Source organism: Parafrankia soli, from assembly GCF_001854695.1.
Classification (GTDB): Bacteria; Actinomycetota; Actinomycetes; order Frankiales; family Frankiaceae; genus Parafrankia; species Parafrankia soli.
This window is the reverse complement of record NZ_MAXA01000102.1, coordinates 57,672-115,342: the sequence shown is the minus strand read 5'-3', so window position 1 is coordinate 115,342 and position 57,671 is coordinate 57,672. Positions and strand designations below refer to the sequence as shown.

General features: G+C 73.6%; 40 protein-coding genes and 1 pseudogene (2 of these 41 cut by a window edge). 24 read left to right on the top strand and 17 right to left on the bottom strand.

Going from position 1 to position 57,671, the window contains the following annotated elements; genetic code table 11:
• The 6 genes from miaB to hflX form a co-directional block, all read left to right on the top strand.
• A protein-coding gene (gene miaB, locus BBK14_RS10280; RefSeq protein WP_083390843.1) for a tRNA (N6-isopentenyl adenosine(37)-C2)-methylthiotransferase MiaB crosses the window boundary here: on the top strand, positions 1 to 960 show its 3' portion. Its footprint begins 528 nt before the window's first position; only the last 960 of its 1,488 coding nucleotides appear in the window; its start codon lies off the left edge, out of view; its stop codon occupies positions 958 to 960.
• Entirely contained in the window at positions 957 to 1,742 is a 786-nt protein-coding gene (locus BBK14_RS10275) for a class III extradiol ring-cleavage dioxygenase family protein (RefSeq protein ID WP_071061356.1), read from the top strand. Before miaB ends, BBK14_RS10275 begins: the two co-directional genes overlap by 4 nt.
• Positions 1,739 to 2,695 (top strand): tRNA (adenosine(37)-N6)-dimethylallyltransferase MiaA, encoded by a 957-nt coding sequence (gene miaA / locus BBK14_RS10270; RefSeq protein ID WP_083390842.1) that lies wholly within the window; start codon positions 1,739 to 1,741, stop codon positions 2,693 to 2,695. The genes BBK14_RS10275 and miaA overlap by 4 nt, the downstream gene beginning before the upstream one ends.
• A 101-nt stretch (positions 2,696 to 2,796) precedes the next feature.
• Positions 2,797 to 3,852: an EAL domain-containing protein gene (locus BBK14_RS10265; protein WP_071061354.1), complete on the top strand. Its 1,056-nt coding sequence runs from the start codon at positions 2,797 to 2,799 to the stop codon at positions 3,850 to 3,852.
• A gap of 26 nt (positions 3,853 to 3,878) precedes the next feature.
• Complete coding sequence (gene dapF / locus BBK14_RS10260) at positions 3,879 to 4,775, top strand: diaminopimelate epimerase (RefSeq protein WP_071061351.1); 897 nt, start codon at positions 3,879 to 3,881, stop codon at positions 4,773 to 4,775.
• A gap of 285 nt (positions 4,776 to 5,060) precedes the next feature.
• The gene (gene hflX, locus BBK14_RS10255; protein WP_071061348.1) at positions 5,061 to 6,563 is read left to right on the top strand and encodes a GTPase HflX; all 1,503 of its coding nucleotides are present in this window, start codon (positions 5,061 to 5,063) and stop codon (positions 6,561 to 6,563) included.
• A gap of 115 nt (positions 6,564 to 6,678) precedes the next feature.
• On the opposite strand, the gene lexA is transcribed toward hflX, so the two are convergent.
• A complete protein-coding gene (gene lexA / locus BBK14_RS10250) occupies positions 6,679 to 7,431 on the bottom strand; it encodes a transcriptional repressor LexA (protein ID WP_071061346.1) in 753 nt (250 codons plus the stop codon).
• A 933-nt stretch (positions 7,432 to 8,364) separates the two neighbouring features.
• Here lexA and BBK14_RS10245 point away from each other — a divergent pair.
• The 3 genes from BBK14_RS10245 (at position 8,365) to BBK14_RS10235 (ending at position 13,230) form a co-directional block, all read left to right on the top strand.
• On the top strand, positions 8,365 to 8,610 hold the full coding sequence (locus BBK14_RS10245; protein ID WP_241831371.1) for a LysM peptidoglycan-binding domain-containing protein: 246 nt from the start codon (positions 8,365 to 8,367) through the stop codon (positions 8,608 to 8,610).
• A 390-nt stretch (positions 8,611 to 9,000) separates the two neighbouring features.
• Positions 9,001 to 9,561, top strand: a complete 561-nt coding sequence (gene nrdR / locus BBK14_RS10240; protein WP_071061344.1) for a transcriptional regulator NrdR — start codon at positions 9,001 to 9,003, stop codon at positions 9,559 to 9,561.
• A gap of 696 nt (positions 9,562 to 10,257) precedes the next feature.
• Positions 10,258 to 13,230: a vitamin B12-dependent ribonucleotide reductase gene (locus BBK14_RS10235; RefSeq protein WP_071061342.1), complete on the top strand. Its 2,973-nt coding sequence runs from the start codon at positions 10,258 to 10,260 to the stop codon at positions 13,228 to 13,230.
• A 104-nt stretch (positions 13,231 to 13,334) separates the two neighbouring features.
• Here BBK14_RS10235 and BBK14_RS10230 read toward each other — a convergent pair whose 3' ends face one another.
• On the bottom strand, positions 13,335 to 14,735 hold the full coding sequence (locus BBK14_RS10230) for an amylo-alpha-1,6-glucosidase (protein WP_241831374.1): 1,401 nt from the start codon (positions 14,733 to 14,735) through the stop codon (positions 13,335 to 13,337).
• 1,486 nt (positions 14,736 to 16,221) lie between these two features.
• Here BBK14_RS10230 and BBK14_RS10225 point away from each other — a divergent pair.
• On the top strand, positions 16,222 to 17,496 hold the full coding sequence (locus BBK14_RS10225) for a sigma-70 family RNA polymerase sigma factor (RefSeq protein WP_083390840.1): 1,275 nt from the start codon (positions 16,222 to 16,224) through the stop codon (positions 17,494 to 17,496).
• A 197-nt stretch (positions 17,497 to 17,693) separates the two neighbouring features.
• On the opposite strand, the gene BBK14_RS10220 is transcribed toward BBK14_RS10225, so the two are convergent.
• A complete protein-coding gene (locus BBK14_RS10220; protein WP_071061375.1) occupies positions 17,694 to 19,292 on the bottom strand; it encodes an acetoacetate--CoA ligase in 1,599 nt (532 codons plus the stop codon).
• A 272-nt stretch (positions 19,293 to 19,564) separates the two neighbouring features.
• Here BBK14_RS10220 and BBK14_RS10215 point away from each other — a divergent pair, with 272 nt between their 5' ends.
• From BBK14_RS10215 to BBK14_RS10195, 5 genes are all read left to right on the top strand, one after another.
• Positions 19,565 to 20,839 carry an acetoin utilization protein AcuC gene (locus BBK14_RS10215; protein WP_071061340.1) on the top strand — a complete coding sequence of 425 codons (1,275 nt, stop codon included), beginning with the start codon at positions 19,565 to 19,567 and terminating at the stop codon, positions 20,837 to 20,839.
• A complete protein-coding gene (locus BBK14_RS10210; RefSeq protein ID WP_071061338.1) occupies positions 20,836 to 23,607 on the top strand; it encodes a bifunctional acetate--CoA ligase family protein/GNAT family N-acetyltransferase in 2,772 nt (923 codons plus the stop codon). The genes BBK14_RS10215 and BBK14_RS10210 overlap by 4 nt, the downstream gene beginning before the upstream one ends.
• Entirely contained in the window at positions 23,604 to 27,917 is a 4,314-nt protein-coding gene (locus BBK14_RS10205) for a SpoIIE family protein phosphatase (protein WP_071061336.1), read from the top strand. Before BBK14_RS10210 ends, BBK14_RS10205 begins: the two co-directional genes overlap by 4 nt.
• A gap of 185 nt (positions 27,918 to 28,102) precedes the next feature.
• Complete coding sequence (locus BBK14_RS10200; protein WP_071061334.1) at positions 28,103 to 28,936, top strand: ABC transporter ATP-binding protein; 834 nt, start codon at positions 28,103 to 28,105, stop codon at positions 28,934 to 28,936.
• Positions 28,937 to 31,074: 2,138 nt separating this feature from the next.
• On the top strand, positions 31,075 to 31,416 hold the full coding sequence (locus BBK14_RS10195; RefSeq protein WP_006542630.1) for a histone-like nucleoid-structuring protein Lsr2: 342 nt from the start codon (positions 31,075 to 31,077) through the stop codon (positions 31,414 to 31,416).
• Between the two features lie 257 nt (positions 31,417 to 31,673).
• On the opposite strand, the gene BBK14_RS10190 is transcribed toward BBK14_RS10195, so the two are convergent.
• A complete protein-coding gene (locus tag BBK14_RS10190; RefSeq protein WP_071061332.1) occupies positions 31,674 to 33,080 on the bottom strand; it encodes an aminopeptidase P family protein in 1,407 nt (468 codons plus the stop codon).
• Between BBK14_RS10190 and BBK14_RS42120 the strand changes: the two genes are divergently transcribed.
• The 3 genes and pseudogenes from BBK14_RS42120 (at position 33,079) to BBK14_RS10180 (ending at position 36,957) form a co-directional block, all read left to right on the top strand.
• Positions 33,079 to 33,714, top strand: a complete 636-nt coding sequence (locus BBK14_RS42120) for a CoA transferase (RefSeq protein ID WP_420849141.1) — start codon at positions 33,079 to 33,081, stop codon at positions 33,712 to 33,714. The genes BBK14_RS10190 and BBK14_RS42120 overlap by 2 nt on opposite strands.
• Positions 33,681 to 34,990 (top strand): annotated as a pseudogene (locus BBK14_RS10185) (CaiB/BaiF CoA transferase family protein). Before BBK14_RS42120 ends, BBK14_RS10185 begins: the two are co-directional and overlap by 34 nt.
• Positions 34,991 to 35,433: 443 nt before the next feature.
• Complete coding sequence (locus BBK14_RS10180; protein WP_420849140.1) at positions 35,434 to 36,957, top strand: LCP family protein; 1,524 nt, start codon at positions 35,434 to 35,436, stop codon at positions 36,955 to 36,957.
• Positions 36,958 to 37,033: 76 nt separating this feature from the next.
• Here the strand turns inward: BBK14_RS10180 and BBK14_RS10175 are convergent, their stop codons facing one another.
• The 4 genes from BBK14_RS10175 to ppgK form a co-directional block, all read right to left on the bottom strand.
• Entirely contained in the window at positions 37,034 to 38,119 is a 1,086-nt protein-coding gene (locus tag BBK14_RS10175) for a YihY/virulence factor BrkB family protein (RefSeq protein WP_071061328.1), read from the bottom strand.
• 188 nt (positions 38,120 to 38,307) lie between these two features.
• Positions 38,308 to 38,508 carry a DUF7455 domain-containing protein gene (locus tag BBK14_RS10170; protein WP_020458878.1) on the bottom strand — a complete coding sequence of 67 codons (201 nt, stop codon included), beginning with the start codon at positions 38,506 to 38,508 and terminating at the stop codon, positions 38,308 to 38,310.
• A 156-nt stretch (positions 38,509 to 38,664) separates the two neighbouring features.
• Entirely contained in the window at positions 38,665 to 40,926 is a 2,262-nt protein-coding gene (sepH, locus tag BBK14_RS10165) for a septation protein SepH (protein ID WP_071061327.1), read from the bottom strand.
• A 358-nt stretch (positions 40,927 to 41,284) separates the two neighbouring features.
• Positions 41,285 to 42,112, bottom strand: coding sequence for a polyphosphate--glucose phosphotransferase (gene ppgK / locus BBK14_RS10160; RefSeq protein WP_041253742.1), 828 nt, complete (start codon positions 42,110 to 42,112; stop codon positions 41,285 to 41,287).
• Between the two features lie 362 nt (positions 42,113 to 42,474).
• On the opposite strand from ppgK, the gene moaA reads away from it, so the two are divergent.
• The 3 genes from moaA to BBK14_RS10145 are packed head-to-tail and all read left to right on the top strand — an operon-like array spanning position 42,475 to position 44,470.
• Positions 42,475 to 43,461 (top strand): GTP 3',8-cyclase MoaA, encoded by a 987-nt coding sequence (moaA, locus tag BBK14_RS10155; RefSeq protein WP_071061326.1) that lies wholly within the window; start codon positions 42,475 to 42,477, stop codon positions 43,459 to 43,461.
• The gene (gene mobA, locus BBK14_RS10150; protein ID WP_071061325.1) at positions 43,458 to 44,111 is read left to right on the top strand and encodes a molybdenum cofactor guanylyltransferase; all 654 of its coding nucleotides are present in this window, start codon (positions 43,458 to 43,460) and stop codon (positions 44,109 to 44,111) included. The genes moaA and mobA overlap by 4 nt, the downstream gene beginning before the upstream one ends.
• Positions 44,111 to 44,470: a DUF6457 domain-containing protein gene (locus BBK14_RS10145; protein ID WP_071061324.1), complete on the top strand. Its 360-nt coding sequence runs from the start codon at positions 44,111 to 44,113 to the stop codon at positions 44,468 to 44,470. Before mobA ends, BBK14_RS10145 begins: the two co-directional genes overlap by 1 nt.
• A 10-nt stretch (positions 44,471 to 44,480) precedes the next feature.
• Here BBK14_RS10145 and BBK14_RS10140 read toward each other — a convergent pair whose 3' ends face one another.
• The gene (locus tag BBK14_RS10140; RefSeq protein ID WP_071061323.1) at positions 44,481 to 44,915 is read right to left on the bottom strand and encodes a hypothetical protein; all 435 of its coding nucleotides are present in this window, start codon (positions 44,913 to 44,915) and stop codon (positions 44,481 to 44,483) included.
• A 403-nt stretch (positions 44,916 to 45,318) separates the two neighbouring features.
• Here BBK14_RS10140 and BBK14_RS10135 point away from each other — a divergent pair, with 403 nt between their 5' ends.
• Positions 45,319 to 45,984 carry a hypothetical protein gene (locus tag BBK14_RS10135; RefSeq protein WP_071061321.1) on the top strand — a complete coding sequence of 222 codons (666 nt, stop codon included), beginning with the start codon at positions 45,319 to 45,321 and terminating at the stop codon, positions 45,982 to 45,984.
• A 2-nt stretch (positions 45,985 to 45,986) separates the two neighbouring features.
• A complete protein-coding gene (locus BBK14_RS10130; RefSeq protein ID WP_071061319.1) occupies positions 45,987 to 48,395 on the top strand; it encodes an AAA family ATPase in 2,409 nt (802 codons plus the stop codon).
• Between the two features lie 478 nt (positions 48,396 to 48,873).
• On the opposite strand, the gene BBK14_RS10125 is transcribed toward BBK14_RS10130, so the two are convergent.
• On the bottom strand, positions 48,874 to 50,538 hold the full coding sequence (locus BBK14_RS10125) for an MFS transporter (protein ID WP_338045446.1): 1,665 nt from the start codon (positions 50,536 to 50,538) through the stop codon (positions 48,874 to 48,876).
• 345 nt (positions 50,539 to 50,883) lie between these two features.
• Here BBK14_RS10125 and BBK14_RS10120 point away from each other — a divergent pair, with 345 nt between their 5' ends.
• Positions 50,884 to 51,393: a DUF222 domain-containing protein gene (locus BBK14_RS10120; protein ID WP_071061317.1), complete on the top strand. Its 510-nt coding sequence runs from the start codon at positions 50,884 to 50,886 to the stop codon at positions 51,391 to 51,393.
• A 251-nt stretch (positions 51,394 to 51,644) separates the two neighbouring features.
• Here the strand turns inward: BBK14_RS10120 and BBK14_RS10115 are convergent, their stop codons facing one another.
• The 7 genes from BBK14_RS10115 to BBK14_RS10090 form a co-directional block, all read right to left on the bottom strand.
• Positions 51,645 to 53,048: an acyl-CoA carboxylase subunit beta gene (locus BBK14_RS10115; protein WP_041253743.1), complete on the bottom strand. Its 1,404-nt coding sequence runs from the start codon at positions 53,046 to 53,048 to the stop codon at positions 51,645 to 51,647.
• Positions 53,049 to 53,227: 179 nt separating this feature from the next.
• Positions 53,228 to 54,454: a beta-ketoacyl-ACP synthase II gene (locus BBK14_RS10110; protein ID WP_071061315.1), complete on the bottom strand. Its 1,227-nt coding sequence runs from the start codon at positions 54,452 to 54,454 to the stop codon at positions 53,228 to 53,230.
• Positions 54,451 to 54,699 (bottom strand): acyl carrier protein, encoded by a 249-nt coding sequence (locus BBK14_RS10105; protein ID WP_020458891.1) that lies wholly within the window; start codon positions 54,697 to 54,699, stop codon positions 54,451 to 54,453. Before BBK14_RS10105 ends, BBK14_RS10110 begins: the two co-directional genes overlap by 4 nt.
• 17 nt (positions 54,700 to 54,716) lie before the next feature.
• Positions 54,717 to 54,899, bottom strand: coding sequence for a hypothetical protein (locus tag BBK14_RS37750; RefSeq protein WP_112106388.1), 183 nt, complete (start codon positions 54,897 to 54,899; stop codon positions 54,717 to 54,719).
• On the bottom strand, positions 54,890 to 55,828 hold the full coding sequence (locus BBK14_RS10100; protein WP_071061313.1) for a beta-ketoacyl-ACP synthase III: 939 nt from the start codon (positions 55,826 to 55,828) through the stop codon (positions 54,890 to 54,892). Before BBK14_RS10100 ends, BBK14_RS37750 begins: the two co-directional genes overlap by 10 nt.
• On the bottom strand, positions 55,825 to 56,811 hold the full coding sequence (locus BBK14_RS10095; protein ID WP_071061311.1) for an ACP S-malonyltransferase: 987 nt from the start codon (positions 56,809 to 56,811) through the stop codon (positions 55,825 to 55,827). Before BBK14_RS10095 ends, BBK14_RS10100 begins: the two co-directional genes overlap by 4 nt.
• A 244-nt stretch (positions 56,812 to 57,055) precedes the next feature.
• Positions 57,056 to 57,671, bottom strand: partial view of a PucR family transcriptional regulator gene (locus BBK14_RS10090; protein ID WP_241831368.1) — the end only. The gene runs 1,025 nt beyond the window's last position; only the last 616 of its 1,641 coding nucleotides appear in the window; its start codon lies off the right edge, out of view; the stop codon is at positions 57,056 to 57,058.

The following is a 57,671-nucleotide window of genomic DNA, read 5'->3' as shown; positions in this document are numbered from 1 at the left end:
CGTCCCGGCGACGTGCTCGCCGAGGTGGAGGCGCTGGTCGCCGAGGGCGCGCTGGAGATAACGCTGCTCGGCCAGAACGTGAACTCCTACGGGCGCTCACTGGGCGACCCGGGCGCGTTCGCGAAGCTGCTGCGCGCGTGCGGCCGGGTCGAGGGGCTGGAGCGGGTCCGTTTCACCTCACCGCATCCGCGCGATTTCACCGACGACGTCATCGAGGCGATGGCGCAGACGCCGAACGTGTGCCCACAGCTGCACATGCCGCTGCAGTCGGGGTCGGACGTGGTGCTGCGCCGGATGCGGCGCAGCTACCGCCGGGAGCGTTTCCTCGGCATCGTCGAGCGGGTCCGCGCGGCCATGCCGGACGCCGCGATCACCACCGACATCATCGTCGGATTCCCGGGTGAGACCGAGGCCGACTTCGCCGACACCCTGGACGTCGTCCGTACCGCGCGTTTCGCCGGGGCGTTCACCTTCAAGTACTCCCCGCGTCCCGGCACGCCCGCGGCCGAGATGGACGGCGCGGTCGATCCCGCGGTGGTCTCCGAGCGCTACGGGCGGCTCGCGAGCCTGCAGGACGAGATGTCGTGGGCGGAGAACCGGGCGCAGGTCGGGCGCCGGGTCGAGATCGTCGTGGCAGAGGGGGAGGGGCGCAAGGACTCCGCCACCGGCCGCCTCTCCGGACGCGCCCGCGACGGCCGCCTCGTCCACCTGCTGGTGACCGGGCCGCATGCGCAGGAGGGGCTCGTCCGGCCGGGCGACGTCGTGGAGACCGTGGTGACCAGGGGCGCGCCGCACCACCTGACGGCGGACGGCCCGCTGCTCACCCACCGCCGGACCCGCGCCGGTGATGCCTGGGCCGCCGGCCGCGCCATCGCCGGCGACACCCCGAGCCCGGAGGACCGCCCCGCGGTCTCTCTGGGGATGCCGCAGCTGCGCCCGAGCGCCCCCGCCGCGCGGTGACCCTGGTCGCCGCGGCTGTCTGCCCGCATCCGCCGCTGTTGGTCCCGCAGGTCGCCGGGGTGGACCCGGTCGAGGTCCGCGACCATGCCAGCGCGGCCGTCGCCCGGCTGTGTGCCCTCGCCCCGGACCACATCGTGGTCGTCGGCGACGATGCCGCGGACGCCCACTACGCCGGGTCGGCCGTCGGCTCGCTGGCCGGGTTCGGGGTCGACCTGAGCTTCTCGCTCGGCGCGTCGGGCACGGGTCCGGCCGTGCTCCCGCTGTCGCTCACCATCGGAGCCTGGCTGCTGCGTGAGGCGGGCTGGGCCGGGCGGTGCTCGGCCCGCGGGGTGCCGGCGGCGACCGGGCCGGCGGCGGCCGCCGCGATCGGCGCCGACCTCGTGGCCACCGCGGAGGCGGACGGGTCCCGGCTCGCCTTGCTGATCATGGGCGACGGGAGTGCCCGGCGGACGGTGAAGGCCCCCGGCAGCCTGGACCCGCGGGCCGCCGCGCACGACGCCTCGGTCTCCGCCGCGCTCGCCACGCTGGACGTCACGGCGCTGCTCGCCCTCGATCCCGCGCTCGCGGCCGACCTGCTCGCGCCGGGCCGGGCGTCCTGGCAGGTCCTCGCCGGCGCGCTGCGCCGCGCGACGCCGGGCGACCCGGCCCGCTCCTGGACGAGCCTGGTCCGCTACGACGACGCCCCGTTCGGGGTCGGCTACCTGGTCGTCGGATGGGAGCGCGCGGACGGCACCCGGGGCGACCGGCAGGAGAAGCGGGCCACCGCGCAGAGCGGCCGGTGACCGCGTCCCGTGACGGCGCCGGCCTGACCAACGGTGCCACCCGAGCCGATCAGGCCGGGCCGGTCATCGCGGTCGTCGGCCCGACCGGCGCCGGTAAGAGCGACCTGGCGGTCGAGATCGCCCTCGAGCTCGGTGGGGAGATCGTCAACGCCGACTCGATGCAGCTCTACCGGGGCATGGACATCGGCACGGCGAAGATCCCGATGGTCGAGCGCCGCGGCGTGCCCCACCATCTGCTGGACGTCTGGGAGATCACCCGCGCCGCGGACGTCGCCAGCTACCAGGCCGACGCCCGGCGGGTCGTCAACGGCCTGCTCGCCGCCGGCCGGGTGCCGATCCTGGTCGGCGGATCTGGCCTGTACGTGCGGGCGGTTCTGGACGATTTGTCATTTCCCGGCACCGACCCGGCCGTCCGCGCCCGGCTCGAGCGCGAGCTCGCCGAGGTCGGGCCGGGGCCGCTGCACGAGCGGCTGACGGGGCTGGCGCCGACCGCCGCCGCGGCGATCCTGCCCGGCAACGGGCGGCGGATCGTGCGGGCGCTCGAGGTCGTCGAGCTCACCGGCACATTCGAGGCAACTTTGCCCGGATATCGATCGATTTATGACGTCGTTCAGGTCGGCGTGGACCGCCCGGACCTGGACACGCGGATCGCCGACCGGGTGGAGCTGATGTGGCGCGCGGGCTTCGTCGACGAGGTCGCGGCGCTCGCGGAGGCGGGGCTGCGCGACGGGCGGACCGCCTCGCGTGCCCTCGGATACGCCCAGGTCCTGGCCGTCCTCGACGGAGCAATGGACTCCATGGACGCGGCCAAACAGGCCACAACAACGGCCACCAGGCGCTTCGCTCGTCGGCAAAGATCCTGGTTCCGGCGTGATCCGCGGATATCCTGGCTGGAATTTCCGGATGTCGCCGCGGCGCTCGCCGAGGTACGACGTCTGGTGGGTTCGCTCTGATATCGGGTTCGCTCTGACGTGTGGCCGGCCCAGCGCCGCGGGACCTTCGCCTGACCCGTCGGCCCGGGTCCCGGCCCATCCCGGCGTCTGGAGAGTTCGACGTGACCGCGCTCGACCTTGCCCTGGTTCCCGCGCTGTACGCCTCGTTCGACGACGGTTCGCTACGCCTGCACTACCAGCCGGACGTCGACCTTCGTAACGGCTCCGTCCCGGGGATGCAGGCGCGGCCCCGCTGGGCGCACGCCGAGTTCGGGCTGCTCGGCCCGGCGGCCTTCATGCGCGTCGCCGAGGCCGCCGGACTGGTCGGCCAGGTACACCAGTGGGTGCTGCGGATGGCGGTCACGGAGGCGCGGACCTGGCACCGGATGGCCGCGGGGACCTCCGTCCGCCCGCCGCGGCTGTGGGTGCGCATCGACGGCCGTCATCTCGCCCGCCCGGAGTTCCTCGCCGAGGTGGAGCGGCTGGTGCTGGGGCGGTCGCTGCCGGCGGGCGCCGTCGGCCTGCAGTTCACCGAGGACACGCTGGCGTTCGCGCCTCCCGCGCTGCCCCGCCTGCTGGCGCGGCTGCGGGACCTCGGCGTCGCGGTGGGCGTCGACGCGTTCGGCACGTGGTACGGCTCGTTGTCCACCCTCGACGTGCTCCCGCTGGACCTGGTGCGGATCGACGGGCAGTTCCTGCGGGCGACGATCCGCGACATGGAGGGCGAGGCGGCCTTCGCCTCCCTGGTGGGCGTGGCGCATCGGCGGCGCATGGTCGTCGTCGCCGAGGACGTCGACACCGCGGTGCTGGCGGACCGGGTCGGCAGGCTGGACTGCGACCGGGTGTCCGGGCCGCTCTTCTGCCCGCCGGTACCGGTGGAGGACGCCCGCATGATCGCGCTCGGCCGCGGCCGGCCGGACAGGTGGTACAAGCCGTCCGCTGAGACCCGGGCCGAGCCCGGCTTCCGGCCGGCGAGCCAGCCCGGGTGGTCCGGCGCCACACCCGGCCGCCCTGGCCCTCGGCCTGGACGTCCCGGCGACCAGTACGGGCGTCCTGGCGACCCGCAGGGACGTCCCGCCCAGCCGACGCGTTCGGGAGGTACCGCGCAGTCAGGAGGTACCGCGTATCCGGGTGGTTCGGGGCGAGGGGACCGTTCGCGGGCGGCTGCCGCGGGGTGAGCCCGCCGCGGCCGTACGATCGCGGCGTGCGCTTCGTCAAGGGACACGGAACGGGTAACGACTTCGTCATCCTGCCGGATGCCGACGGCGAGCTCGATCTCAGTCCCGAGCTGGTGCGGGCGCTGTGCCACCGGGGCACCGGCATCGGCGCCGACGGGGTGCTGCGGGTCGTGTTGACCGCGGCCGAGCCCGCCGCCGCCGGCGACAGCGCGGCCGCCCGCTGGTTCATGGACTATCGCAACGCCGACGGGTCGATCGCCGAGATGTGCGGCAACGGGATCCGGGTGTTCGCCCGCTATCTCGTCGACGCGGGTTACGCCGCGCCCGGCCGTCTCGTCATCGCCACCCGGGCCGGCCTGCGGGCGGTCGAGGTGCCGGCGGGCGGCGACGTCACCGTCGAGATGGGACCGCCCGAGCTGGCCGCCGGCCCGGTGCCGGTCACGGTCGCCGGGCGGGAGTTCGCCGCCGTGCCGGTCTCGATGGGGAACCCGCACGCGGTCTGCTTCGCCGACGACCTCGACCCGGCCGGCCTGGCGCGCCTGGATCTGCGCGCGCCGGCCTACCCGGCCGCCGCCTTCCCCGAGGGCGTGAATGTCGAGGTCGTCGTCCCGGCTCCGGACGGGGTCGCCATGCGGGTCTTCGAGCGGGGCGTCGGTGAGACCGCGTCCTGCGGCACCGGCGCGTGTGCCGTCGCTGTGGCCTGGGCGGCCCGCAATGGCGATGGGCCGCCCGCAGAGGTCGAGGTCGACCTCCCCGGCGGGCGGCTGACCGTCGGCTGGCGGGAGTCGACCGTCCTGCTCAGTGGCCCGGCCGTGCTGGTGTCGGACGGTGTCCTTCGTCCCGACTGGCTGCGCGCGGCGGGTGGCTTCGGCCCGGCGGCTCCCGCGGGCGAGCGGCGTCCGAGCGTTGTCGGGGCCGGCTGAGCGCGGCCGGGGCAGGCAGGGCGAAGTCCCTCGATCTCCCTCGGGGACCCGTAGCGCGTGGGTGCGCCCGGGCGTCGGGCCGGGTGCCCGCCTCAGGTCCGCCGATGTCGTCCGGTGGCGGGCGCCGTCCGGTAAAGGGTTCGCGATCGCGGGTACGCCGTGTCACCCTGAGGATGACGGTGTTTCATCGGCCGGGCGAACCCGGCTGATGGGGCGAAAGAGTGCCGTCCCGGCCGGGGCGGACTGGAATGACGCGGTCACCGTGCCGCGTTGAGAACGGATGGTATGAGTCTTCGCGCTGACGCCGCTGTGGCGTCCACCCGGTATCTGAAACTGCACTCGGGCGAAAACGACGGCCACGAGGGTCGTGACGGTCGCGCCGGCACCGCGCTCGCCCTGGCCGAGGCCGACGGGTTCTCGTTCTTCGACGAGGAGGGCGACGGGCTCGACCTGGAGGACCGTGGCGCGCTGCGCCGTGTCCCGGGCCTCACCACCGAGCTCGAGGACGTCACCGAGGTCGAGTACCGCCAGCTCCGGCTGGAACAGGTCGTTCTGATCGGGGTGTGGACGTCGGGCTCGCAGGTCGAGGCCGAGGCGTCCATGGCGGAGCTGGCCGCGCTCGCCACCACCGCCGGCTCGGTCGTGCTCGACGCGCTCGTGCAGCGCCGGGACAGGCCCGACGCAGCGACCTTCGTGGGCTCCGGCAAGGCCAAGGAGCTCGCCGAGATCGTACTGGCGACCGGCGCGGACACGGTGATCTGCGACGGCGAGCTGACCCCCGGCCAGCTGCGCCAGCTCGAGGAGGTCGTCAAGGTCAAGGTGATCGACCGGACGGCGCTGATCCTCGACATCTTCGCCCAGCACGCGACGTCGCGCGAGGGCAAGGCGCAGGTCGAGCTCGCCCAGCTGCAGTACATGCTGCCGAGGCTGCGCGGCTGGGGTGAGTCGATGTCCCGGCAGGCCGCCAGCGGCGGCCRGGCGCCGATCGGTACCCGTGGCCCCGGTGAGACGAAGATCGAGACGGACCGTCGCCGGCTGCGCGCGCGCATCACCAAGCTGCGCCGAGAGCTCACCGGGATGGCCACCGTCCGGGCGACCAAGAGGTCGTCACGCCGCCGCGGTGCCGTTCCCGCCGTCGCGATCGCCGGCTACACCAACGCCGGCAAGTCCTCGCTGCTCAACCGACTGACCGGGGCGGGCGTACTGGTCGAGGACGCGCTGTTCGCGACCCTCGACCCGACGGTGCGCCGGGCCACGCTGCCCGACGGCCGGATCTTCACCCTGGCCGACACGGTCGGCTTCGTGCGCCACCTGCCGCACCAGATCGTCGAGGCGTTCCGCTCGACGCTCGAGGAGGTGGTGGACGCCGACCTCGTCCTGCACGTCGTCGACGGTTCGGCCCCGGACCCGATGGGGCAGATCTCGGCCGTGCGCGAGGTGCTCGCCGAGATCGACGCGGCCGGGGTGCCCGAGCTCATCGTGGTCAACAAGGTGGACGCGGTCGACCCGACCACGCTCGCCGTCCTGCGTCAGGCGGTGCCGGACGCCATCTTCGTCTCGGCGCGGTCCGGGGCGGGGCTGCAGGAGCTGGTGGAGGCGCTCTCGGCGCGGATACCGCACCCGGAGGTCGAGATGTCCCTGCTGGTGCCCTACACCCGGGGCGATCTCGTCTCCCGCATCCACCAGATCGGCGAGGTGCTTCGAGTTGAGCACACCGGCAAGGGCACCGAGGTCGCCGCGCGCGTGCCCGTGGGCCTGGCCGCCGAGCTGGAGCCGTTCCGCGCCTGACGGCCCTGCCTGAACACCAGCCCCGACGGAACACCGCGAGCTGAACACCGCACCGGTCAGACGCCTGACGTCTGACCGGTGCCCGGCCTGCCCGGTGCCGGCCGCGTGCCGGGAATCAGACCCGGCGCATCACCGCCACGATGCGGCCGAGGATGGTCGCGTCCTCGGCCGGGATGTCGGAGAAGGCCGGGTTCTCCGGCGCCAGCCACACCCGGCCGTCGCGCTGCCGGAACCGCTTGACCGTGGCCTCCCCATCGATCATCGCCGCGACGATCTCGCCGTTGTCCGCCACCGGCTGCTGCCGGACGACGACGAAGTCGCCGTCACAGATGGCGGCATTGATCATCGACTGGCCGACCACCTTGAGCAGGAACAGAGTTCCCTCGCCGACGATCTCCTTCGGCAGCGGGTAGACGTCCTCGATCGCCTGCTCGGCGAGGATCGGCCCACCGGCGGCGATCCGTCCCACCAGGGGGACGTAGGTGGGCGTGCCGGCCTCCAGCGCCGTGGTCTCGGCGGGTGCGCCGGCCGCCGCCGCGGCACCCGCGCGGGAACGCCCGCCGGCCTTCGCGCCGCCGATCGGAAGCACCTCCATCGCCCGCGGCCGGTTCGGGTCGCGCCGGAGGAACCCCTTCTCCTGCAGCACCTTGAGCTGGTGTGCCACGCTGCTGGTGCTGGTCAGGCCGACAGCCTCGCCGATCTCCCGGACGCTCGGCGGGTATCCACGCCGCTCCACCGCGGACCGGATGACCTCGAGCACCTTCTTCTGCCGCTGCGTCAGGCCCGAGGCGTCCGCGGGGCTGTCGGGAAAATCCCGGACGTTGCCACGGGTGTCACCTCGGCGGGTACCCCGTTCCTGGCTGGTCATCGCTTACCGCTCTCCTGTCGATGCTTCCGCGCGGCGGATGGTGCCACCGGCGGCTGCCAAGGACCGGGTGGTCGACGGCCCGGCTCCGCCAACACCCACCCGGTCGTTCCAATGCTTTGTCCGATTAGTAACTTTTGATCGGTTCGGCTGATCGGTTTGGCAGGGTCCTTCGTGCTCGGTTCATCTCGCACGATCGTCCACAACTGATCGTCCTTGACGGTAGTCGGCCGGTCGCCGAATCTCAAACGTCTGTTCGAGCGTGTCGGGGGAAGTGTGCGTGGCGGCCGTGTAAGAATCGCTCAGGCGTTCGATCGAACGAGTGTTCGCGCCTGGGAGGTTGGCATGACCGACGGTGGCGGTGCGGCCGGTGGGAATGCGTCAGTTCGGCGGGGTCACCCGGTGTCCCGCAGCTGCGCGCTGCGGCAGGGTGCGCAGGTCGCGACGGGTGCGCGGGGGGCGCGCGGCGTGCGTGGAGCCGCGGTGGGCGGAGTCGCCGTCCGTGGCCGCGGGGTGCGGGGGGTGGCGGTGCGCGGCATGGGCCGCGTGCCGGTAGGGCGCCCGGTTCGCTCTCGTGGCGCCCGATGTGGTCTCTCGGGGGCTGCTCCGGCCGCCACGGTGCCGCCCGGTGAGTCCAGGCGGGGCGGTGAGCGGCGATCCGGGGCGTCCGTCATCGAGATGCCCGGCATGTGGTGGCGTGAGGCAGCCGTCGGGCTGGTCGCGGCCGGCCCGGCCGCCGCGGCGCCCGGGCCGCGTCCTGTGCCGAGTGGGCAGTCCCAGCCCCAGCGTCCCCGGCCTCAGCCCCACGCCCGGCCTGAGGCTCGACCTCGACCTCGACCTCGACCTCGGGCCGGGTCCCGGTCGCGGGCCGGTGGGCGGGGGAGGTCGGGTGCGCGGCCGCCGCTGCGGCTGACCAGGCGCGGCCGCATCGTCGTGGTGGCGCTGGCGAGCACGCTCCTCGGCCTTGTCTTCTCGTTGGTGCTGGTGACGGCGTCACAGGCGTTCACCGGCGTCCCGGTGAGCTACCGGACGCACGTCGTGCGGTCCGGGGAGACACTCTGGGAGATCGCCCACGAGGCCGCCCCCGAGGCCGACACCCGCGACACCGTCCGCGGGCTCATGACCCTGAACGGCCTCGACACGGTGACGCTCATGCCCGGTCAGGAGCTCCGGCTCCCCTGACCCGGCTTTCCTGCTGCGGCCCCGATGCCCCGATAGCTCGGCGGCCCGTCATGCCCGGGGCTTTCGGTGCGCCAGGTGTTGCGGCTGCCCCACCGAGGGCACGTCCGGCTGGTGTCACCGCCTGTCGTGGCCCCGGCGCGGGCTGGCGAGAACACACATGAGGACCACATGCGCCGGAGGGGTCGGTGTCGGATCTGTCGGGGGTGTGCGCTACGGTGGACACAACATCTTGTAGTTGCAGCACCGCAAGTCATCCACAGGTTGTTACACAGGTAATCCACAGGGCCTTGACCGTCTGTCCGCAGGGCCGCCGGTCGAGGTGACGGAACCCAGTCGGACGCACCCCGCGGGCGGCAGTGTCAGCCTGCCCGGGGTGGAGGGGAGCGGACCATGCGGTGTCCTTTCTGCCGGCATCCCGACAGCCGTGTCGTCGACAGCAGGGAGGCCGAGGAAGGCGCTGCGATCCGGCGCCGGCGGTCGTGTCCGGCCTGTGGCCGTCGGTTCACGACCATGGAGGAGGCCTCCTTGCGGGTCCGTAAGCGCAGCGGGGCCACCGAGCCCTTCAGTCGCGCGAAGGTGATCGTGGGAGTGCGCAAGGCGTGCCAGGGCCGCCCCGTCCGGTCGGACGATCTGGCGCTGCTGGCGGAGCGGGTCGAGGAGACGGTGCGTTCCTCGGGCTCCGCGGAGGTGGCCGCCGAAGATGTCGGCCGAGCGATCCTCGGCCCCCTCCGGGAGTTGGACGAGGTGGCCTACCTCCGCTTCGCCTCCGTCTACCTGGCGTTCGAGTCGCTCGGCGACTTCGAGGCGGCGATCGCGGCCCTGCGTGCCGAGTCGGCTGGCGGCGGTGAGTCGCCCGTCGCCGGGAAGCCGACCGCGATGCCGGCGGCCACCGGGGCCTCGGCTGTCGTCGTTCCGGTGACCACGGGCCCACGGGCGGCGGCCGGCCCCTGACGCACCGGCCCCTGACGCACCGGCCCCTGACGCACCGGCCCGAGGTCCCGGAACCGGGATCCGGGCGTCCATGAGTGACCCAGCCTGATCCGCGCCGGCCTCACGAACCCGGGCAGGTGGGCCGCCTGCCGGCTCCGGCGTCGCGGGCCGGGAGCGGGGGAGGCGTCGAGGCGCGGTCCGGCGAGCGTCCAGGTCCGTGTAACGACCTGGAATGGAACCAGCCTGGAGCCGTGTCGGTGCGGAGCCGGAGCCACACCGGTCTCGGAGCCGCGGTGGTCCGTGTACTGCGCGAGGCCACGGGAGCCGCCCGCGGCGCACGTAAATACAGGCATCGGCGCATGCGCCGCGGCCAGCACCTTTGCACCTGATGTTCGGACCCGACCACCAGTGCCCCTGCCCCGCCCCCGACCCGATCCCGTCCGGCGCGGCCACGGGCATCGAGCGCCACCAGCCGGACCGGCCACCTCGGATACGCCGCCGTGCCCGCCAGATCCGGCACGGCCTCAGGCCCCACATACCGTCCCAGACCTCACGCACGCCCCGGCCGATCAGCGGAACAGCTGATCCGGCCATCCCGCCCTGCACTGCCGGCGCCGGGCCGGACCTGCCCGGGACCATGCCTGACCAGGCCTGATCCGGGCACGTAAGTCCGGTGGCCGCTGTTTGAACCCATCGAACGCGAACACGAGGAGCGCTATGACCGAGACCCGCGGCAAGGGGAACAGATCGGCCGCGAAGGTGGCCGGGCTGAAGATCCGGCGGGTTCGCACCACGCCTGGAGTCCACCCCTACGACGAGGTGGAGTGGGAGTCCCGCGACGTCGTCATGACAAACTGGCGGGACGGATCGGTCAACTTCGAGCAACGTGGGGTGGAGTTCCCGACCGCCTGGTCGGTCAACGCCTCCAACATCGTCGCCARCAAGTACTTCCGCGGCGCGCTCGGCTCGCCCGATCGGGAGTCGTCGCTGCGCCAGCTCATCGACCGGGTCGTGCTCCGCTACGGCGCGGCCGGCCGCGAGCACGGCTACTTCGCGTCGGAGAGCGACGCCGAGATCTTCGAGCACGAGCTGACCTGGATGCTGCTGCACCAGGTCTTCAGCTTCAACTCCCCGGTCTGGTTCAACGTCGGGACGGCCGCGCCGCAGCAGGTGTCGGCGTGCTTCATCCTCGCGGTGGACGACACCATGGAGTCGATCCTCAACTGGTACCGGGAGGAGGGCCTGATCTTCAAGGGCGGCTCCGGTGCCGGTCTCAACCTCTCCCGAATCCGCTCCTCGAAGGAGCTCCTCTCCTCCGGCGGCACCGCGTCCGGCCCGGTCAGTTTCATGCGCGGCGCCGACGCCTCGGCGGGCACCATCAAGTCGGGCGGGGCGACGCGGCGCGCGGCGAAGATGGTCGTCCTCGACGTCGACCATCCCGACGTCGTCGAGTTCGTCGAAACCAAGGCGCGTGAGGAAGACAAGATCCGCGCGCTGCGCGACGCCGGGTTTGACATGGACCTCGGCGGGCGCGACATCGCCTCGGTGCAGTACCAGAACGCCAACAACTCGGTGCGGGTCAACGACGAGTTCATGCGCGCCGTGGTCGACGGGACGCCCTTCGACCTGCGGGCGCGTCTCGACAACCGGGTGATCGAGTCGGTGGACGCCCGCGGGCTGTTCCGCACGATCTCCCAGGCCGCCTGGGAGTGCGCCGACCCGGGCATCCAGTACGACGGCACGATCAACGACTGGCACACCTGCCCGGAGTCCGGCCGGATCTCCGCGTCGAACCCGTGCTCGGAGTACGTCCACCTGGACAACTCGAGCTGCAACCTGGCCTCGCTGAACCTGATGAAGTTCCTGCGGCCGGACCGCACCTTCGACACCGAGACGTTCGTCGCGTCCGTCGAGCTGATCATCACGGCGATGGACATCTCGATCTGCTTCGCGGACTTCCCGACCCCGGAGATCACCAAGGTGACCCGGGCGTACCGGCAGCTCGGTATCGGGTACGCCAACCTGGGCGCGCTGCTCATGGCCAGCGCCCGCGCGTACGACTCCGACGGGGGCCGGGCGCTCGCCGCCGCGATCACCTCGCTGATGACCGCCACCGCCTACCGCCGCTCGGCGGAGCTCGCCGGCACCGTCGGGGCCTACGACGGCTTCGCCCGCAACGCCGACGCCCACCGGCGGGTCGTGCGCAAGCACTCGGCGGCGAACGACGCCGTGCGCACCGTGCACGCGGAGGAGGCCCGCCTGATCACCGCGGCCTCGAAGGAGTGGGAGCGCGCGCTGTCGGTGGGGGAGAAGCACGGCTGGCGCAACGCCCAGGTCAGCCTGCTGGCCCCGACCGGGACGATCGGCCTGGCGATGGACTGCGACACCACCGGGATCGAGCCGGACCTGGCCCTGGTGAAGATGAAGAAGCTGGTCGGCGGGGCCAGCATGAAGATCGTGAACCAGACGGTGCCCGCGGCGCTGCGCGCGCTGGGATACGCCGAGGAGACGATCGAGGCGATCGTCGAGTACATCGCCGAGCACGGCCACGTCGTCGACGCCCCCGGCCTGCGCACCGAGCACTACGAGGTGTTCGACTGCGCCATCGGGGACCGCGCGATCAGCCCGATGGGCCACGTCCGGATGATGGCCGCCGTCCAGCCGTTCCTCTCCGGCGCCATCTCCAAGACGGTGAACATGCCGGCGACGGCCACCGTCGCCGAGGTCGAGGAGATCTACCTCGAGGGATGGCGGCTCGGCCTCAAGGCCCTCGCGATCTACCGGGACAACTGCAAGGTCGGCCAGCCACTGACGGATGTGAAGGGCGCGAAGCGGGACGCCGACGCGGCGGCCGGGGTGGCCTCCGACGTGGCCGCCCGGGCCGCCGCGGCGGCGCAGCCCGCGGTCGGCCCCGGCGCTCCCGGCCCGCACTGGCCGGCCGGGCCCGGTGAGCACCGGCCCGTCCGCCGCAGGCTGCCGAAGACACGCCCGTCGCAGACCGTCTCGTTCAGCGTCGGGGGCGCCGAGGGGTACATGACCGCCGGCTCCTACCCGGACGACGGCCTCGGCGAGGTCTTCATCAAGATGTCCAAGCAGGGCTCCACCCTCGCCGGTGTGATGGACGCGTTCTCGATCGCGGTGTCCATCGCGCTGCAGTACGGCGTGCCGCTGGAGGCCTACGTCAGCAAGTTCATCAACATGCGGTTCGAGCCGGCCGGTATGACCGACGACCCGGACGTGCGGATCGCCCAGTCGATCATGGACTACCTGTTCCGCCGGCTGGCCCTGGACTACCTGACCGAGGAGCAGCGCGCGGAGCTGGGCATCCTGTCCGCCTCGGAGCGGACGCGGCGGCTGTCCGACCAGGCCGGCGGCGGCCCGGCCGTGGCGGCGGAGCCGGAGATCGACATCGAGTCGCTGCGGGCGTCCGCCCCGGTCGAGGGCAGCTCGGCCCCGGCAGCCAGCGCCGGTGTGGCGCCGGCCGGGTCAGCGCCGGCGGCGGCCGGACCGGGCGTGGGCGGCGGGCCGGAGCTGGTCGTGCAGGAGCTGCGGCTGGCCATGCCGGGCGGTTCGCTGACCGCCCAGACGGTGGTCGACGCGCCGCTCTGCTTCACCTGCGGTGTGCACATGCGCCCGGCCGGCAGCTGCTACGTCTGCGAGCAGTGCGGCTCCACCAGCGGTTGCAGCTGACCTCTCCCGTAGCCAGAAGTGAGGTGTCCCAGCGGCACATCGAGTCGCTGGGACACCTCACCTCACCTCGCCGGCGGCCGTCAGCGGCCTCCGGGTTCCGTCCGTCAGGCGGGGGTGCGGGTGGTGGGGATGGCCGCCTGGGCCCGGGAGGTCGGGCGGGCGCCGTTGTCGAGCATGTCCACCAGCAGGGCGGCCGTCCAGGAGAAGCGGTTGCTGCCGGCGCCGGAACCGTCGAGCGGTGAGTAGTACTCGTACATCGATCCCGACGACACGATCACGTCGAGGGTGTTGCGGCGGATCGCGGCGGCGGCCTCGGTCCGGCCGTAGCGGTCCAGGCCGTCCGCGATCAGCCAGTTCATGTTGACCCACACCGGGCCCTGCCAGTAGCAGCGAGGCAGGAAGGCGGGGTCGTCGGTCGGCACGCTGGCGATGCCGTACTGGGCCCAGTACCGCGGTGACATGAGCGTGTCCACCATGTCGTCCACCTGGGACTCCGGCACCACGCCCGCGTACAGCGGCAGGAAGCCGGCGATGGTGTGGTGGCGCAGCAGCTCGCCGGTGCGGAAGTTCCGGCTGTAGTAGACACCGTCCGAGCACAGCTCGTTAAGGGCCGCGCGGGTCCGGCGCATCGAACGGGACAGCCAGCGCGGGATGCGCACCCCGGCCTCGGCCGCGATCGTCTCGAGATGCTCGTTGGCCCGGCCCAGGATCGCGTTGAAGGCCACGTCCTGCACGAGCGGGACGAAGGTGGAGCGGATCGTCCGGAAGTCGTACCGGCTGCGGCGCAGCTCGCGGACGATCCGGTAGAGCGTGAACAGGTCCGCCGAGGTCAGCCGCTCGTCCGGCGGCACCTCCTTGGAGTCGCGGCGCAGGGCGTCGAGCGCGTCGTCGCCGTTGATCCGGCGCAGCGCGCGCACCGCCCGGGGAGCGACCGGCTTGGTCATCTCCATCCAGGTGGGGGTGTTGTCCATCCCGGATTCCCAGGAGTGGACCAGCGTCACCAGGCCGGTGTCGTCGGGGTCGCGCTCGCGGTAGAGCCACTCGTGGAAGCGCACCAGGCCCGGTGCGAGCCGCCGGTAGAAGTCGGCCCGGTCCTCCCTGCTCATCGCCTGGCCCACCCGCACGGCCGCCTCGGCGATCATCGGCGGCTGGGTGACGCCGGTCGACTGGACCCCGCCGGCGGTCGTGCAGACCCGGTCGCAGCGCCAGCGCTGCGGACCCGCGTGGTAGTAGTCGGTCGTCTCGGCGAAGATCACGTGCGGGATCATGCCGCCGGGCCACTGGCCGCGCAGCAGCGAGAGCAGCTCGGTGGCGGCACGCGCCGGGTCGAGGTGGCGCAGGCCGATGGCGATGAAGCAGCTGTCCCACAGCCACTGGTGCGGGTAGAGCGTCGGCGACGGCCGGGTGATGTCACCAAGGTCGTTGGCGCGCAGCACCGCCACGGCCGTCTCGCGCACCGCGGCGATATCCGCCGACAGGGGGATTTCCGCGGCCGGCGGCGAGATCGCCCCGCCCGACGCGGCGCCCGCGCGGGCGTCCACCGCTGTGTCGGGTGCGACGACTGTGCCGGATGCGACGGCCGCGCCGGGTCCGCCGTGCCCGTTGGTGTGGGTACCGGGACCGTCGACGCCGGCAGTGATGGGGGTCACATCGGTGGTGCCGGTCGGGTCGGCGCTCCCGGTGCGTGCGGCGGGGGCGACCGGCGAGGCGACCGCCGCGTGGTCCGAGGGTGGCCGGTTGGTGCCCGTGCCCACCACCGACGGTGGTACGCCCGGATGGTCTGCTTGTGTCCTCCGCGGCGCCGCGGTGGTCGTGCTGTCGGGCACGGTCGCGGGCGCGGCGCCGGTCGCGGTGCTGGGCGTGGCGGCGGGTGGGTTGGAGCTGGATGTGGCTGGCGCGGGCATCGGGGAGACCGACATCGTGAGAGAGTAGCGGTCACGCGGCGTACTCGCCTGGTGGGGGTGCCCGGTGTGGCCCGGCTAACGGGATGCCGTTGCCGTGGGGTTACCGAGCTGGTGCTCCGCGCGGTYTCCGGGCCGGCGGCGCAGGAAAAAGTCCGGTTCGGAGGGCATGTCCGGGCCGCCGGCGGCTGTCGGGCCCGGCCCGCCACGCACGTCCCGAACTTCTTCGCGTCGTTCCGGGGCGATCCGCGGTTCGTTACGTAGGGTAATTATTGGTCGGCTGGCGAAAAGATCTTCGCTGCCGGTCGGCCGCGTGGCGGGCGGCTCCGGGAGGGCTCGCCGGCCACGGGAGGAAATCCCGTTCGGTGGCGAGCGGGGTGTGCGTCGGGGCTGGCGTGACCGGTGTTACGGGCGCGGTCGGTGGGAGGGCCCGGCGCGTGCCGCGCGCGGTGCTCGGCGCGTGCCGCGCGGTGTGCGCAGATGGTGCGAGGGGTGGTGCGGTCGGTGTGCGTCGCGCGTTCGCCGCGGGGTGTGCCGCCGCCGCGCCGGTCCGTGGGCGAGTCGGGCTCGCCCGTCGACGGGCCATCGCTTCTCGTGGCCCGCGCCACATCGGCGAACCGGACCACATGGGGGTGCGTGAAGGGGCGCCCACCGGGTAGTGCCGTGGTCTGCCGGTAATCCGATTCGTCCCCGCGCCGTCCGGCCGGGTCGAGGAAGGAGTCCGTCGCGTGACCGTGCGAGGCGCCGTACCCTCGCGCGAACACGGTGAAGGTGACGCCGATCTCTGGATTGCGCTCCCTAAGGTGTCACGGCAACCACTCTCCGTTGTGAAAGGTCACTGATAGTCGAGGGTGAACGTCGCGCGTCGTCGAGATAGTTGCTCGTTCCCGCCACAGCACACGATCTGCCAGGTAGTCTTCGCGACAGCGGGTTCAGCGGCCCGATGGCAGGGGTCTACACTTCCCAGTAGGCCCGGCGATCGCTGACGTCCGGCTGTGCCTTCACGGGGAATGGTTGCGTCTGTTCAGTCGTTACCTCTCGTGCAAGCAACTAGACGACCCACCCGCACCGACCATCGGATCTGCCACTGATGACGCTGCCTGCCCTGGAACTAGCCGAGCGCACCGACGAGTCACGCCCGCGCCCGCGGCGTACCCGTCGCTCCGCTTCTCCTGTCCGTAACACTCCCAGCCGCACGCTGGCCGCGGTCCCCGACGAGCTCGACGAGCTCGACGTCTCCGCCGTCGCGGAACTCATCGCGCGTGGCCGCGAGACCGGCGAGCTCAGCCGTTCCGAGCTCCGTGAGGCTCTCGAGGCCGCCGACATCGGCGTCGAGCTGCTGCCCGCGCTGATCTCCCGCCTGGGTGCCGCCGGGATCGATCTCGTCGAAGAAGAGGAAGAGGAGCGCGTCACCCCCGGCGCTCCGGCCGCCGGCCGCACGGTCGCCGACCACGCCGGCACCGCCGACCTCGTCCGCATGTACCTGCGGGAGATCGGCAAGGTCCCGCTGCTCAACGCCGCTCAGGAGGTCGAGCTCTCCAAGCGCGTCGAGGCGGGCCTGTTCGCCGAGCACAAGCTCGACACCGACCAGGACCTGGCCGACGACCTGCGCCGGGATCTCGGCGTGCTGGTCACCGACGGCCAGGCTGCCAAGCAGCAGCTGGTCTCGGCCAACCTGCGCCTGGTGGTGTCGGTCGCCAAGAAGTACAGCGGCCGGGGTATGACGCTGCTGGACCTCGTCCAGGAGGGGAACCTGGGTCTGATCCGCGCGGTCGAGAAGTTCGACTACGCGAAGGGCTACAAGTTCTCCACCTACGCCACCTGGTGGATCCGGCAGGCGATCGGCCGCGCGCTGGCCGACCAGGCCCGCACGATCCGTATCCCGGTGCACGTGGTCGAGCAGATCAACAAGATCACCCGGCTGCAGCGCCAGCTTGTCTCGACCCTCGGCCGCGAGCCGACGGACGAGGAGCTCGCGCTCGAGCTGGACATGCCGATCGAGCAGGTCGTCGAACTGCGCCGCTACGCGCAGGACACGGTCAGCCTGGAGACGTCCGTCGGTGACGACGGCGACTCCGTGCTCGGCGACTTCATCGAGGACTCGGACGCGACGTCGCCCGCCGACGCCGCCTCCTACGGCGCCATGCAGGACGAGATCGACAACGTCCTCGGTGCGCTGAACCCTCGTGAGCGCGAGGTCATGCGGCTGCGTTTCGGGCTCGCCGACGGGAAGCAGCACACCCTCGCCGAGGTCGGCAACCGGCTCGGGCTCACCCGTGAGCGCATCCGCCAGATCGAACGGGACACGCTGCGGGAGCTGCGCAAGCCGGCCGTGGCCGGAAGGCTGCGCGAGTTCCTCGACTGAGGAGCCGGCGTCTGGGACGAGGTCGTCGTGTGGGCGCCGGCATCGCGGGCCGGCACCCATGACCGCCCGGGGTGTGGGCCATACGGTCCCGCTCCGGCAGGGGTGGTCGGAGGCCGGATCTTCGCCTGAGGGCGAGGATCCGGCTTTTCCCTTTGCCTGCCTGTGCCGTCCGCCTGCGCGTCCCTGCGCTGCCCTGCCTATGCGCCGGCGGTGCGTGCGCCGGTGGGCGCGGCGAGGGCGTCCAGCGGACCGTCGACGGCGATCCCGCCGGCCTGCGTCATCCGCGCGCGCTCGCCCTGCCACCACCAGCCCGGGAACCTCGCCAGGTGCTTCTGGAGCAGCCACGAGCCGGTCGGGTCGCCCCACACGAACAGGGGCGCCGACGGCATCGGCGCGGTGACGACCAGCTCCCCGGCACCGCCACCGGGCACCTCCCGGCCGGACGGGTCCACGACGGCCACCGCGCACCCCAGCGCACGGCCCGCCTCGCCGGCCCGCACCGGGTCGGTCGGCAGCCCTGTGACCAGCGCGGTGCAGACCTCCGTGCCGCCGCTCATGGCGACGAAGGCCACCGACGGGCTCACCGTGTCGTAGACCCAGGCACCGGCCTCGGGGGTGAACGGGGCCCCGAACGCACCGACCGTGCGCAACAGCGAGAGATCCGCGACGCGGCCCGGCACCAGCCCGACCCGCCGGCAGGCCTCGACGAGGGCCACGGAGACGCCCAGGCAGGTGACGTCCACCGCCTCGGCGAGCCGCCACAGGATGGACACGTCCGGGTGGCTCGGGCTGCCGTCGTAGAGCACGATCGTCGCGCCGGTGAGCAACCCGGAGACCTGGTAGTTCCACATCATGCCGCTGGTCGTGCCGTACCAGCAGAAGCGGTCGTCCGGGCCGAGATCGAGGTGCAGCACCAGCGACTTCAGGTGTTCCAGCAGGATCCCGCCGTGCCCGTGGACGACCGGCCTGGGCGGGCCGGCGATCTCGTCGGCGAACAGGATCCACAGCGGCGCGTCGAACGGCAGCCGGGTGAAGGCCGGCTCCGCCTCGGCGGCGAGCAGGTCGTCCCAGGTGAGCAGGCCCGGCAGGTCTGCGCTCGCCGCCCGCGGGTAGGCGTCGGCGGACAGGTAGGGCACCAGCACCGTGGCCGCCAGGTTGGGCAGGCGCCGGGCCAGGTCGGCCAGCGGCGGGATCGCGTCGTAGCCCTGGCCGCCGCGGGTGTACCCGTCGACGCCGATGAGCACCCGCGGGGTGATCTGGATGAACCGCTCGGCGAGCGCGGCCGGTTCGAGATCCGGTGAGCACGACGCCCACACCGCCCCGACGCTCGCCGTCGCCAGCATCGCCACCACCGCGTGCACCGTGTTCGGCAGCACCGCTCCGACCCGGTCGCCGGGCCTGACCCCGAGCCGGCGCAGCCCGGCGGCGGCCCGTGCCACCTGCCGGCGCAGCTCGTCCCAGCTCACCACCGCGGTCGCGCCGTCCTCCCGGACAGCGATGATCGCCGGGGCCGGGCCGTGCCGGGTGAGCGCGTTCTCCGCGTAGTTGACCCGGGCCGTCGGGAACCAGCGGGCGTCGGGCACGGCCGCGCCGGTCAGCGCCGGCCCGTCGCCGCGGTCACCCTCGACGGCGCAGAACTCCCAGATCGAGTCCCAGAACCGGCCGGGTTCGGCCTCGGCCCACAGCCGTAGCCGGGTGGAGTCGGCGATGCGCAGCTGGTGTTCGTCCGCCAGCCACTCCCGGTACCTCGTCACCGAGGCCTCGGCAACCCGTCGCGGCGGGGGCTCCCACAGCACGGTGCCCTCGCCCACCCGACGCGGGGGGCCACCCAGTCCGCTCGGGCCCGCACCGCCGTCCCGCCCATCGCGTGGTTCGTCGTGTTTCGGTCCTTCGTCTGCGGCCACGTGATCTGACCCTAATGTGTCCCGGGTTGGACGTCCGTCCACAGTGTCGCCGGCGCGCCGGCCCGGCGTCGGCCCCCGCTCACGCGGCCGGGACGGTTGTTCCGGCCACAGCGGGTGTCGTCAGGACAGTCGTGCGGGGCGTCGCGCGGAGCTACCGTCGTCGTGTGAGCACGTCCGCGAACACCGAGCCCTCGCCGGCCGCGCCCGGAGCGGGTGGGCAGGCCCTCCTCGTCTGGGACAGGGCGATGCTCGACTACGACTTCGGCCCGACCCATCCGCTGCACCCGGTGCGGCTCGCGCTGACGATGGATCTCGCCGGCGCCGTCGGCCTGCTCGACGCCCCGGGGATCACCGTCGCCTCTGCGGGGATGGCCGGCGACGACCTGATCGAGCTCGTCCACGACCCCGCCTATCTCAGTGCGGTGCGCGTGGCGTCGTCGGGGTCGCGGGCCGGGTCGCTGCTGGCGGGCCGCTTCGGGCTGGGCACCGCCGACAACCCGGTCTTCGACCGGATGCACGCCGCCGCCGCGCTGGTGACCGGCGGGACGCTCGCCGCCGCCGAGGCGGTGTGGAAGGGCACCCACCAGCACGCGGTGTCGCTGGCCGGGGGCCTGCACCACGCGATGCGCGGCTCGGCCAGCGGGTTCTGCGTCTACAACGATCCGGCCGTCGCGATCGCCTGGCTGCTGTCCGCCGGCGCGAGCCGGGTCGCCTACGTCGACATCGACGTGCACCACGGCGACGGCGTCCAGGCGGCCTTCTACGACGATCCGCGGGTGCTCACGATCTCGCTGCACCAGAGCGGGCGGTCGCTGTTCCCCGGCACCGGTTTCGCCCGGGAGGTCGGCACGGGTGACGCCGAGGGCACGGCGGTGAACGTTGCGCTGCCGCCCGGGACGGGCGACGCCGGCTGGCTGCGCGCGTTCTCCGGGGTGGTCCCGGTGATGCTGCGCGCGTTCCGCCCGCAGGTCCTGGTCACCCAGCACGGGTGCGACACGCACGCGCTCGACCCGCTGGCCGACCTGCGGCTCTCCCTCGACGGCCAGCGCGCCTCCTACGAGGCGCTGCACCAGCTGGCCCACGAGGTGTGCGGCGGGCGCTGGCTGGCCTGCGGCGGCGGCGGCTACGCCCTGGACGCCGTCGTGCCGCGGGCCTGGACGCAGCTCGTCGCGATCGCCGCGCACACCCCGCTGGACGCGGCCCGGGCGCTGCCCGAGGAGTGGGTCGCCGCGGCCCCGGCCCGGGTCCGCGCGGCGACGGGCCACGACTCGGTCGGCGCCGCCGGGATGCCGTCGACCTTCGGCGACGGCGCCCCGGCCGCCTACCACCCGTGGGACGCCGGCGAGGGCGATCCCGACGACCCGCTGGACCGCTCGGTCGCGCAGACCCGCAGCGCGGTGCTCCCGCCGCACGGGCTCGATCCGCTCGTGGACCGGTGAACGCCGGCCCCGATCCTGGCCTGCCGCGCGACTACCCCGCCCACTGGGAGGCCGACGTCATCCTGTCGGACGGCGGGACGGCGCACATTCGTCCGATCCGGCCGTCGGACGGGGCGCTGCTGCGGCCGTTCTGGTCCCGGCTGTCCCAGCGGACGATCTACTTCCGGTACTTCAACGTCCGGCGCGGGCTCAGCGACGAGGACATCGCCCGGACGACCAACGTCGATCAGTGGGTCCGCGGCGCCCTGGTGGCGCTGATCAGTGGCGAGATCGTCGCCCTCGCGCACTGGGAGGGCCGCCCCCGCTCTGCCGCCGACGCGGCCGGTCCACCGAACGCCCCCGGCACCCCCGGCACCCCCGGCACCCCCGACACCACCAGCACCCCTGACGCTGCCGGAAGCCGCGGGGGCGCCGATGGCCGTCCGGCGCCCGACGCGGAGGTCGCCTTCCTCGTCGAGGACGCCCAGCAGGGCCGCGGGCTCGGCTCGGTGCTGCTGGAGCACCTGGCCGCGGCCGCGGCCGAGCACGGGGTGCGCCGCTTCGACGCCGACGTCCTCAGCGAGAACCAGCAGATGATCCGGGTGTTCCTCGACGCCGGCTACACCGTGGCGCGCACCTGGGAGTCCGGCGGGGTCCGGCTGTCGTTCGACATCGCGCCGACGGCCCGCTCGGTGGACGTCATGCGCGCCCGGGAGCACCGGGCCGAGGCCGCGTCGATGAACCGACTGCTGCACCCCAGGGCCATCGCGGTCGTCGGCGCCGGCCGGGACCGCTCCTCGCTGGGCAACATCGTCCTGCGCAACCTGCTCGCCGGCGGCTTCGACGGCCCGGTGTACCCGGTCAACCCGGCCGCCGCGGCGGGGGAGGGCGCCGTCGCCTCGGTCCGGGCGTACGCCTCGGTGGAGGACACGCCGCGGCCCGTCGACCTCGCGGTGCTCTGCGTGTCCGCGGAGGTGATCCCGGCGGTCGTCGCCGCCTGCGGCCGGCACGGCGTGCGCGGTCTGGTCGTGGTGACCGACCAGCGGGACGACGCCGCCGACGCGCGGCTCGCCTCCGACGCCCGCGCGAACGGTATGCGGGTGGTCGGCCCGGCCAGCCTCGGCATCCAGAACCCGGCGGTGGGGCTGAACGCCTCGCTGGTCGAGCGGATGCCGCCGGCCGGCCGCATCGGCTGCTACTCGCAGTCCGGGCCGCTCGGCGGGGCGCTGCTGGAGGCCGCCGCGGGCCGTCGGCTGGGGTTCTCGGTCTTCGTCTCCGCGGGCGACCGCGCGGACGTCAGCGGCAATGATCTCCTGCAGTACTGGGAGGCGGACCCGTCCACGGGTGTGGCGCTGATGCACCTGGAGACCTTCGGGAACCCGCGCAAGTTCGCCCGGCTGGCGCGCCGGCTCGGCCGCGACACCCCGATCGTGGTCGTGCTCTCCGAGCGCACCCCGCTGGACGAGGCCCTGCTGCGCCAGGCCGGGGTGATCGGCGTCGACCGGGTCTCGCAGGGCTTGGACGTGGCGCTGCTGCTCGCCAACCAGCCGCTGCCGGGGGGCAACCGGGTCGCCGTGGTCGGCGACTCGCGGGCCCTGGTGCGGTTCACCGCCCGGGCGGCCGACGCGGCCGGGCTCGCGGTGCGGGAGGTGCTGCTGCCGGTCGGCAGCACCGCCGAGGCGTTCCGCGACGCTCTCGTCTCGGCCTCGGCCGAGGTGGACGCCCTGCTCGTGATCGCGGTGCGGCTGCCGTCGTCGCTGCCCGGCCTCGCGGCCGCGGGAGTCGGCGTGGCCGCGGGAATCGGCGCCGCCGCCGCCGCGCCGCTGGTGCGGGTGCCCCTGCTGGCGACCGTGCGGGCCACGGAGGCGTCGCCGGAGCTCGGCGCGATACCGGCCTATCCCTCGCCCGAGGGTGCGGTCGCGGCGCTGCGCCGGGCCGTCGGCTACGCCCACTGGCGGGCCCTGCCCTCCGGGGCGGTGCCGGCCACCCAGGTGCGGGCCGAGGAGGCCCGCCGGCTCGTGGCGGGGACGACCGGCCGCCTCACCGATGGCGCGGCCGGCGAGCTCCTGGCCTGCTACGGCATCGAGGTGGTGCCCCGCCGGGTCGTCGGCAGCGCTGATGAGGCGGTCGAGGCCGCCGCCCTGCTCGGCTGGCCCGTGGTGCTCAAGGCGCTGTCCGACGGGTACCGGCACCGGCCGGACCTCGGGGGGCAGCGCCTGGACCTGCCCGACCCGGCGGCCGTGCACGCCGCGTGGCGCTCGCTGGCCGAGCGGCTCGGGCCGGGCGCGCCGATCGTCGCGCAGCGGATGGTCCCCGGCGGGGTCGCGGTGGTCGCCGGAGCCGAGCAGCATCCCCGGTTCGGCCCGCTGGTGTCGTTCGGGCTGGCCGGCCCGGCCACCGAGCTGCTGGGTGACCGGGTGCACCACATCCTCCCGCTGACCGACGCCGACGCCGCGCGCCTTGTCCGCTCGGTGCGCGCGGCGCCGCTGCTGTTCGGCTACCGCGGCGCCGAGCCGGTGGACGTCGCCGCGCTCGAGGATCTGCTCCTGCGGCTGGCCCGCCTCGTGGATGACATCGGCGGGGTGAAGCACCTCACACTCGAGCCCGTGATCGTCTCGGTGGACCGGGTGAGCGTGCTGTCCGCGGACATCGTCCTGGCACCGCCAACCCCTCGCGCGGACGCCGGTCCGCGCCGGTTCTGGCGCCCCGTCGCGGACCTGCCGGCCAGGCCGGAGCCCCGGGCCGGTTCGGCACAACGTGTCCCCACCGTCCACAATCGTCTGCCATGACCACGCCGTACTCCGCGCAGCCCGCCGGCCGGCCGTCCGCCGGCCCTGACGTGCAGGCCCATGACGCCACTGGCGACGGGCAGTCCGGGACGGGTGGTCCGGACCCGACGGGTCCCGGCGGCCGCGACGGTCTCAACGGTTCCGGCGGTCTCAACGGTCTCAACGGTCTCGGTGGTCTTGGCGGCCCGGGTGGTCTTGGCGGCCCGGGTGGTCTTGGTGGGCCGGGGGACGTCGGCGGGCCGGGTGCGCTTGGTGGCCTGGGCGGGCTCGGCGCTCCCGGTTCCGAGTGGGCGGGTGGGAACAGCTGGGCCGGCGGGCCGGTCGGCTGGCCTTCTTACGCTGACGTCACCGGCGGGGCGATGCCCGCCGGCCCGCGGGGGACGCCCTCCGAATGGGAGCCCCTCGTGGGGGACGGCGACGCGCCGGCGCTGGCGTCCTCGATCGGCCTGCCGCCCCCCCCGCCCGGCTCGCCGCCGCCCGGCTCGCCCCCACCCGGCTCGCCGCCGCCGGGCGAGCCGCCGTCCGCCGGGTCCGGGGGAGTGGGACAGCTACCCGCCGCAGGCGTTCCCGCCGGTTCATCGCCGGACATCGTGCCGCTGGCCGGGCTGATCCCGGGGCCGCCGCCGTCGGTGTCACCGCCCGCGGGCGAGAACACGCCGGCGCCGCCGGTGCCCCCGCCGGGGGAGTCCGCTCCGCCGGCACCGCCGCCGACCGTGGCCGCGCCGTCGTCCGAGTTCCCGCCGTCGGGGTCCACTCCTGCAGGGCAGGCCGCTGCCGGGCAGGAACCGCCCGGACAGGAGCTGTCCGGGCCCGCGGTGGACGGGCCTGCGCCGTCTGGGCAGGTTCCGTCCGCGCACGGGCAGGCCGGGCCTGTGTCGTCCGCGTCGCCCGGTGGCGAGCGCGGTTTCCCCGGCGACTTCGGGCCCGGTTTCGCGGTCACACCCGGCTTCCCACCCGGGCAACCGCCGCACGGGCCGGCGTCGTCTGACTTTGGTACGCCCTGGGGGCCGCCGGCCCTCGAACCCGGCCCCGGGGCCGGCCCGGGCGGAGTCGGTGCCACCGGGGCGGGCCACGACGGGCCGGTCCCGGCCGGGCCGGCCCACCCGGGCGGTGGCGGGGCGTCCGAGGGCGCGGATCTCGCCGGGCTGGCGCTGCGGGAGGCCCTGTTCGACCAGGCCCCCGTCGGCCTCGCCCTGTACGACGCCGGCGGCCGCTACATCCGGGTGAACGACGTCCTCGCGCGGCTCAACGGCCGCCCGGCCGCCGAGCACCTGGGCCGCACTATGTCCGAGCTCCTCGGGGAGATCGGCCAGGAGATGGACGGCCTGCTGTCCCGTGTCCTGCGCACGGGCGAGGCGGTGACCGACCTCGAGATCGGAGTCGCCACCGGCGGCGCCGGGCCGAACCAGACCTGGTCGGCGAGCTGGTACCCGGCCACCGACCGGCTCGGTGCCCGCGCCGGCGCGGTCCTCGTCGCCCTCGACGCGACCCGCGCGAAGACCGCCGAGCGGGATCACGCCCGCGCCGTCGGCCGGGAGCGGGCGCTGGGCGAGGCCACCGCGGCGGACGTCTTCCACGCCGGCGAGGACGGCGCGCTCGACACCGACCTGCCCCGCTGGCGCGCTGCCACCGGCCAGAACGGCGCGCAGGCCGCCGGTTTCGGCTGGCTGGACGCGATCCATCCCGATGACCGCGAGCGGGTTGCCCGGGCCTGGCACGGCGCGATCGAGCGCCGCGAGCCGTTCGACGCCGAGTTCGGTGTCCCGGACGTCACCGGGACACATCGGACGATCACCGCCCGGCTGGTGCCCGTGGTGGACGGGCCGCAGGCCGAGTGGATCGGTGTGCTGACCGACGTCACCGAGGCCCGTTCCGCCCGCGACCCGCGACCCGCGCAGGACGGCGTGCCGGACGAGGCAACCTGGCGCCGTGAGCAGTCGTGGCGGCTGACCTCCGCCCTCGGCCGGGCGGTGACCGTCGACGACGTCGTCGCGGCGGTGCTCGACAGCGGCGGGCGGGCCGCGCGCGCCGTGGGCCGCGGCGTGGCACTGATCGACGAGAGCGACGACCGGCTCCGGTTCCGCTCCCTGGTCGGCACCTCGGCGCAGTACGCCGAGCGCTGGTCGGAGGTCGGGCTCGGCGCCATCCACCCGCTCGCCGAGGTCATCCGCGGCCGGCGGCCGCTGTTCCTGCGCAGCCGCGACGAGCTCGGTGGGCGCTGGCCCGTTGCCGACCTGCTCGGCGCGGTCGAGTCGGGGCCGGAGCACGCCTGGGCGCTGCTGCCGCTCGCGACGACCGACGTGCCCTTCGGCGTCCTCCACCTCGGGTTCCCCTCGCCGCGCGAGTTCGACACCGACGACCAGGCGTTCCTGATGGCGATGGCCGAGCAGTGCGCGCAGGCCCTCGAGCGCGCGACCCTGTTCGAGCGGCTGGCCGCCGACACCGCGCGCAGCCGGCGGGACCGCGACGAGGCCGAGGCCGAGCTGACGGCGGCGCTGGCGGCGGCGGACGTCCAGCAGTCGGCGGCGGGCGCCGCGCGGCGCAGGCTGGAACAGCTCGCCCGTGCGGGCGAGGCGGTGGCCTCGGCCACCAGCCCGGAGCGTGCTCTGTCGGCGCTGGCCGCGGCGGTTGCCGGGGAGATCGCCGACGTCTGCGTCATCCACCTGCTGCCGCCCGCGGACGAGACCGAGACGTCCGTAGCGCCCGGGCCCGGATTGCCGGGGTCGCGTCCGGCGGTGTTCGCGGCCCGTGACGGACTCACCGCCGCGGCGCCGCCCGGTGCTCCCGCGCTTGTTTTGCCGGGGGCGGGCCCGCTCGCCGCGGTCGCCGTCGGCGCCGCGCCCGTGCTCCTGCCCGCCAGCCCCGACGCCCCGTTCCTGGACGGCGCCCTGACCCCCGAGCTGGCCCGCTGGGTACGGGAGGCCGAGGGGCACAGCGCCGCGGCGGTGCCGATCACGTTCCGGGGCCGCCCGGCCGGCGTGCTGACGGCGATCGCCGCCGGTGAGCGCCCCGCCTTCACCACGGACGACCTGCCCTTCCTGACCGAGGTCGCGGCCCGCACAGCGCCCGCCCTGGAACGCGCCGAGGCCGGTGGCCGCGACGGTGGCGACGCGCTGGCGCTCCAGAAGGCGCTGCTGCCGCGCACCCTGGCCCCGGCGGGCCTCGACCTGGCCACCCGGTACCTGCCCGCGGGCGAGGACGACCAGGTCGGCGGCGACTGGTTCGACGTCATCGACCTCGGCGCCGGGCGGGTGGCGCTGGTCATCGGCGATGTGATGGGACGCGGTGTGCGCGCTGCCGCTCTCATGGGGCAGCTCCGCAGCGCCGTGCGCACCTGCGCCCGGCTGGACCTGCCACCGGCCGAGGTCCTCATCCAACTCGACGGGCTCGTCGCCGACCTCGGCGAGGACCTGATCGCCACCTGCATCTACGCCGTCGTGGAGACCGACACCGGACTGCTGACCCTCGCCAGCGCCGGGCACCCGCCGCCCCTGGTGGTCGCCCCGGACGGCCTGGTCTCMCGGCTCTACATGGCGGCCGCGACCCCGCTCGGCCTCGCCTGCGACGCGATGACCGAGTACACCGTCTCGCTCGGGCCCGGCTCGCTGCTGGCCCTGTTCACCGACGGACTCGTGCGCGGGCGCGGGCTGGACATCGACGCCGGGGTCTCGAACCTGGCCGCCGTCCTGGCCCGCCCGGCCGAGGAGTGGGACGGCCGGCTCGACGACCTGGCCCGGGCCGCCTGCGCGGCGCGGGTCGGCGCGGGCGGCCCGCCGCCCGGCGACGACGTCGCGCTGCTGCTGGCCCGGCTGCCCGTGCCGGACCCGCTGGCCGAGCCGCTGGACGTCTCCGCCGATCCCTCGGTGGGGCTCAGCCAGGTCCGCGCGCAGGTGCGGGTGGCGTTGGAGAACGCCCTGACAGAGCCGCCGGTGATCGACACCGTGGTGCTCGTGCTCTCCGAGCTCGTCGGCAACGCGCTGGTGCACGGGCGGACCCCGCTGTCGGTCCGGGTACGGCGGATGGCGGCGTCGAGCCCGGCGGGTGGCGGTTCGGCAGGTGGCGGTTCGGCGGGTGGCGGTTCGGCAGGTGGCGGTTCGGCAAGTGGCGGTTCGGCAGGTAATGGTGCCCGGCGCATCCTGGTCGAGGTGGGCGACGCGGGCGGCCGGATGCCCCGTCGCCGCCGGGCCGGTCCCGACGACGAGACCGGCCGCGGGCTCGATCTGGTCGGCCGGCTCGCGCTGCGCTGGGGCGTGCGGCCCGTCGGCGACGGCAAGCTGGTGTGGGCGGAGATCGACCCGAGCCGGGTCTGACGTCCAGCCGGGCTGGGCGCCAGGCCCGGCGCCCAGCCCGGCTGGACGACCTGAGAGGGATCGTCGCCCAACGGGCGGCGGAGCTGTGCCCGGCGGGTGTGCTCCGGTGGGGGCACGGTGGTGCGTTCGCGCCGGCAGGTCCACCCGCCTCCGGCCGGGGCCGCGCCTCGCGTAACGTGAGCGCCATGCCGGACGCGGTGCTGCGCCTCGACAAGGTCACGGTCAGGCGCGACGGGGTTGACCTGTTGCGGGACGTGAGCTGGGTGGTGAACCAGGGCGAGCGCTGGGTGGTGCTCGGGCCGAACGGCGCGGGCAAGACCACCCTGCTGCAGATCGCCTCCTCCCGCCTGTTCCCCACCGCCGGCACGGTCGATCTTCTCGGCGCGCGCCTGGGCCGGGTGAACCTGCATGACCTGCGTTACCGGGTCGGCGTCGTCAGTCCGGTGCTCACCGACGCGCCGCCGCCCGACGAGCGGGTCCTCGACGCCGTCGTCACCGCCGGCTGGTCCGTGCTGGGCCGCGCCGACGAGGCGTATGACGACGTCGACCTGCGCCGTGCCGCGGACCTGCTCGGCCAGTTCGGCTGCCGGGGCCTGGTCGAGCGCACCTTCGGCACGCTGTCAGAGGGGGAGCGTAAGCGGGTCCAGATCGCCCGGGCGCTGATGACCGACCCCGAGCTCCTGCTGCTGGACGAGCCGGCCGGCGGGTTGGACCTCGGCGCGCGGGAGGCCCTGCTGCGGCTGCTGACCCGGTTCGCAGCCGATCCGGTCGCCCCGGTCACCGTGTTGGTCAGCCATCACGTCGAGGAGATCCCGGTCGGCGTGACGCACGCGCTTCTGCTGCGCCGTGGCCAGGTACTCGCCGCCGGGCCGGTGGCGGAGGTCATGCTCTCCGAACGGCTCTCGGCCTGTTTCGGGATTCCGCTGGAGATAACGTCCTCGGCGGGCCGGTACGCGGCCCGCCTGGCGGCTCCGGCCCCCCGGCCGCGCCCGCCGGCTCCGGCGCCGGCGCCGGCCTGAGCGCTCCACGATGACCGACCCGGCGCTGACCCCGAGCGCTTCAGAGCTGATCTGAACGGTCCGCAGGACCGACCGGAACGGTCCGCGAGACGGGCCTGAGCGCGTTTCGGCGCCGGCGCGGCGCCGTGCCGGCGCGGGCGGGCGCGGAGAAAGAACGGCCGCGAGATGCTGGGCCGGTAGGCGCCCTCGGCAGCGCCGCGGTCATCCGCAAAGGCGGTGTCTGGCCCGGCGCACCACGACACAGGTCGACCCTGTGCGACACGGGCGCTCACGCCAGGCCAACCACCACTCCCTCCCCGATCCCTCCCCGACCTCGACTCCGCCGTGCCGAAGCTGCGCATACCGGACGTCGCGGACGGCTTGGCTGGCAGGGGCTGGAGGCACGGACGGGGCGGGTGGCCGGCGCCCAACGGCGTCGGGCGGGTCGGGGCAGCTCGGCGCCCGACGGGCCGACCAGCACCTGCCGCGGCCCGCATATAAACCCGCGCGCTTTACCTGGAACGTGCCGGAGGTGTCAGGACCGCCACCGGATGCCGTGCCGGCGCGCGCCACCGCCGGAGGGCTCGGTGATCGGTGGCGGATCTGCCGGGATCCGCCACCGGCGGGATCTCGGCTGCCCGAGGCTCAGCCGCGCCCGCGCCGTCCAGGGTCCCCGGCGGCCGTGTCTGCGGGCCAGTAGCGGCCCTCAGCGCGTCCCTGTGGCCTTTGCGGCGGCTTTCCGAGGTTGTCCGCCGGCACCCCCCGATCGGGGTTGCTTCCGTCCCGGCTGAGTCCACTTCGCGCGGGCGGCCCGGCAGGTTCCGCCGACGACCGGCCGGCCCCGCCCGCCGGGGCCCGGCGGCCCGTTGGGCCCATCTCCCGAGGGCCGCGTCGTTCGGAGACGTATCTCCGAGGGGTTCCCCTGTTCGACGGCGTATCTCCAGCAGGACTCCACCGCCCGGGAGCCGTGTCTGGCGGGAGTTCCGCGTCTGTCGGGAGCTCTGTGTCTGTCGGGAGTTGTGCCGCCCGGCGCCGGGCGGACACCATCCGTCCGGAGTGCCGTGCTCGGCGGGGCGGAGTTCCCTCTCAGATAGGTGTGATTCCTGACATAGTTATTTTTCGCGATTCGGTGCGGTGACCTCGTCGAGGCGATCCCGAAGCCACCGGGAGCCGGCAACCCGCGCGCCCAAGGCGCGAACACGATCCCCCAGTGCCCGATCCGATGTGACGACCAGAGTCGGTCCCGCCGTGGTGCGTACGGCATCCACGATGGCGTCGTCCCCGCCCGCGGGAGCGTGGATCACCAGGAGTCGTGGGGGTTCGCCGGCCATTCCGGGTAACGGGCCCTTCAGTTCCGGCGGCACAAGCGGAGGCTGGCCTTCCGACTGTCCGGTGGATATATCGCCCGTACCGACCGTGGGGGGTACGAACTTCGGTGTGCTCGGGCCGGCCGGTACACCCGCTCGGGCGGYACCCTCCAGAACAAGAAGGACGCGTGACGGCCCATCGGCCCGATCGCGGTGTCCAACGGTCCGGGCGAGCAAGACGAGAATGTCCCTGTGTAGTCGGTCGGCCGCAGCCGAGCGGTCCCGCCACCACCCGTCCGGTCGTGCGCCAATCACGTTCGCCGCGTCCACCACCCAGGTGAGCCGGTAGTCCGCTCCGGTCGGGTGCATAGCGTCAGGGGCGGAATCCGGCGTACTCACCGGGCACCGGGGTCGGCTTTGCCAAACGCGGCGGTGGGTTCCCGGCGCCGGAGCGCGGCCAAAGTCGCCGCAGGCACGGCTCCTCGTTTGGCTGCCAATCGAACGATCCGCCAGGCGTACGAAGGTGGCCGCTCGTCCGCGTACCGGCGTCTGCGCCCCGAGGTGGGCCGCCGTCGGGTTGGCGGGCGGCGCGGTGGAGTCGTTCGTGGGTCGACGTTTCGAACCGGAAGGTGTGATTCGAAGAACATGATCATCCCTCTATCATGTCGATGTCGATCCGCTCCTTTGGGTGCGGTCGACACCCCACCACGAGCCCACCAAGACGGAGGGGACTTGCGCCATCGTCGCGGTTGCCTCGCGCGTCCGACGAACCAGGCGTGACAGTTCACCGTCTTCTCGTGGTAATACTAGACCCGTAAGTTTCTGCGGTCCGCTGACCTGAAGGAGAGTGGCATGGCTCAGAAGACCATCGTCTCGTTGATTGACGATCTCAGCGGAGAAGAGGCCGACGAGACGGTCCGGTTCGGACTGGACGGCGCACAGTATGAGATCGACCTGTCGGAGAAGAACGCCACCAAGTTGCGGGAGTCGTTGGCGCCGTTCGTCACCGCTGCCCGCCGTTCCGGTGGCCGGGCGGCCAGTGGCCGTCGCGGGGCGCGGGCCGCTTCGCGGCGTACCGGTGGAACCGACCGCACCGCCGACATTCGCGAGTGGGCGCGYAGCAACGGCTACACGGTGAGTGACCGGGGCCGTATCGCGTCGAACATCGTAGAGGCGTACGACAAGGCTCACTGAGCCGGGTCGCGACTGCTTTCCGGGTCGACGCGCCGAGCGGTTGACCCTGGTACTACCCGAGTACCACCGTGATAGCCGGTGGGTCTCCTCGGGCCGGCGGCCGAAGAAGACGTGATCATCTTATCGCGTCCCGGTTCCTGCCCATCGATCGACCGATGGGCAGGAACCGGACCACGGATCGCCGATTGCCGGCCGACGACCGTACTACGCTCGGGGGCGGTCAAATGGGCGGCCGGCCGGCTGGATCCTGTGTGGTTTCAGTGCCTGGCGGCCTCGCCGGCCATCCACTTTTCGACATCGTCGGCCGAGCGTGCGAGCGCGGCTGACATGTTCCGACTTCCATCCGGCGTGACCAGGATGTCGTCCTCTATCCGGACGCCGATCCCGCGCAGCTCCGGTGGAACAGTGAGGTCGTCCGGCTGGAAGTACAGCCCTGGTTCGACCGTCAGCACCATCCCGGCCTCCAGCGCGGCGTCGCGGTAGGTCTCGTCGCGCGCCTGCGCGCAGTCGTGCACGTCCAGCCCGAGCATGTGCGACGTGGAGTGCAGTGTGTAGCGCCGGTGCAGGCCGGCCCCGGGTGCTTTCGGATCCTCGTTGAGCGACTCTTCGACCGTGGCCGGCAGCAATCCCCAGTCGTGCAGCGCCTGCGCGATCACCCGCATCGCGGCCCGGTGCGGATCCAGGAAGGCGGCGCCGGGCCGGACCGCGTCTATCCCGGCCTGCTGGGCCCGGTAGACGACCTCGTGAACCTGGCGCTGCAGCGGGCTGAAGCGCCCGCTCACCGGCAGCGTCCGCGTCACATCGGCGGTGTACAGCGAGCGGCCCTCGACTCCCATGTCGAGAAGTGCCAGGTCACCGGGCCGCACTGGGCCGTCGTCGCGGACCCAGTGCAGGGTCGTGGCGTGCGGGCCGCAGGCCACGATGGAGCCGTATCCGACGTCGTTGCCGTCGACGCGGGCCCGTCGCCAGAAGGTTCCCTCCAGCCAGCGCTCCCCGTTGGGGAGCGTCGCCGCGCGGCCGAGCTCGCCCACGCACTCGGTGAAACCGAGCACGGTGGCCGCGACCGCCTCGTCCAGCCGGGCGATCTCGAAGTCGTCCTTGACCAGCCGGAGCTCGGACAGCACCTCGGCCAGCGCGGCGTCCCGGTCGGCGGACGAGCCGGTCGGCGACCACCGGCTCACCGCGCGGTCCACCCGGGCGTCCAGCCCGCGCACGACGCGGGTCCTGGCGGGCGCGAGACGGGCCAGCGCTTCGGGAAGCTCCGGCAGCGGCCGGCATTCGATGTCGAGAGCCGCTGTGGTCTCCCGTACACCGGGCCGGGGGCCCACCCACAGTTCGCCGTAACGGCGGTCCGTGTAGAACGCGGAACTTGATCGGTCGGATCGGTCAGCGAGATAGAGCACGGCGTCATGGTCGCCGGCAGCGGTGGGATGCAGGATCAGGACGGCGTCCGGTTCGTGACATCCGGTGAGCCAGAAGAAGTCACTGCCGGGGCGGAACGGGTAATCGGTGTCGTTCGCCCGGACGTGTAGCCCGCCGCTTGGTATGACAAGCGCTTCGGTGGGGAATCGGGTGGCCAGAAGCGAGCGCCGTTTCGTGGTGTAAGGGGCGCAGTCGTCACGCACCGCGACGGTGTCATCCACCGGCGCCCAGCCGCTCGCCATGAAACGCCTGAAGGCCGCGTGGGGTTCCTCGTCGTGCTTAGCCTGTCCGGTCCTGCCCGGTTCGTCCGCGGCTTGTTCCTCCGTCGTCGGACTGTCTGCGACGGTGGGGGGAGTCCCCGGTGCGATGGTTACCCCCGCCGGCTCCTGTGCCCGGGTTGTCCCGATGGTCGGTTCCGGAGATTCCAGATCCGGCTGGATCGATTTCCCCGGTGGTGCGGCGGGGGGCACCGGGAGCCCCGGTGTGCCGGTGTCCGGCGAAGATGCGACGCGTTCCACTTCCGCGCCGCCCGAAGCGGGAGTGGTCCGGTGTGCGACGTCGTCGGCCGTACCGCCGGGGGATCGCCCCGCGACCGGGTGTGAAGCTGGTGTTTGGTGGGACTGGGCACTCATGCCGCTAACGGTAGGCCGCTTCCGCCGTGCTCGGGTAGCGTCCTTCGCCGTGGCGACCACGGCCGGCCCGATGGCGGGACTTCTCATCGTCGATCTCACCCGGGTTTTGGCGGGTCCGTTCGCGACGATGATGTGCGCCGATCTCGGTGCCCGGGTCATCAAGGTCGAACGGCCGGGCGGCGGGACGACTCCCGTACCTACGGTCCGTTCATGGACGGCCGGTCGCTGTACTTCGCGCGGGTGAACCGTGGCAAGCAATCCGTCGTCCTGGATCTCAAGGACACGACGGACCGTGACCTTCTGTTGCGGATCGTCGACCGGGCTGATGTTCTGGTCGAGAACTTCCGCCCCGGGTGATGGACCGGCTGGGTCTCGGCGTCGATGTGCTCACCGCACGCAATCCCCGCCTCATATACGTCAGCATCTCCGGCTTCGGGCAAACGGGCCCGTGGCGGGAGCGGCCGGCATACGACTCCGTCGTGCAGGCGGCCTCGGGCATGGTGTCGATCATCGGACGCCCGGGCGAGGAGCCCGTCAAACCGGGTGTTCCGATCGCGGACCCGGCCGCCGGTCTCTATGCTTTCGGCGCCATCGGGGCCGCGCTGCAGGGCCGGAGCACCACCGGCCGCGGAACTCATCTCGAGATTGCCATGTTCGACGCGACGGTCACCCTGCTGGAGGGCGCCGCGCTGTCATATCTCGCGACCGGCGTCACTCCGCCACGGATCGGAAACGCCCACTACTCCATCGCCCCCTTTGACACGTTCGCGTGCGCGGGCGGCAGCATCATGATCTGCGCGGCCAACGACAACCTCTTCGGCCGGCTGTGCGCGGTGGTCGAGCGGCCCGACCTCGCCGCCAACCCGAGGTTCCGCACCAACGGCGACCGGCTCCGGGAACGCGAAGCGTTCAAGACGGAGATCGAGGCGACCCTGCGCCGGCAGGAGCCGGACCACTGGTTGAAGGCACTGCAGGCCGCGGGCGTTCCCTGTGGTCCGATCAATGATGTTCCGGCCGCGGTCGACTCCGCGCGGACGAGCGCCCGCCGGATGGTGATCGAGGCCGGCGGCCTCCCGCCGCCCGGTAATCCCATCAAGGCCGCCGGATATCCGGACCCGCTCGAACGTCCCGCGCCCGCGCCCGCGCCCGCGCTCGACGCGGACGGCGCGCCGTGCGGGCGGAGTTCACGGGCCCCGCCACCGGCTGACCCGTCCCGCGGCCCGACCGGCCGTCCCGACTGCCGGGCGCGGCGCGGCATGGCGCGGCGTGGCCTTGCCTGCGCGGCCTGGCCGGCCCGGCTGATCGGCCTGGCCGGCGGGTCGGCCTGCCGTCGCTACCGCCTCCCGCCGGAGCGTGCGAGGCTGGGACAGAACGGGCAGCCCGGTTCCCGATATCGCAGATGGCCCGAAACAAGCGGTGACAGCACCGACCGGACTGCCGGACTACAGGCAACACCGTCGGATGTCGGCAGAGATACCGGTACAACGGAGCAAGCCGGCGGAACACCGGTAGAACAGTGATGGGCCGACGTGGAGGTCCGCGGGTCGCCCAGGCGGCGGTCCCGGGGGCTGGCCGCGGCGGTCCGATGGGTACCGAGTGGTACAGCACCGGCCAACCCGGTGTGAGCGTCGGACGAGATCCCGACCACCGCCCCGCCGTCGCCTCGATGCGGCCGGCGGCGCGGCGGGCAGGCGGTCTGCGGCGTGAACCTGTCGGGACCGCCGGGAACGATGATCCTCGTGCCCGGCGGGTGAGCGAGGGGAACGTGGCCATGACCTGGCCTCCGAACAGTGGCGATCCGGACGGCCGGGACCCGCGCGACCGCCGTCGTCCACCGCCCGGCGCCGGATCCGGCCGCCCCGGGTACCCAGGTCAGGGCCAGGGCCGTCCACCGGTTCCCGGCCGCCCGCCGCAGGAGCGCCCGGCGCGGGACAGGCGCGACCGCCCGGTGCAGGGACGTTCGGTGCAGGGACGTCCGGCACGGGACCGACCGGCCGCCGGCGAGGAGAACTGGCCGGCGGGAGCCTGGCCGCGCCACGAGCCCCGCTCGGCTCCCGCGCCGATCCCGCCCACCCGCCGGCTGCCTCCGCCGGGCGCCACCGACGGCGGGCGGACCTGGCCCGCCCCGAACGACGGGCCCGGCGGATACCGCGCGCCGGTCGGCCCGGGGCCCGGGTACGGCGGCCCGCGCGGGCCGTACGACACCCCGGGCGAGGACCTGCCCGCGGAGGAGCCACGCCGCCCGGTGAGCGGTGTGCGCCGGACGGTGACCCTGGTGGCCGCCATCGTCTCGGTGGCCGTCCTGGTCGTCGCCACGGGCGGCTGGGCCGTGCTGCGCCACTACGACGGCAAGGTGAACCACATCGAGCTCACGTTCTCCGACTCGGCCGCGCGGCCCTCCGCCGCCGGCGGAGGCACCCAGAACATCCTGCTGGTGGGCTCGGACACCCGCGCGGGCACCGGGGGCGAGTTCGGTCAGACCGAGGGGCAGCGCTCGGACACCACGATCCTCGCCCACCTCGACGCCGACGGCTCGACGACCCTGGTGTCCTTCCCCCGCGACCTGTGGGTGCAGATCCCGGGCTACACCGGCTCCGACGGCACCCAGCACGACGCGCAGAAGTCCAAGCTCAACGCGGCGTTCGCCTACGGCGGGCCGTCCCTGCTGGTCCGGACCATCGAGACGCTCACCAACATCCGGATCGACCACTACCTCGAGATCGACTTCCTGGGCTTCCAGGCGATGACGGACGCGCTCGGTGGCGTCACCGTCTGCGTGAAGGAGCTGACGCCCGAGCTCAAGGCGCAGGGCTTCGACAACCTCAACGACCGGTATTCCGGCTGGCACGGCCAGGTCGGCAACAACACGCTCACCGGTGAGCAGGCGCTGGCCTTCGTCCGGCAGCGTTACGGCCTGCCCGGCAGCGACCTCGACCGCATCCACCGCCAGCAGCAGTTCCTCGGCGCGGTGTTCCGCGAGGTCGCCTCCACCGGAACCCTGCTCAACCCGCGCAAGCTGCTCGACGTCGTGGACGCGGCCACCTCCGCGCTGACCCTGGACGACCACACCTCGCTCACCGATCTACGCCTGCTCGCCGTCCGGATGCAGGGCATCAGCACCGGTGGGGTCACCTTCGCGACCGTCCCGGCCACGCCGTCACAGGCCGGCGGGCAGTCCGTGCTCGTGGCGAAGACCGACGAGCTGACGACGCTGCTCGCCGGGATCGGCGGCTCCCCGCCGCAGGCCGCCGGGCCCCCCGCGCTCGACCCCGCCGGCTCGCCGTCCGGCTCGACGGCGGCCTCGATGGCCTCGGCGGCCTCCGTGGGCGCTACGGCCGCGTCCGGTGCAGTGCCGGCGTCCGGTACCGGCCACGGTTCGGTGGTCACCGCGGACCTGCGCGCCACCGGCGGGCGGCCCGTGGGCGGCGCGGTGACCCTGGCCCAGGCCACCCCCGAGCCGTCCGGCGGGGTGGGCTGCACCTACTGACGCGGGGAGCCGAACCCTGTCGCGGACGACCCGGGCCCTGCGGTGGGGGACCGGGTCGTGCCGCGGGGGCTGAGTCCTAACGTGGGGGAGTCGAGCCCGGCCGGTCTGGCCGGGCCTTGGCGTGCCGCGGGACGCGGCGCTGGCGCGGGGGGCGCTCGTCGATCGCCGCGTTCAGCTCGGCGCCGAGCAGCACGGCCAGCGCCGTGATGTAGAAGAACAGCAGCGCGGCGACGGGCGCGCCGAGCGAGCCGTATACCAGCTCGTTGCTGAAGACCAGCTCCAGGTACATTCGCAGCAGGTAGCTGCCCACCAGCCACAGGAAGAGCGCGAGCGCCGCTCCGGGTAGTGCCCGGCGCCAGGACCGCCGCACGGGCAGCGCCAGGTGGTAGAGCGTCGTCAGCATCGCCAGCGACACCACCCCGACCACCGGCCAGAAAAGAATCTTCAGCAGGTCGTCGACCACCGGGTGACGGCCGGAGTTGAGCATGTCCGACAGCAGGCCGGGCCCGAGGACGAGCGCGGGCAGCAGCAGGACGCCCGTCGCCACCTGGGCCAGGAACAGCCCGAGCGCGAGCAGGCGGCTGCGGACCGCCGAGCGGAGCTCCCGCTGGCCGTAGGCGATCGTGATGGTGTTCACGAACGTCGCCATCGCCGTGGATCCCGTCCACAGCGACAGCACGAAACCGATGGAGATGACGTCCGGGCGGCCGCGGGAGAGGATCTCGTCGATCGTCGGCCGGACGGTGTCGTCGACCACCGACGCCGTCAGCAGGTTGTCGGCGCCGTCCAGGATGCTCAGGCGGACGTTGTCGAGGGCGTCGCCGCCGAGGAGGTCCCCGATGTAGCCGATCGTGCCCAGCAGCGCCAGGAGCAGCGGGGGCATCGACAGCAGCTGCCAGAAGCCGGCTTCGGCGGCGAGACCGAGAACACGGTGCCGCCAGGCGTTTGCGACGGTCGTCCGCGCCAGGCGCAGGGCCCCCCAGGGGACCCATGACCTTGGTTGCAGCAGCCGGCGGGCAAGATCACGCACCGCCGCGCCGCGGTCGGGCCCACCGGCACCCATGCATGCCCGTAACCAGCGCAGCGCCAACAGCGCCCGCCGGGCCGGGTCCCGCATGCCGGGGCGGGCCGTCGGACCAGGTCCACCCGCTGGGGGGGCCATGGCCGGCACCGCATCGTTCCCAGTGGTGGACACGCGCCCCACCGTATGACTATCGGCCCGCGGTTCCGGTGAGGGTGTCCTTGCGCCGGATGATGGTCGTCGTACCGGCCCGGTGGCCACGACACCGGGCCGGTGACGAGTCGAGGGCATGCCACGTGATCATGGCATGCCCTCGGGAGTCAGTCGTGTCAGGAGACGCTCAGCTTGTCGGTCTCGTCGTGGTACTCGACTGCGACCGAGCGGAGCTTGGAGTCGTGAGACTTCGCGTGATGGCGGCAGAAGAGCAGATCTCCGCCCCCAGGCAGAACGACCCGGACGTAGGCCTGGGCGCCACACCTGTCGCAACGGTCGAGGTTGGTCAGCGTCGGCATCGTGGTAGTCCCTGTCACACCTTCTCCAACTGTGTTGAGCGGCCAGACGTTCCGCCTGGCCATGTGACGGTTTACTCACAGCCGGCTCTCTCGGCGTCGTTGCATCCAGAGCGGCCTCCGCCCCCGGTGCCTCCTCGTGGCGGACCGGTGACGAATCTCGGGTTCGACCCCCTCCTAGGGCCGGCGGGCGCCGAACACGATGTCGTCCCATGCTGGCACCGACTTGCGTCCGCGTCGACCGCCTGCGGGACGTTCGCCGCTACGACCTGCCGCCGGCTGCCGTCCGCGGTTGCCCGCGGCGGCCTGCTGGGCGGCCCGTGCGGCCTGCTGGGCGGCCTCTGTGGCGGTGTCGTCGACCGCGGCGGCGGTGGTCTCCGCCGTGGTCTCGAACTCGCTGTCGGCCGCGGTGGACGGCTCGGCGGAGTGCTCCGCCGCGGTGGAGTCGGGGCGCGCGGGGCGGCCCGCCGGGCCGCCCTCGGCCCGGGCCGGTGTGGCCCGGCCCGCTGCCGGCCGGCGCGGTGCTCCGCCGCGCCCCGGGGCAGCGGCGCCTCGGCCGCCACCAGCCGGAGCCGCCGAGGCCGCGGTGCCGCCGTCCAGGTCCTCAGCGGCTGCCGCGAGCGCCCCGAGTGAACGGGCACCGCCAGCGGTGCGGGCGACAGCTGGCCGGCGGGCGGCGGTGGCCGCCGGACGGCGCGGCACCCGCTCCACCGGCGTCGTGGGTTCCCGTGCCGGCTCCGCGGCCGCAGGCGGCACGACCGCGGCCGGTCGGAGCACCGGCTGCCCTGTCGGCGCGGGAGCCGCAGGCTGCCCGGCCCCGCCGGGCGCGGCCTCGCTCACCGACCGGTCGCCGCCGTCCTCGGTGTCCTCGTCGTCGTCTTCGTCTTCGTCGTCCTCGTCCAGACCGGCGGCGTGCGCGGCCTGAACGGTCTCCTCCGGGTCGGCCGAGCCGCCCGGGGTGTCCTGGGCGTCCTCGCTCGGGATGCCGGGCTCGGCCGCTTCCGGCGCCGGGGCGAGGGCCGCCTCGGCCACCGCGACCAGGTCTGTCCTGGTGGACTCCATGTCAGCCGCGCCGGCGTGGCTGAACTCCGCCTCGTTGGCCGCCGCCGCGTCGACGGCGGTGGCGGCCACCTCGGAGTACTCGGTATCCGGGTTTGGCAGCGATCTCGGCTCGGCCGCCGGTGTCGGCGGTGGAACGGCCCGCTCCCGGGAGCCGAACCGGCTCGGGGGCGTGGTGCGCCGGCCTCCCGCGCCGCTGTGCCGCCCGGACAGGCCCGGGGCCCCACCCTGGACCGCCGGCCACGCACCGGGCATGCTGCGCCGTGCCGCGCCGGCCGTACGGCTCGCGGTGGGGGCGGCCACCGGGCCCTGGTACTCGTCCGGGCCAGCCTGGTCCGGCGAGGTGCCGTGGCCGCCGGCTCCCTGCCCCGTGTTCGCCCGCGTCGCGGCGTCCTGGCCGGCGGCTTCCTGGGCGGAGCCTCCGTAGCCGGAGGCTTCGTAGCCGGTGTTCTCGTAGCCGGGGGTCGCGTAGTCGGGCGCCCCGTGGTCAGGAGTGGTGTGGTCCGTGGCGTAGTCGTCGCCGGCCCGCTCGGCCGGGCGGCGGTCCGGAGACTCACCCGCGGGCCCCTGGGCCGGCGACGGCCCGTACCCCGGCGCAGCCGCGCTGGGGAGGTAGCCCGTCCCGTTGACAGCCGCCGGAGCGGGGAAGGCCGAGGGGGGAGCCGTCGAGGGCTGCGTTCCCGGAAGCTGCTGGCCGGGTCCACCGGCCGCGGACTGCGTCGGGTAGGCGGCCGCCGCGCCCTGGTCGTGCACCAGGGTCAGCGCCGGGCCGGCGGCGCGCACGGGCGGCTGCGCCGGCTGCGGGGCGGGCGGCTCCGCCGATTCGGGGGCGACCAGCGCCCGGGCCGCGTCGTCGTGCGGGCGCACCCGGCGCACCACCGGGTCCCACGTCCACCGGGCGCACCTGCTGTCCGAGGTGAGCTGGACCAGCCAGATCCCGTCCACCCGGCGCCAGGCGTCCCACTGGGCGGTGTCCGGGTCGTCCTGCACGCTGAGCAGCCGTGCGTCGACCACCTCGCCGAGGGGACGGCCGGGCACCCCGCCCGGATCCTTGGGCAGCAGCGCGGCGCGCGCCTCCTGGACCACCCGGGCGCGTTCGGCCAGCACCGGCCCCTCGTAGCGCTCGACCCGCTCCACCGGGATGCCCGCGGCCCGCGCGACGTCGGCGGCGGTCTCACCGGCCCGAAGTCGGGCCTGGATCTCACGGGGGGTCAGCGCGCTTTCCGCGCGTACTTCACTACGTCGGGCTCCGCGCAGCGCCGCGCGCAGCCGATCGTCCACCGCGACGCGGAACTGTTCCGCATCCGCGCGCCCGGCGGCGTCGGCGAGCACGAGATAACCGCCGTCCTCGCTGAGTGCGACCGCCCGCAGCTCGCGCATGGCGCCTTCTCCTCCCGTCGATCTCCTGCCGTGCGGCCGGCCCGGCACGGTGTCCGTGCCGGGCCGGCCGCACGGCGGCCGAGCGTGCGGGGTGCCCTGTCGGACACCCCGAGGGCGCACCGGCGCACGAGTGCGCGCGAAACCGCCTCGCTGCCATGCGTCCCGGTAGATGACAGCCTGCCATCGATGGCGCCGGACGGTCGCATTGCGGCGGGCGACACGCACAGTCTGACCCTCTCTGAGGGTTCTGAACACGTCGGGGGCCCGTCCCGTGCCCGGGTGTGACGCATCACCGCCCCGGCGCCCACCCGGCCGGGCGGCATGATCGTGCCCACCCGCCGGGCGCCGGGGCCGGCGCTCAGGGGCGACGGCCGCCGGGCGGCCGGGTCGCCGGCCCGCGCCGTCGGGCCGGGCGCGGGGCGGGCCGGGCGCGGGTCTGGTCACCGCCGGCGTACAGCGCCGCCCCGACGACGCCCGCCTCGTTCTGGAGCTGGGCGGGCACCACCTTCGTGCGCAGTTCGAGGTGGTCGAAGAACTTCTCCGCCTTCCGGCTGGCGCCGCCGCCGATGATGATCAGATCCGGCCACAACAGGGCCTCGAGGGTGCTCAGGTAGCGGTTGACCCGCTTGGCCCACTTCTCCCAGGAGAGATCCTCACGCTCCCGGACGGCCTCGGACGCCCGCGTCTCCGCGTCGTGGCCCTGGATCTCCAGGTGCCCCAGCTCGGTGTTCGGTACGAGCTGGCCGTGCAGGAACAGCGCCGTCCCGATCCCGGTGCCGAACGTCGTCATGACGACGAGGCCGGAGGTGTCACGGCCGGCGCCGAACGCCATCTCGGCCACCCCGGCGGCGTCGGCGTCGTTGACGACGGCGACCTCCGAGCCGGCCAGTGCCGGCCCGAGTGCCCCGCCGAGCACCGCGGAGACGTCGGTGTCGATCCAGGCCTCGTCGACGTTCGCGGCGGTGCGGGCGACCCCGGACTTGATCACCGCCGGGAACGTGGCGCCGACCGGGCCCGTCCACTCGAAGTGCGCGACGACCTCCGCGACGGTCCGCGCGACCGACTCCGGGTCCGCGGGCTGCGGCGTCGGGAGCCGGAACCGCGGCGCAGCCAGCGTGCCGTCCTCGATGTCGACCGGGGCGCCCTTGATGCCCGTCCCACCGATGTCGACCCCGAAGACCCGCATTGCGCCGTCCTCCCGCATGTGTCGCTGTACGTCGCTCTCCTGGCGGCGGCGCGGCCTCCCGGCGGGAGCCCGCGACCTCCGGTACCTCCGGCGGAGGCGAGGGAATCAGTGAGGCCCGGCGCGGCGGGCACCGAGCGGTCGTGCCCCGGACCCCGGGTGCCGCGTCGTGCCGAGCCGTGCCTGGCCTGGTTGTGCCTGTCGTAGTTTCGCAGGCCCGCCCGACGCCGTGGCGGCGGCGGGCGCTTTCGGTGGTGAGCCCGGTCTCCGGCGGACGTCCATGCCGCTCCAGGCGGGACCGGAGATCGCCCGGGGTGGGCCGGACAACGCGTGTGTCCTGTTCTGAGGGCACCTACTCTGATGAGATGCGGTTGACCGATTCCCACGGGCGGGTCGCCACCGACCTTCGGGTGTCGCTGACCGACCGGTGCAACCTCCGCTGCAGCTACTGCATGCCCGCCGAGGGGCTCGACTGGCTGCCGAATCCGCTGCTCCTCACCGACGACGAGATCCTGCGGCTGGTCACGATCGCGGTGGCCCGGCTGGGCGTCACCGAGATCCGGCTGACCGGCGGCGAGCCCACGCTGCGTCCGGGGCTGGTGCGCCTGGTCGAGCGGATGGCGGCGCTCTCGCCCCGGCCCGAGCTCTCGCTCACCACCAACGGCCTGCGCCTGGCCGGCCTGGCCGGCCCGCTCGCCGCCGCCGGCCTGGACCGCGTCAACGTCTCCCTGGACACGCTTCGCCCGGAGCGCTTCGCCCGGATCACCCGCCGGAACCGGCTCGACGACGTCCTGGCCGGCCTCGCCGCCGCGGCCGACGCCGGGCTGATCCCGGTGAAGGTGAACGCGGTGCTCCTCCGTGGCCTGAACGACGACGAGGCCGCGCCGCTGCTGCGCTGGTGCCTCGCGCGCGGCTACGAGCTGCGCTTCATCGAACAGATGCCGCTGGACGCCCAGCACGGCTGGCGCCGCACCGAGATGATCACGGCCGGCGAGATCCTGACCCGGCTGGAGGCGGAGTTCGTCCTGACCGCGTTGCCGGGGCGGGGGAGCGCACCCGCAGAGCTGTTCGCCGTCGACGGGGGGCCGGGCACCGTCGGGGTGATCGGCTCGGTGTCCGCGCCGTTCTGCGCGGCCTGCGACCGGGTCCGGCTCACCGCGGACGGGCAGGTCCGCAACTGCCTGTTCGCCCGGGACGAATCCGACCTGCGCGGCCCGATGCGGTCCGGCGCCACCGACGACGACCTCGCCGACCGCTGGGTCCGCGCGGTGTGGGGGAAACACGCCGGCCACGGCATCGACACGCCGGGCTTCCACCAGCCGGCCCGGCCGATGTCGGCGATCGGCGGGTGACATCACTCTCGCCGTCGCCGTCGGGGGAGCTGGGTGAACCGTGGGACGCACTGGTCCTCGCCGGCGGCCACTCCCAGCGGCTCGGCGGCCAGGACAAGGCCAGCGCCGTTGTCGGTGGCCTGCGGCTGCTGGACAGGGTGCTCGCCGCCGCCGGCGCGGCCGAGCGGATCGTCATCGTCGGGCCGCCGCGCCCGGCCCGGCCCGGTTCCCGGTCGGTCCGCTGGACCCGCGAGGACCCGCCGGGCGGCGGGCCGGTCGCCGCCATCGCCGCCGGGCTGCGGCTCGTCGAGGCCCCGCTGGTAGCGGTACTCGCGGTCGACCTGCCCTTCATCGGCGCCGCGGAGCTCGCCGACCTTCTCGGATCGCTGCGCGGCGAGCCACCGGGTCACCGTGACGCCGACGTGGCGGTGCTGGCCGATCCGGCGGGCCGGCCGCAGTACCTTGCGGCGGCCTGGGGCACCGCCGCGCTGCGCGCCGCCCTGCCGGCGGACCCGACGGGCCGCTCGGTGCGCTCGCTGCTGGCCGGGCGGGATGTGCGGACCGTCCCCGCCACCGCCGACGCCTGCCTTGACTGCGACGACCCGGCGTCGCTGGCGGCGGCCCGGGCCCGGGCGGTCCCCGGAACGCACGGCTCGGGCACGATGCCCTGATGACAGACGACAACGAGGCGGGCGGGCCCTCGGCGGCCGAGCGCCCCGCAAGCACTGGTGCGGCGGCCGCACCCGGGGCGGCCGGTGGCGAGGCTCAGCGTCTCGGCGACGTTCTGGACGAGTGGGTGAGTCGGGCGAGCACCGCGCTCGGCCTGGAACCCGGTTCCGTGGACGCCACGCTCATCCTCGATCTCGCCCGGGATGTCGCCCACGGCGTCGCGCGCCCCGCCGCCCCGCTGACGGGGTTCCTGGTCGGGCTGGCCGCCGGCCGCCGTGGCGGCAGCGCCGCCGACGTCCGAGCCGCCGCGGACACGGTGCTGGCCCTCCTACCCGAGCACGACTCCAAGCACGACGGCTAGTGCACGACGGCTAGTGCATGCGGACGGGGCCGGTCTCGTCCAGGTAGCCGCGCATGTCGATGGCCATCGTGTGGACGTCCTCGGCGTCTGGTTCGGGGACGTCCTCGGCGTCGTCGCGGGGGTAGCCGAAGGTGAGGCGCGGCAGCATCTGGGTGGGGGCGTCGACGAGCCCGGGCGCGGCCTCGATCAGCCCGGACTCCCAGTCGAGCTCGCGGCCGCTCAGCGGGCCGGAGGGCAGGTTCCGCGTGGCCGGTGACGTCGTGACGATCACGTAGTCCAGCACGCCGAGAGCGGCGATGACGACGAGGGCCGGCAGCGCCGCGAGTGGGCGCCACACCGTCAGGCCAACCATCACGAACACGGCCACCACGGTCAGGCCGCCGACGATGTGCCTGCGCACCGGGGGTAGCGCTGGAACCTTGCGGCCGCGCCGGTAATGCGCCATGCACCACAGTGTGCCCCCGTCGCCGGAACTGTCCAGACGGTGGGGTGTTGTCAACCGCCCGACTGGCGGCAGACAGAGACGCGACGCAGGGTGGAACCCGACGTCGGAAGCGAACCGGGGGAGCCGGCCGTGACAGCGGAGGGTACCCGCAATGCCTCTTTCTGGTGAAGGCTCTTCGGCGGTGYGCCGGAATGAGTCACACTTACCGTGGGAAATGAGAGATCCATGGCCCGACCCGCCGGTCAACGGTGTATCCATGGCCCGGCGTCGCACCATGGGATCGACCTCGCGAGGCTGGAGGATCGCCGTGGAGGTTACAAGTCGTGGCCGCTGGCCGCGACCGCTGCCACGACCCCGGCCAGGGTCGAGGCCGAGGCCAGCCCCGGTACTGGCCGTCGCCGCGGTGGTGGCGCTGCTCGTCCTGATCTCCGGGTGCGGGGCGTCTAGTTACGACTATGTGACGAACAAAGATGACGGCGCGTTCCTGAAGGTGCCGGCGGCCTGGACGTATCAGGAGATGCCCGGGCCGGCCCTGTTCGGCATCGACGCCCGCAATGTGAGCCCCGAGATGTTGCGCGGCCTGATGTCACGCGAGTGGGTCGTCGGGCTGGATGCCGCCGAGAAGTTCGACGAGACCAGTCTGTTCGTTCCCGACGCGCCGCTGCCGAAGGGCTTCGTCCAGGTTCGGCATCTTCTTCCGGAGGAGGCCAATGCGGTCTCCACGAACGACCTGCGCAACTTCGTGGTCACCGTCGACGACGCGGTCGCGGCGCAGGAGGAGGCCGTCCGCCAGGACCCGTACGGCGCGCGCCTCGCGCCCAGCTTCCTGCTCCTGGCCGACGAGAAGGTGGCGCAGGACAGCGGCGTCCACGGCGTGCACCTGATCTACCAGGTCGCCACCGCGGCCGGGCTGGTCACCATCGACCAGACCAGCCTGCTGGACCAGAACCAGACCGTGCTCTACCAGCTCGTCCTGGCCTGTTCAGCGCTCTGCTACACCCAGCACGGGGGGCAGATCGGCGAGGTCACGGGCTCGTTCACCATCAAGCCGACGGACCGAGGGCAGTAGGCATGAGCGCAACCGACCGGGCGACCAGTTCGGGTTCCTCCGCGCCCGCGGGGGAGACCACCGCGGGCGACGCCGCTTCCGACTCCTCGACCGCGCCGCGCCGACGTCCCGCGGCGCTGTGGGACAGAACCAAGTTCCTGCTCCTGCTCGGCGCGCTCTTCGCCTTCGTGGTCGCGGCGGACGTCTCCGGCAACCCGCTGATGACCTGGGGCGACGCGTTCCGCATCCAGTCGCGGTCGAGCTGGTGGATCCTGGCCCTGTTCGGGCTCGAGGTGGTCCACCAGATCCACATCTTCCTCGGCGAGCGGTCGTCGCGGTACTACGTGTTCTGGACGGACAAGGTGTTCGGCCGCGCCGAGCGCCGGCTGCTGCGCTTCAACGACTGGAACCGGTACCGGGCCAGCCGGGCACTGAAGGTCGTGGCCGCGTTCGCGCTGTTCCTGTTCGTCTACGCGCGCATCGTCGACCAGTCCATCTTCGAGGCGACGGTCGGCCTGCCCGGCGCGGCGTGGAAGGCCATCCCGCTCGTCCTGCAGATGGTGCTGCTGCTGGTGGTCGTCGTCGGGCAGTTCGTCGCCATCTTCTGGTTCCTCTCCAAGGGCGGCGTCGAGGTCTACTTCCCCGAGGACATCAAGACCCGCTTCGCCGACGTCTGGGGCCAGGACCACGTCGTCAGCCGGGTCCAGGAGAACGTCTTCTACCTGGAGCGCCCCGAGGAGATCGAGGACAGGGGCGGTTACGTCCCCGGCGGCATTCTGCTGTGGGGCCCGCCCGGCACGGGCAAGACGCTGATCGCCGAGGCGGTGGCCGGCGAGACGGGCAAGCCCTACGTCTTCGTCGACCCGGGCGCCTTCTCGGCGATGTTCATGGGCGTCGGCATCATGAAGGTGAAGTCGCTGTTCCGCAAGCTGCGCAAGCTGTCACTGCGCTACGGTGGCGTGATCGTCTTCTTCGACGAGGCCGACACGCTCGGCAACCGTGGTCAGCTCGCCGGTGGCTTCAGTGGCGGCGGCAAGCTCGGCGCGGGAGCGGCGGCCTTCTCCACCGGGCACAACCCGTTCGGCGTGCCGGTGGGCGCGGAGTCCGTGGACGCCTGCAACGGCTTCTCCTACCTGGACTCGTTCGCCCGGGCCCAGATCGCCCGCGACCACGCCCAGCGCGAGAACTTCGTCATGGGCGGGGGGATGGGCGGGTCCGGTGCCGACGGGACCCTGCAGGCCCTGCTCACCGAGATGTCCGGCCTGAAGAAGCCCCGCGGATTCCTCAACCGGGTCGTCCGGCGGACCCTCGGCATGCGTCCGAAGCCGCCGCCGAAGTACCGCATCCTGGTGATGATGGCGACGAACATGCCCCAGTCGCTGGACGAGGCGCTGCTGCGGCCCGGGCGCATCGACCGCATCTACAAGGTCGGCTACCCCAGCAAGGAGGGCCGGATCCGGACCTTCGAGGGCTATCTGGCCAAGGTGCGCCACGAGCTGACCCCGGACCAGGTCGAGCGCCTCGCCATCATGAGCCCGGAGGCCACCGGCGCCACGATCAAGGACACGGTGAACGAGGCGCTGGTGCAGGCCGTCAAGGACGGCCGCGAGATCATCACCTGGCAGGACATGCTGCGGGCCCGGGTGGTCAAGGAGTACGGCCTCGCCGACGACCACGAGCACATCGCCCGCGAGCGGCACAGCATCGCGCTGCACGAGGCCTGCCACGCCGTCGTCGCCTACCGCACCCAGCGCGGACGGGTCATCGACCTGGCGACCATCGAGCGGCGTGGCGGAGTCGGCGGGTTCGTCGCGCACGTCGCGGTCGAGGACCGCATGTTCATGTGGAAGTCGGAGATCGAGGTCCAGGTGATGGTCTCCCTCGCCTCGCTCGCCGGCGAGCGGATGTTCTTCGACGGCGACAACACCGTGGGTGTCGGTGGTGACCTGCGCAGCGCCACCCTGCTGGTGTCGAGCAACATCTCCTCGGCCGCGATGGGCGAGACGCTCGCGTCCCGGCTGAGCATGATCGAGCACCAGATGGGCCAGGCGTCCATCGACTCGGACCGGCCCTTCGGTGAGCAGGTCGAGGCCAAGCTGCGGGAGATCTACGCCCGCACCGAGGCCGTCCTGTCCGCGAACCGGCGCGAGGTGCTGTCCCTCACCCATGCGCTGGAGACCCACAAGACGATCACCGGCGAGGACGTCGAGGCCATCATGGAGGGGACGGTCGGCCCGACGGTCGACGGCCGCCGCTACATGGAACCGGGGTTCATGGCCGTCGCGGAGGACTACCACCGCTCGGCGGTCCAGGCACACCGCGGGATGCACCACGACGATCTCCGGGAGCTTCCCGAACTCGGCCGGGCAGCCGCCCGCGGGGCGCCCTCCGTGCCACGGGCACTCCCGGAGGGCCCCTCCACCGCCAACTGACGTCGCCGCCGCCCCGCCCCGCCCCGCCACGCCACGGGCACTGGCCGGGCGGTGCCGATCGGTGTCGGTGTTCGGTGTCGGTGTTCGGTGGTGCCGGGCGGTGCCGGCGCCGGTCGGAGCCCTGGCCGCGCGCCACTCGCCTTTTGGTTTCCTTCTCGCCGTTTTGTAGCCAGATTCGGCGGAATCCGGCCCGAAACAGCGAGAAGGGCGCCAAAGGGCGAGCAGGTTCCCTCGATATCCGGGGTGTTTTGCCCGATAGATGGCGGTCTGGGTAGTCCCGTGGTCGGGGCAGTCCCGCGGTGATGAGGCCGCCTTTGCCTCTTGCGCGGGCGAGACCGCGTGAACGGCTGGTCTCCTCGCGTTCAATCTACGACCCCCGACCCCCGACCTCGGACCCTGACCCCCGACCCCCGACCTCGGACCCCGACCCCCGACCTCGGACCCCCGAGCCGTGATCTCCGAGCCCCGGCGCGGGGTGTCAGACGTCCTGGAGAGCCGGCCCGCGCTGCGGTGCGGCCGCCGCGCTCAGAACACCCGCGACCGGGTTACCGAGCACGGTGTCGGTCGGCGCGGACGCAGTTGGGTCATCCGACATCGCGGTGCCTCCCGCCGTGCCAGCGTCGCCCACTGTGCCAGCGTCGCCTGCCGTGCCAGCGCGGTGTGTGGGGCCGGCGGTGAGCGCTGTGTCAGCGTCTCCTGCTGCGTCAGCGTCGCTCACTGTGCCAGCGATGAGAGCGGTGCCACCGGCGAGCGTTGCGTCCGCGTCGAGCGCGGTGCCGTCTGCGGTGACGATGCCTGTGGCGAGTGGCGGGTCGACGCCTGGCGCGGCCGGTGGTCCGGGGCTGGCCGCGGCCGCCGGGACAGCCTGCGCGCGCGCCGCCTGGCTGCGCAGGGACGCCGCCGCGAAGGCGGATCCGGCCAACGCCGCCACGCCGGCCATCGCCAGGCCGGCCCGCGCACCGAACGTCTCGGACACCCAGCCCGCGATCGGGCCGCCGACCGGGGTCGAGCCGAGGAACGCCACCGACCACAGGGCCATCACCCGGCCACGCATCTCCGGTGCCGCGGAGAGTTGCACGGTCGCGTTGCCGGTGGAGATGAACGCGACGCTCGCCGCGCCGACCACCACGAGCGCGGCGACCTCCAGCGCCAGCACCGGGGCCGCGGCTGCTACCAGGGTGACCACGCCGAACACCCCGGAGGTGACCGCCAGGGCCGGGATCCCCACCCGCCGGTGCCGGGCGACGACCAGGCCACCGGCCACGGCCCCCGCACCCATCGCGCCGGTGAGAAGGCTGTACGTCGCGGCCGACCCGTCAAAGGTCTCACGTGCCACGAGCGGCAGCACGACCTGGAACTCGTAGGACAACGCTCCGATCACGGCCATCATGAGCAGCGGGATCCGCAGGCTCGGCGTCCGCATCGCGTAGGCGAGCCCGGAGCGCACCTGCCCCGGTGCCCGCGGCACGGGACGTCGGCGCACCAGCGCCGCGGTGTCGATCCGCTGCAGCGCGATGACCACGGCGACGAACGAGGCGCCGTTCAGCAGGAAACAGCCGCTGGTGCCGACCAGGCTGATGAGGATGCCGGCGATGCCCGGCCCGACGACCCGGGCCGCGTTCATGGTCACCGAGTTCAGCGTGACGGCGTTGGGCAGGAACTCCGACCCCACCATCTCCTGGACGAAGCTCTGCCGCGCCGGGTTGTCCACCGCGCTGGTCATCCCGATCGCCGCCGCGACGGCGGCGACCATCCACAGCTGGGCCGTGCCCGTCAGGTCCAGGACGCCGAGCAGGACGGCGAGGGAACCGAGAATGATCTGGGTGGTGATCAGGAGCCTGCGGGTGTTCGAGCGGTCGGCGATCAGCCCGCCGTAGGCGCCGAACAGCAGCACGGGCAGGAACTGGGCCGCGGTGACGAGCCCGAGTTCGGTGCCGGACGCGCCGAGCGACAGCACCAGCCAGCCCAGGGCGATCATCTGCATCCAGGTCCCGCAGAGCGAGACCACCTGACCGCCGAGGAAGAGGCGGAAGTTCGGTACCTGTAGGGCGGCGAAGGTGCCTGTGGACGACAGCGCCCGGGTGCCTGCCTCCTCCGCGCCTCCTGCGCTCGTCCTCGACGTGACCTGGTCCGAACGACTCATGCGGTGCACCTCCGAGGTTCCCAACACGCCCCGGCCGATATTTATTTCGCGCAGCTAAGTATTTCGTGGGCGGGTGGGAACGAGGGTGGAGCAGGGTGGCTCGGGGGCGCGGATCGGTCATGTATCCGGGCCGTGGCTTGGTGGCTGGGTGATGATGCCCTAGCATTCGAACATGTGTTCGACAGTCTCGGTGTGGCCGGGTGGGCAGGCGCTGCCCGCAGGCGGGGCAGGGGCCGCCGGTAGGGCAGGCCCCGTCGGCAGGGCCTGCGGAGGTGGCGGGCGTGGGGTGGCGCCGCACACGGGGCGTTCAGTGAGTGGAGTGCGGGTGTCGGACAGGAGGCGGCCGTGAAGGATCTCGACGCGCAGGTGGCCCGGCTGGCGGCCGTGGATCCCGGAGAGGTGCCGGACGCCGAGCTCGCCCTGCTGGTGACGGACGTGCGCCGGCTCGTCGACGCCACCGACGCCTGCTGGGTCCGTCTGCTCGCGGAGTTCGACCGGCGCGAACTGTGGAACCTCGACGGTGCCCGGTCGGCGGCCGCCTGGCTGCGCCGGGAGTGCAGGCTTGTCCACCCCACGACGACCTCGGCGCTTACGGTGGCGCGCGCGCTGCGATCCCTGCCGGTGACCGCGGAGGCCTTCCGGACGGGCACGATCAGCTTCGACCACGTCCGCGCCATCGCCCCCGCGCTGGAGGCCGCGCGCGGCGAGCTCGCGCGCAGCGCCGACCCGATCTTCGCCCGCGCGGCCCTGTGGATGAACCCCCGTCAGATGGGCAACGTCGTCCGGACGTGGATCCGCCTGGCCGAGTCGGAGAGCCCACGGCTCCCGGGCGGGTCTGAGCCCCCTGGGTCGTGACGGGCCACTGCGCCGGGCGGGCCCACTGCGCCGGGCGGGCTCGGTGGGCCGCGACGGCGTCCGGTGGCGAGGCCCGGGAGCACGGGCCGGAGGGCGACAGCCCCGAGATGAGACGTGGCGGCCGGGGGAGTCCAGGGACTCGCCCGGCCGCCACGTCTCGAAGTCCAGCGCCGCTGAAGTCCAGCACCGTCGAGGGCCGGAGCCGTCGAGGGCCGGCGCCCCGGCCGGCGGGCCGGGCGGAGCGGGAGGAACTACAGAGGGATGTTGCCGTGAACGTTCTTGTCCACCCGGGCCGCGGCGACCGCGTCGGCGAGCGCGGCCGCGACCGCCCCGCGGGTCGTCGCCGGTGTGACGACCGCGTCCACCACGCCCAGCTCCACCGCGCGGTCGATCCCGCCGACGGTGCGGACGTGCTCCTCGGCCAGCTCGGCCATCACGTCCGGGCGGCGCTGGGCGGGCACCTCGGCCAGCTGCCGGCGGTGCAGGATGCCGACCGCGGCCTCCGCCCCCATGACCGCGAGCTGCGCGGTCGGCCACGCGTAGACCGCGGTCGCGCCCAGGCAGCGGGCGTTCATCGCGATGTACGCGCCGCCGTAGGCCTTGCGGGTGACGACGGTGACCCGGGGCACGGTGCACTCGGAGAAGGCGTAGAGCAGTTTCGCGCCGCGCCGGACCACACCCTCCCACTCCTGGCCCACGCCGGGCAGGTAGCCGGGGACGTCGACGAGCACCACGAGCGGGATCCCGAACGAGTCGCACATCCGCACGAACCGCGAGGCCTTCTCCGCCGAGAGCGCGTCGAGGCAGCCACCGCGGCGCAGCGGGTTGTTCGCCACCACGCCGACCGTCCGCCCGCCGAGGCGGCCGAGGGCCGTGACGATGTTGCGCGCCCACTTGGGGTGCAGCTCGACGACCTCGTCGTCGAGCAGGCCGGCGACGAGCGGTCGCACGTCGTAGGCGCGGCGGGGGTTCTCCGGCAGCAGATCGCCGAGCTCACGCTCGGCGACGTGGCCGATGGAGCCCTGGTCGGCCAGCAGCGCGGTGATCGCGCGGGTCCGGTCGAACGCGGCGTCGTCGGTGTCGCAGGCGAGGTGGACGACTCCGCTGCGGGTCGAGTGGACCTCGGGGCCGCCGAGGCTGTCGGCCGTGCACTCCTCGCCGGTCACCGAGCGGACGACGTCCGGGCCGGTGACGAAGACCTTCGCGTCGGGCCCGGTGATGACCAGGTCGGTGAGCGCCGGGCCGTAGGCGGCGCCGCCGGCCGCGGCCCCGAGGACCAGCGAGATCTGTGGCACCCGTCCCGAGGCTCGGACCGTCGCCGCGAACACCCGGCCGACGCCGTCGAGCGAGGCCACACCCTCCTGCAGGCGGGCGCCCCCGGAGTGCCAGATACCGATCACGGGGCAGCTCATCCGGACGGCCGACTCGATCGCGTGCACGATGCGCGCGCAGCCGTCCCGGCCCATCGCGCCGCCCTGGACCGTGGGGTCGGTGGCGAAGGCGACGACCTCGTTGCCGTCGACGAGGCCCTGGCCGGCCACGACACCCGAACCGTCGGCGGAGGCGAACAGCGAGAGCGTGTCCGGGTCGAAGAAGCGGCTCAGCCGCGAGACGGGAGTTCGGGAATCGGTGCGGTCGATGGTGGACAGACTCACCGTAGGTCTCCTTGGTTGAGCGGTATCAGCCTGCTCCTGCGCAGATGGCGGCCCCGGTGCGGCCACCGTGAGGTGTTGCCTGGCCGGGGCTTGGATCCCGGCGAACCGTCCCGGCGCCCCCGGGCGTGCCGCCGCCGCGGCGGCGGCACGGTCTTCCCTCGGGGCGCCGGGCGTGCGTCCTACACCGTGAACGCGAGACAGACGTCGTGCCCACCGAACCCGAACGAGTTCGACAGGCCCGCGCCGGTGCCGAGCTCCCGGTTGTCGATGCTCACGACATCCAGGGCGATCTCGTCGTCGAGCGCGTCGAGATTGCGCGTCGCGGGGACGACGCGCTCGCGCAGCGAGAGCAGCGTGACCACGGCCTCCAGCGCGCCGGCCGCCCCGAGCAGGTGGCCGGTCATCGACTTGGTCGAGGTCACCGCGATCGAGTCGAGCGCGGAGCCCAGCGCCAGCCGAAGCGCGATCGACTCGGCGACGTCTCCGGTCGGGGTCGACGTCGCGTGCGCGTTGACGTGGATGACGTCCTCGGGCTCCAGGGAGGCCGAGCGCAGCGCCGCCCGGATCGCCCGGGCCGCGCCGGCACCGGTCGGATCCGTCGCGGCCACGTGGTAGGCGTCCGAGCTGATGCCGGCGCCGGCGAGGGTCCCGAGGACCCGCGCGCCGCGTGCCTGCGCGTGTTCCGCCGCCTCCACCACGATGACCGCCGCGCCCTCGCCGAGCAGGAAGCCGTCCCGGGCCTTGTCGAACGGCCGCGAGGCGGTCTCGGGAGCGTCGTTACGCCGGGAGAGCGCCTGCATCTGCGCGAACCCGGCGATCGGCAGGGCGGCGATCGCCGCCTCCGTGCCGCCGGCGATCACGATGTCCGCCCGGCCGGCGCGGATGATGTCCAGCGCCAGCGCGATCGCCTCCGAGCCGGACGCACACGCGCTGACCGGCGCGTGCACACCGGCCTTGGCACCGAACGCCAGGCCGACCGTGCTCGCCGGGCCGTTTGGCATCAGCATCGGCACGACGTGCGGCGACACCCGTCGAGCCCCACGCTCCCGCAGCACGTCGTGCTGGTTGAGCAGGGTCAGCACCCCGCCGATCCCGGACGCCACGCAGACGGCGAGGCGCTCCGAGTCGACTTCCGGGGAGCCCGCGTGGGCCCATGCCTCCCGCGCGGCGACCAGCGCCATCTGCTGGCTGCGGTCGAGAGTTCTGGCCTCGACGCGGCCCAGCGGTGGCTCGACCGCGAGCGGGGCGGCGATGTGGACGGGGAGCTGTTCGACCCAGTCCTCGGTCAGGCGACGCGCGCCGGAGCGGCCGGAGAGCAGCCCCTCCCACGTGGACGGCACGTCGCCGCCGAGGGGAGTGGTAGCCCCGAGGCCGGTGACGACGACCTGCCTGGGGGTCGGGGTCACGCGGCGACACCCGCCCGCTGGATGTACGAGACGGCGTCGCCGACGGTCTTGAGGGTCTTGACGTCCTCGTCCGGGATCTTCACGCCGAACTTCTCCTCGGCCGCGACGACGACCTCGACCATGGAGAGCGAGTCGACGTCCAGGTCGTCGATGAAGGTCTTGTCCGCGGTGACGTCGGCCGGGTCCACACCGGCGACTTCCTCGAGGATCGCGGCGAGGCCGGCGAGAATATCGGTTTGCGACATGGCTTTCCTCCTGTGCGTTACGGGATCAGCGTTCCGGCCGAGCCGGTGGCTGGACGGGCGGCCCGCGCGGGCAGCTCCGTCCGGCGGTGGTGCGGGGCCCGGTCGCGGCACGGGTGGCCGCGGCTCGGGCCGGGGTACTCGGGGGCAGCGGAGTACCTGGGAGAAATGTGGTGCTCGGGGACGTCGGTGCTCAGGGGCATCGGACGACCTGTCCGCAGTAGGTCAGGCCGGCGCCGAAACCGAACAGCAGCACCGGATCGCCCGAGACGACCTCGCCGGCTTCCATCATCCGGTCGAGCGCCAGCGGGATGCTCGCCGCGGACGTGTTGCCGGAGTCCACCACATCGCGGGCGATCGGCACGTCGGGGACGCCGAGGCCACCCGCGAGCGCCTCGACGATGCGCAGGTTCGCCTGGTGCGGCACGATCGCGGCCAGCTCTTCGGGCGCCACACCGGCCCGGTCGCAGACCGTGCGCAGGGTGGGAACGAGCGAGATGGCCCAACGGAACACGGCCGGGCCCTCCATGCGGAACGAGTTGTCGCCCCGCCCGGGAACCTGGATCGCCTCGGGCCGCGACCCGTCGTGGCCCCAGACAGCCGGGCCGATGTGATCGGTCTCGGCGGCACCGATCACGACCGCGCCGGCGCCGTCCGCGAGCAGGATGCAGGTGGAACGGTCACTCCAGTCGGTGTAGTCGGAGAGCCGCTCGGTCGCGACGACCAGCACGTGCCGGGCGCTGCCGGCCCGCACCATGTCCGCCGCGGTGGAGACGGCGTAGCAGAAGCCGGCGCACCCGCCGTTGATGTCGAAGGTCCCCGCGGCCGACGCGCCGAGCCGGGCGGCGACCTGCGGCGCGGTGCCCGGGATCTGGGACGGCGCCGTGCAGGTCGCCCCGATCACGGCGTCGACGTCGCGGGCGGCCAGCCCGGCGGCGGCCAGCGCCTTGTCCGCCGCGCTGACCCCCATCGCGACCGTGGTCTCGTCGTCGTCGGCGATCCGCCGGGTCGAGATGCCGGTCCGGGTGCGGATCCAGAGGTCCGAGGTGTCGACCTGCCGGGTGATCTCGTCGTTGGTGACCAGCCGGCCCGGGCGGTAGGTGCCCAGCCCCAGCAACCGCGCCCCTGTCATGAGGTCGCCCCGACCAGGGACTCGGCCTGGGTCGGCACGGCCACTCCGGCGGGGGGCAGGTACTCGGCGACGAGCTCGCGGGCGGCGTCCAGATCGGCGGGCGTCTTCACCGCGACGATCTTCGCTCCCCGCAGCTCGCGCCGGGCGATGCCGGCGAGCGTGCCGGCGGGCGGCAGCTCGATCACGGCGGTCACCCCGGCCTCGCGCATGGCGGCCAGGCACAGATCCCAGCGCACCGGTGCCGCCACCTGGGTGACCAGCCGGGTGAGGAGGTCGGCGCCGTCGTGCACCGCGGCGCCGTCGGCGTTGGAGAGCTGGCCGAGGACCGGAGCCCCGGGCCGGATGCCGCCCGCGACGGCGCGCAGCGCGTCGCCGGCCGAGGCCATGTGGTGGGTGTGGAACGCGCCGGCTACGGACAGGGGCCGCAGCTTCGTCTTCGGTGGCGGGGAGTCGGCGAGTTTCGCGAGGTCCTCGAGCGTGCCCGCGGCGACGATCTGCCCGGCGCCGTTGCGGTTCGCGGCGGTGAGGCCCATTCCCTCCAGCGCCGCGGCGACCTCGTCCGGGTCGCCACCGAGCAGCGCGGTCATCCCGGTGGGGGTCCGCGCGGACGCCTCGGCCATCGCGCGGCCCCGCAGGCCGACGAACAGCAGCGCCGACTCCGGGGTGAGCGCGCCGGTGATCGCGGCGCCGGTGATCTCGCCGACGCTGTGCCCGGCCACGACGGCGCGGGCGCCGCCGGCGGGGGCCGCCGGCAGCAGGCCGAGCTGCTCGGCGGCCAGCAGTCCGTTCGCGACGATGAGCGGCTGGGCGATCGCGGTATCCCGGATCGTCTCCGCCGGTGCCTCACAGCCGATGTCGACGAGGTCCAAACCGGCCGCCGCCGACCACCAGCGCAGCCGGGACTCGACGCCGTCGAGTTCCAGCCAGGGACGGAGCTGTCCCGGCGTCTGAGCACCCTGTCCTGGTGCGAGGATCGCGAGCACGTATTCACCTAACCCCGTGTGGCCGGTCGTTGTCGCTGGCGACGAGTCACCGATGTCTCGTCGGCTCGTTGTCGGTGTCCTACAAAGCGGCAGGCTCCGACGGTACGGAAGTGCCCCTCCACGCCTCTGGACCGGAATCCGGTGACAGGGCAGTAAATTTGCTTGGTGTGACGGTTCTCGCACCGACGGGAGGGGCCGCGCGGGCAGGTCGCGGACGGGGGTCCGGTCCGATCTGACCTGTAGGTTACGTACCGTCCAGGCGACCGAGTACCAGAGCGATGTGCAGTATGAACCGCTCGCGGTGATCGGCGGGATCGAGACCGCAGACGTCCGCGGCCTTGCGCAGTCGGTAACGCACCGTGTTCGGATGAAGGTAGAGCGCCCGGGCGGTCGCCTCCAGCGACGCGCCGAAGTCGAGGTATGCGCCGGCTGTCTCCAACAGCGGGGTGCCGGCGTGGCGCAGCGGGAGGTAGACCTCCCTGATCAGGCTCTGCCGCGCGTCCGGATCACCGGCCAGCGCGAGCTCCGGCAGCAGCGCGCTCGCCGAGACCGGGCGCGGCGCCGCCGGCCAGGCGGCGACGACGTCCGCGGCGGCGAGCGCCGCGCGGGCGCACCGGGGCGCCCCGGTGAGATCGCCCGCGATCGGCCCGACTACCACGGGGCCCGGCCCGCAGGCCGGCAGCAGCGCGCGGGCCGCCTCCAGCGCGGTGTCCGCGTCGCCGGCCGCCGCCGGGGCACCGCGGCCGGGCCCGCCCGCGGTGCCCCCCGCGGTGGACGGCGACGCGGACCCGGACCCGGACCCGCCAGCGCCGCCCGGCCCGCTCCCGCCGCTCCCGTTGCCGGGCGGGCCCGGCGGGTCG

Bases quoted from the DNA above. Each gene is read 5' to 3' on its own strand.
- lexA (WP_071061346.1), bottom strand. From the start codon at position 7,431: ATGACCAGCCAGGAACGGGGTACCCGCCGAGGTGACACCCGTGGCAAC.
- nrdR (WP_071061344.1), top strand. From the start codon at position 9,001: ATGCGGTGTCCTTTCTGCCGGCATCCCGACAGCCGTGTCGTCGACAGC.
- BBK14_RS10225 (WP_083390840.1), top strand. From the start codon at position 16,222: ATGACGCTGCCTGCCCTGGAACTAGCCGAGCGCACCGACGAGTCACGC.
- BBK14_RS10200 (WP_071061334.1), top strand. From the start codon at position 28,103: ATGCCGGACGCGGTGCTGCGCCTCGACAAGGTCACGGTCAGGCGCGAC.
- BBK14_RS42120 (WP_420849141.1), top strand. From the start codon at position 33,079: ATGAAACGCCTGAAGGCCGCGTGGGGTTCCTCGTCGTGCTTAGCCTGT.
- BBK14_RS10190 (WP_071061332.1), bottom strand. From the start codon at position 33,080: ATGGCGAGCGGCTGGGCGCCGGTGGATGACACCGTCGCGGTGCGTGAC.
- BBK14_RS10175 (WP_071061328.1), bottom strand. From the start codon at position 38,119: ATGGCCCCCCCAGCGGGTGGACCTGGTCCGACGGCCCGCCCCGGCATG.
- sepH (WP_071061327.1), bottom strand. From the start codon at position 40,926: ATGCGCGAGCTGCGGGCGGTCGCACTCAGCGAGGACGGCGGTTATCTC.
- ppgK (WP_041253742.1), bottom strand. From the start codon at position 42,112: ATGCGGGTCTTCGGGGTCGACATCGGTGGGACGGGCATCAAGGGCGCC.
- moaA (WP_071061326.1), top strand. From the start codon at position 42,475: ATGCGGTTGACCGATTCCCACGGGCGGGTCGCCACCGACCTTCGGGTG.
- BBK14_RS10145 (WP_071061324.1), top strand. From the start codon at position 44,111: ATGACAGACGACAACGAGGCGGGCGGGCCCTCGGCGGCCGAGCGCCCC.
- BBK14_RS10140 (WP_071061323.1), bottom strand. From the start codon at position 44,915: ATGGCGCATTACCGGCGCGGCCGCAAGGTTCCAGCGCTACCCCCGGTG.
- BBK14_RS10130 (WP_071061319.1), top strand. From the start codon at position 45,987: ATGAGCGCAACCGACCGGGCGACCAGTTCGGGTTCCTCCGCGCCCGCG.
- BBK14_RS10125 (WP_338045446.1), bottom strand. From the start codon at position 50,538: ATGAGTCGTTCGGACCAGGTCACGTCGAGGACGAGCGCAGGAGGCGCG.
- BBK14_RS10105 (WP_020458891.1), bottom strand. From the start codon at position 54,699: ATGTCGCAAACCGATATTCTCGCCGGCCTCGCCGCGATCCTCGAGGAA.
- BBK14_RS37750 (WP_112106388.1), bottom strand. From the start codon at position 54,899: ATGCCCCTGAGCACCGACGTCCCCGAGCACCACATTTCTCCCAGGTAC.
- BBK14_RS10100 (WP_071061313.1), bottom strand. From the start codon at position 55,828: ATGACAGGGGCGCGGTTGCTGGGGCTGGGCACCTACCGCCCGGGCCGG.